The organism is Falsihalocynthiibacter sp. CO-5D18 (assembly GCF_041205445.1).
GTDB classification, from domain to species: Bacteria; Pseudomonadota; Alphaproteobacteria; order Rhodobacterales; family Rhodobacteraceae; genus Falsihalocynthiibacter; species Falsihalocynthiibacter arcticus.
Genome location: NZ_JBGFCF010000020.1, coordinates 1 through 48,977, shown reverse-complemented (window position 1 = coordinate 48,977; position 48,977 = coordinate 1). Strand labels below are relative to the sequence as shown.

The 48,977-nt window shown below is 54.2% G+C and carries 54 protein-coding genes and 1 pseudogene; 26 read left to right on the top strand and 29 right to left on the bottom strand.

What is annotated here, in order from left to right; genetic code table 11:
• The first annotated feature begins 100 nt into the window (after window positions 1-100).
• The gene (locus AB9F27_RS19935; RefSeq protein WP_039004259.1) at window positions 101-415 is read left to right on the top strand and encodes a polymer-forming cytoskeletal protein; all 315 of its coding nucleotides are present in this window, start codon (window positions 101-103) and stop codon (window positions 413-415) included.
• Window positions 416-417: 2 nt separating this feature from the next.
• On the opposite strand, the gene AB9F27_RS19930 is transcribed toward AB9F27_RS19935, so the two are convergent.
• From AB9F27_RS19930 to AB9F27_RS19890, 9 genes and pseudogenes are all read right to left on the bottom strand, one after another.
• Window positions 418-807 (bottom strand): hypothetical protein, encoded by a 390-nt coding sequence (locus AB9F27_RS19930; protein ID WP_335586201.1) that lies wholly within the window; start codon window positions 805-807, stop codon window positions 418-420.
• A complete protein-coding gene (locus AB9F27_RS19925) occupies window positions 788-1,519 on the bottom strand; it encodes an SDR family NAD(P)-dependent oxidoreductase (RefSeq protein WP_335586202.1) in 732 nt (243 codons plus the stop codon). The genes AB9F27_RS19930 and AB9F27_RS19925 overlap by 20 nt, the downstream gene beginning before the upstream one ends.
• Window positions 1,520-1,529: 10 nt before the next feature.
• Entirely contained in the window at window positions 1,530-2,792 is a 1,263-nt protein-coding gene (locus tag AB9F27_RS19920) for an AMP-binding protein (protein WP_335586203.1), read from the bottom strand.
• 3 nt (window positions 2,793-2,795) lie between these two features.
• Window positions 2,796-3,044, bottom strand: a complete 249-nt coding sequence (locus AB9F27_RS19915; protein ID WP_335586204.1) for a hypothetical protein — start codon at window positions 3,042-3,044, stop codon at window positions 2,796-2,798.
• Between the two features lie 20 nt (window positions 3,045-3,064).
• On the bottom strand, window positions 3,065-3,823 hold the full coding sequence (locus AB9F27_RS19910; RefSeq protein ID WP_335586205.1) for a hypothetical protein: 759 nt from the start codon (window positions 3,821-3,823) through the stop codon (window positions 3,065-3,067).
• Window positions 3,824-3,942: 119 nt separating this feature from the next.
• Window positions 3,943-4,920, bottom strand: a complete 978-nt coding sequence (locus tag AB9F27_RS19905) for an HAD family hydrolase (protein WP_335586206.1) — start codon at window positions 4,918-4,920, stop codon at window positions 3,943-3,945.
• Between the two features lie 76 nt (window positions 4,921-4,996).
• Complete coding sequence (locus AB9F27_RS19900; RefSeq protein ID WP_335586207.1) at window positions 4,997-6,946, bottom strand: DUF3604 domain-containing protein; 1,950 nt, start codon at window positions 6,944-6,946, stop codon at window positions 4,997-4,999.
• A 225-nt stretch (window positions 6,947-7,171) separates the two neighbouring features.
• A pseudogene (locus AB9F27_RS19895) lies at window positions 7,172-8,194 on the bottom strand (IS30 family transposase).
• A 699-nt stretch (window positions 8,195-8,893) separates the two neighbouring features.
• Window positions 8,894-10,060 carry a hypothetical protein gene (locus tag AB9F27_RS19890; RefSeq protein ID WP_335586208.1) on the bottom strand — a complete coding sequence of 389 codons (1,167 nt, stop codon included), beginning with the start codon at window positions 10,058-10,060 and terminating at the stop codon, window positions 8,894-8,896.
• 277 nt (window positions 10,061-10,337) lie between these two features.
• Between AB9F27_RS19890 and AB9F27_RS19885 the strand changes: the two genes are divergently transcribed.
• Window positions 10,338-10,775, top strand: coding sequence for a hypothetical protein (locus tag AB9F27_RS19885; RefSeq protein WP_335586209.1), 438 nt, complete (start codon window positions 10,338-10,340; stop codon window positions 10,773-10,775).
• The gene (locus AB9F27_RS19880; RefSeq protein WP_335586210.1) at window positions 10,762-11,364 is read left to right on the top strand and encodes a hypothetical protein; all 603 of its coding nucleotides are present in this window, start codon (window positions 10,762-10,764) and stop codon (window positions 11,362-11,364) included. The genes AB9F27_RS19885 and AB9F27_RS19880 overlap by 14 nt, the downstream gene beginning before the upstream one ends.
• Window positions 11,365-11,625: 261 nt before the next feature.
• Here AB9F27_RS19880 and AB9F27_RS19875 read toward each other — a convergent pair whose 3' ends face one another.
• The 4 genes from AB9F27_RS19875 to mobC are packed head-to-tail and all read right to left on the bottom strand — an operon-like array spanning window position 11,626 to window position 14,878.
• The gene (locus AB9F27_RS19875; RefSeq protein ID WP_369758036.1) at window positions 11,626-12,531 is read right to left on the bottom strand and encodes a type IV secretory system conjugative DNA transfer family protein; all 906 of its coding nucleotides are present in this window, start codon (window positions 12,529-12,531) and stop codon (window positions 11,626-11,628) included.
• Between the two features lies 1 nt (window position 12,532).
• Window positions 12,533-13,795, bottom strand: coding sequence for a hypothetical protein (locus tag AB9F27_RS19870; RefSeq protein ID WP_369758035.1), 1,263 nt, complete (start codon window positions 13,793-13,795; stop codon window positions 12,533-12,535).
• On the bottom strand, window positions 13,795-14,340 hold the full coding sequence (locus tag AB9F27_RS19865) for a relaxase/mobilization nuclease domain-containing protein (protein ID WP_335586161.1): 546 nt from the start codon (window positions 14,338-14,340) through the stop codon (window positions 13,795-13,797). Before AB9F27_RS19865 ends, AB9F27_RS19870 begins: the two co-directional genes overlap by 1 nt.
• On the bottom strand, window positions 14,330-14,878 hold the full coding sequence (gene mobC, locus AB9F27_RS19860) for a plasmid mobilization relaxosome protein MobC (RefSeq protein WP_335586162.1): 549 nt from the start codon (window positions 14,876-14,878) through the stop codon (window positions 14,330-14,332). The genes AB9F27_RS19865 and mobC overlap by 11 nt, the downstream gene beginning before the upstream one ends.
• Window positions 14,879-15,349: 471 nt before the next feature.
• On the opposite strand from mobC, the gene AB9F27_RS19855 reads away from it, so the two are divergent.
• Together AB9F27_RS19855 and AB9F27_RS19850 are read left to right on the top strand one after the other, a co-directional pair.
• A complete protein-coding gene (locus tag AB9F27_RS19855; protein ID WP_369758033.1) occupies window positions 15,350-16,231 on the top strand; it encodes a DMT family transporter in 882 nt (293 codons plus the stop codon).
• Window positions 16,232-16,432: 201 nt separating this feature from the next.
• On the top strand, window positions 16,433-16,711 hold the full coding sequence (locus AB9F27_RS19850) for a hypothetical protein (RefSeq protein WP_335586164.1): 279 nt from the start codon (window positions 16,433-16,435) through the stop codon (window positions 16,709-16,711).
• Window positions 16,712-17,140: 429 nt separating this feature from the next.
• Here the strand turns inward: AB9F27_RS19850 and AB9F27_RS19845 are convergent, their stop codons facing one another.
• Window positions 17,141-17,320 (bottom strand): hypothetical protein, encoded by a 180-nt coding sequence (locus AB9F27_RS19845; protein WP_335586165.1) that lies wholly within the window; start codon window positions 17,318-17,320, stop codon window positions 17,141-17,143.
• 466 nt (window positions 17,321-17,786) lie between these two features.
• Entirely contained in the window at window positions 17,787-18,206 is a 420-nt protein-coding gene (locus tag AB9F27_RS19840) for a nuclear transport factor 2 family protein (protein ID WP_335586166.1), read from the bottom strand.
• A 108-nt stretch (window positions 18,207-18,314) separates the two neighbouring features.
• On the opposite strand from AB9F27_RS19840, the gene AB9F27_RS19835 reads away from it, so the two are divergent.
• Complete coding sequence (locus AB9F27_RS19835; protein WP_369756864.1) at window positions 18,315-18,527, top strand: LysR family transcriptional regulator; 213 nt, start codon at window positions 18,315-18,317, stop codon at window positions 18,525-18,527.
• Window positions 18,528-18,881: 354 nt separating this feature from the next.
• On the opposite strand, the gene AB9F27_RS19830 is transcribed toward AB9F27_RS19835, so the two are convergent.
• The 6 genes from AB9F27_RS19830 to AB9F27_RS19805 all read right to left on the bottom strand — a co-directional run bounded on the left by AB9F27_RS19830 (window position 18,882) and on the right by AB9F27_RS19805 (window position 24,979).
• Window positions 18,882-19,961: a sn-glycerol-3-phosphate ABC transporter ATP-binding protein UgpC gene (locus tag AB9F27_RS19830; RefSeq protein ID WP_335586167.1), complete on the bottom strand. Its 1,080-nt coding sequence runs from the start codon at window positions 19,959-19,961 to the stop codon at window positions 18,882-18,884.
• 12 nt (window positions 19,962-19,973) lie between these two features.
• Window positions 19,974-20,813, bottom strand: coding sequence for a carbohydrate ABC transporter permease (locus AB9F27_RS19825; RefSeq protein ID WP_335586168.1), 840 nt, complete (start codon window positions 20,811-20,813; stop codon window positions 19,974-19,976).
• 8 nt (window positions 20,814-20,821) lie between these two features.
• Window positions 20,822-21,685, bottom strand: a complete 864-nt coding sequence (locus tag AB9F27_RS19820; RefSeq protein ID WP_335586169.1) for a sugar ABC transporter permease — start codon at window positions 21,683-21,685, stop codon at window positions 20,822-20,824.
• A 68-nt stretch (window positions 21,686-21,753) separates the two neighbouring features.
• Window positions 21,754-23,016: a sugar ABC transporter substrate-binding protein gene (locus AB9F27_RS19815; RefSeq protein ID WP_335586170.1), complete on the bottom strand. Its 1,263-nt coding sequence runs from the start codon at window positions 23,014-23,016 to the stop codon at window positions 21,754-21,756.
• Between the two features lie 48 nt (window positions 23,017-23,064).
• A complete protein-coding gene (locus AB9F27_RS19810; RefSeq protein WP_335586171.1) occupies window positions 23,065-24,216 on the bottom strand; it encodes a PLP-dependent transferase in 1,152 nt (383 codons plus the stop codon).
• Window positions 24,209-24,979, bottom strand: coding sequence for an FCD domain-containing protein (locus AB9F27_RS19805; protein ID WP_335586172.1), 771 nt, complete (start codon window positions 24,977-24,979; stop codon window positions 24,209-24,211). Before AB9F27_RS19805 ends, AB9F27_RS19810 begins: the two co-directional genes overlap by 8 nt.
• Before the next feature lie 240 nt (window positions 24,980-25,219).
• Between AB9F27_RS19805 and AB9F27_RS19800 the strand changes: the two genes are divergently transcribed.
• Genes AB9F27_RS19800 through AB9F27_RS19750 form a run of 11 tightly spaced genes read left to right on the top strand, consistent with a single transcriptional unit; the run spans window position 25,220 to window position 31,885 of the window.
• Window positions 25,220-25,645 (top strand): Rrf2 family transcriptional regulator, encoded by a 426-nt coding sequence (locus AB9F27_RS19800; protein WP_335586173.1) that lies wholly within the window; start codon window positions 25,220-25,222, stop codon window positions 25,643-25,645.
• 1 nt (window position 25,646) lies between these two features.
• Window positions 25,647-27,284: a cytochrome-c oxidase, cbb3-type subunit I gene (ccoN, locus tag AB9F27_RS19795; protein ID WP_335586174.1), complete on the top strand. Its 1,638-nt coding sequence runs from the start codon at window positions 25,647-25,649 to the stop codon at window positions 27,282-27,284.
• A gap of 3 nt (window positions 27,285-27,287) precedes the next feature.
• Window positions 27,288-28,016, top strand: coding sequence for a cytochrome-c oxidase, cbb3-type subunit II (ccoO, locus tag AB9F27_RS19790; RefSeq protein ID WP_335586175.1), 729 nt, complete (start codon window positions 27,288-27,290; stop codon window positions 28,014-28,016).
• Window positions 28,013-28,180 (top strand): cbb3-type cytochrome c oxidase subunit 3, encoded by a 168-nt coding sequence (locus AB9F27_RS19785; RefSeq protein ID WP_335586176.1) that lies wholly within the window; start codon window positions 28,013-28,015, stop codon window positions 28,178-28,180. The genes ccoO and AB9F27_RS19785 overlap by 4 nt, the downstream gene beginning before the upstream one ends.
• The gene (gene ccoP, locus AB9F27_RS19780; protein ID WP_335586177.1) at window positions 28,177-29,049 is read left to right on the top strand and encodes a cytochrome-c oxidase, cbb3-type subunit III; all 873 of its coding nucleotides are present in this window, start codon (window positions 28,177-28,179) and stop codon (window positions 29,047-29,049) included. The genes AB9F27_RS19785 and ccoP overlap by 4 nt, the downstream gene beginning before the upstream one ends.
• On the top strand, window positions 29,046-29,201 hold the full coding sequence (locus AB9F27_RS19775) for a hypothetical protein (RefSeq protein WP_335586178.1): 156 nt from the start codon (window positions 29,046-29,048) through the stop codon (window positions 29,199-29,201). The genes ccoP and AB9F27_RS19775 overlap by 4 nt, the downstream gene beginning before the upstream one ends.
• Window positions 29,202-29,211: 10 nt before the next feature.
• On the top strand, window positions 29,212-30,009 hold the full coding sequence (locus AB9F27_RS19770; RefSeq protein ID WP_335586179.1) for a DUF2189 domain-containing protein: 798 nt from the start codon (window positions 29,212-29,214) through the stop codon (window positions 30,007-30,009).
• Window positions 29,970-30,206, top strand: coding sequence for a cbb3-type cytochrome oxidase assembly protein CcoS (ccoS, locus tag AB9F27_RS19765; protein ID WP_369758032.1), 237 nt, complete (start codon window positions 29,970-29,972; stop codon window positions 30,204-30,206). The genes AB9F27_RS19770 and ccoS overlap by 40 nt, the downstream gene beginning before the upstream one ends.
• Window positions 30,166-30,399 (top strand): hexameric tyrosine-coordinated heme protein, encoded by a 234-nt coding sequence (locus AB9F27_RS19760; protein ID WP_039004288.1) that lies wholly within the window; start codon window positions 30,166-30,168, stop codon window positions 30,397-30,399. Before ccoS ends, AB9F27_RS19760 begins: the two co-directional genes overlap by 41 nt.
• The gene (locus tag AB9F27_RS19755; protein WP_335586181.1) at window positions 30,396-30,671 is read left to right on the top strand and encodes a DUF6522 family protein; all 276 of its coding nucleotides are present in this window, start codon (window positions 30,396-30,398) and stop codon (window positions 30,669-30,671) included. The genes AB9F27_RS19760 and AB9F27_RS19755 overlap by 4 nt, the downstream gene beginning before the upstream one ends.
• An 8-nt stretch (window positions 30,672-30,679) precedes the next feature.
• Window positions 30,680-31,885 (top strand): NnrS family protein, encoded by a 1,206-nt coding sequence (locus AB9F27_RS19750; RefSeq protein WP_335586182.1) that lies wholly within the window; start codon window positions 30,680-30,682, stop codon window positions 31,883-31,885.
• Between the two features lie 7 nt (window positions 31,886-31,892).
• On the opposite strand, the gene AB9F27_RS19745 is transcribed toward AB9F27_RS19750, so the two are convergent.
• The 3 genes from AB9F27_RS19745 to AB9F27_RS19735 are packed head-to-tail and all read right to left on the bottom strand — an operon-like array spanning window position 31,893 to window position 34,210.
• On the bottom strand, window positions 31,893-32,579 hold the full coding sequence (locus tag AB9F27_RS19745) for a pentapeptide repeat-containing protein (protein WP_335586183.1): 687 nt from the start codon (window positions 32,577-32,579) through the stop codon (window positions 31,893-31,895).
• A 39-nt stretch (window positions 32,580-32,618) separates the two neighbouring features.
• The gene (locus tag AB9F27_RS19740) at window positions 32,619-33,221 is read right to left on the bottom strand and encodes an exonuclease domain-containing protein (RefSeq protein ID WP_335586185.1); all 603 of its coding nucleotides are present in this window, start codon (window positions 33,219-33,221) and stop codon (window positions 32,619-32,621) included.
• Entirely contained in the window at window positions 33,218-34,210 is a 993-nt protein-coding gene (locus AB9F27_RS19735) for an LLM class flavin-dependent oxidoreductase (protein ID WP_335586186.1), read from the bottom strand. Before AB9F27_RS19735 ends, AB9F27_RS19740 begins: the two co-directional genes overlap by 4 nt.
• 238 nt (window positions 34,211-34,448) lie before the next feature.
• Here AB9F27_RS19735 and AB9F27_RS19730 point away from each other — a divergent pair, with 238 nt between their 5' ends.
• Both AB9F27_RS19730 and AB9F27_RS19725 read left to right on the top strand, forming a co-directional pair.
• A complete protein-coding gene (locus AB9F27_RS19730; protein ID WP_335586187.1) occupies window positions 34,449-35,246 on the top strand; it encodes a sulfotransferase in 798 nt (265 codons plus the stop codon).
• A 109-nt stretch (window positions 35,247-35,355) separates the two neighbouring features.
• Window positions 35,356-36,801 (top strand): TrkH family potassium uptake protein, encoded by a 1,446-nt coding sequence (locus AB9F27_RS19725; RefSeq protein WP_335586188.1) that lies wholly within the window; start codon window positions 35,356-35,358, stop codon window positions 36,799-36,801.
• Between the two features lies 1 nt (window position 36,802).
• On the opposite strand, the gene AB9F27_RS19720 is transcribed toward AB9F27_RS19725, so the two are convergent.
• Window positions 36,803-37,981: a replication initiation protein gene (locus tag AB9F27_RS19720; protein ID WP_335586189.1), complete on the bottom strand. Its 1,179-nt coding sequence runs from the start codon at window positions 37,979-37,981 to the stop codon at window positions 36,803-36,805.
• 538 nt (window positions 37,982-38,519) lie between these two features.
• Here AB9F27_RS19720 and AB9F27_RS19715 point away from each other — a divergent pair.
• Genes AB9F27_RS19715 through AB9F27_RS19685 form a run of 7 tightly spaced genes read left to right on the top strand, consistent with a single transcriptional unit; the run spans window position 38,520 to window position 45,216 of the window.
• The gene (locus AB9F27_RS19715; RefSeq protein ID WP_335586190.1) at window positions 38,520-39,920 is read left to right on the top strand and encodes an AAA family ATPase; all 1,401 of its coding nucleotides are present in this window, start codon (window positions 38,520-38,522) and stop codon (window positions 39,918-39,920) included.
• Window positions 39,904-41,004 (top strand): ParB N-terminal domain-containing protein, encoded by a 1,101-nt coding sequence (locus AB9F27_RS19710; RefSeq protein ID WP_335586191.1) that lies wholly within the window; start codon window positions 39,904-39,906, stop codon window positions 41,002-41,004. Before AB9F27_RS19715 ends, AB9F27_RS19710 begins: the two co-directional genes overlap by 17 nt.
• Before the next feature lie 51 nt (window positions 41,005-41,055).
• Complete coding sequence (kynA, locus tag AB9F27_RS19705) at window positions 41,056-41,883, top strand: tryptophan 2,3-dioxygenase (protein ID WP_335586192.1); 828 nt, start codon at window positions 41,056-41,058, stop codon at window positions 41,881-41,883.
• 4 nt (window positions 41,884-41,887) lie between these two features.
• On the top strand, window positions 41,888-42,808 hold the full coding sequence (locus AB9F27_RS19700) for a branched-chain amino acid ABC transporter permease (RefSeq protein WP_335586193.1): 921 nt from the start codon (window positions 41,888-41,890) through the stop codon (window positions 42,806-42,808).
• A complete protein-coding gene (locus tag AB9F27_RS19695; protein ID WP_369758031.1) occupies window positions 42,805-43,788 on the top strand; it encodes a branched-chain amino acid ABC transporter permease in 984 nt (327 codons plus the stop codon). The genes AB9F27_RS19700 and AB9F27_RS19695 overlap by 4 nt, the downstream gene beginning before the upstream one ends.
• Window positions 43,781-44,530 carry an ABC transporter ATP-binding protein gene (locus tag AB9F27_RS19690; protein ID WP_335586195.1) on the top strand — a complete coding sequence of 250 codons (750 nt, stop codon included), beginning with the start codon at window positions 43,781-43,783 and terminating at the stop codon, window positions 44,528-44,530. The genes AB9F27_RS19695 and AB9F27_RS19690 overlap by 8 nt, the downstream gene beginning before the upstream one ends.
• Window positions 44,527-45,216, top strand: a complete 690-nt coding sequence (locus tag AB9F27_RS19685; RefSeq protein WP_335586196.1) for an ABC transporter ATP-binding protein — start codon at window positions 44,527-44,529, stop codon at window positions 45,214-45,216. Before AB9F27_RS19690 ends, AB9F27_RS19685 begins: the two co-directional genes overlap by 4 nt.
• Here the strand turns inward: AB9F27_RS19685 and AB9F27_RS19680 are convergent.
• From AB9F27_RS19680 to AB9F27_RS19665, 4 genes are read right to left on the bottom strand one after another with little or no spacing between them, the layout of a single operon-like run.
• Window positions 45,213-45,941 (bottom strand): amino acid ABC transporter ATP-binding protein, encoded by a 729-nt coding sequence (locus tag AB9F27_RS19680; protein ID WP_335586197.1) that lies wholly within the window; start codon window positions 45,939-45,941, stop codon window positions 45,213-45,215. The genes AB9F27_RS19685 and AB9F27_RS19680 overlap by 4 nt on opposite strands.
• Window positions 45,941-46,771 carry an amino acid ABC transporter permease gene (locus AB9F27_RS19675; RefSeq protein WP_335586198.1) on the bottom strand — a complete coding sequence of 277 codons (831 nt, stop codon included), beginning with the start codon at window positions 46,769-46,771 and terminating at the stop codon, window positions 45,941-45,943. Before AB9F27_RS19675 ends, AB9F27_RS19680 begins: the two co-directional genes overlap by 1 nt.
• 11 nt (window positions 46,772-46,782) lie before the next feature.
• Window positions 46,783-47,601, bottom strand: a complete 819-nt coding sequence (locus AB9F27_RS19670; RefSeq protein WP_335586199.1) for an ABC transporter substrate-binding protein — start codon at window positions 47,599-47,601, stop codon at window positions 46,783-46,785.
• A 48-nt stretch (window positions 47,602-47,649) separates the two neighbouring features.
• The gene (locus AB9F27_RS19665; RefSeq protein ID WP_369758037.1) at window positions 47,650-48,804 is read right to left on the bottom strand and encodes a fumarylacetoacetate hydrolase family protein; all 1,155 of its coding nucleotides are present in this window, start codon (window positions 48,802-48,804) and stop codon (window positions 47,650-47,652) included.
• Between the last annotated feature and the right edge of the window lie 173 nt (window positions 48,805-48,977).

Below are 48,977 nucleotides of genomic sequence, written 5' to 3'. Positions count from 1 at the left end.
TGACTTGAATGCGCCGGTTTTCCAAGCGATGGAAATAGTGGTGGCGCAAGGGGGGGCGACAGGCTAGCCTTTGGCAACGGTTTTAATTGTCAGGAGAAGAATGGTGGGGAAGACAATCATCGCAGAAGATCTTGTGATTACAGGCAACCTATCGGGCACTGCGGATATCGATATCGCGGGAAAAATTGACGGGGATATTACCGGCAGTTCGGTGGATATCCTGTCCGAAGGGCGTGTTGCAGGCTCGGTTGCGGCAAAAACGGTTCATGTACGCGGCCACTTGAGCGGGGCGGTTTCGGCGGAAGCGGTTGAGCTGCACTCGGGTGCGGACTGCTCGGCAGATATCACGGCGCAAGAGATGGAAATGCACAAGGGTGCGTCCGTTAAAGGCAAAGTGACGGTTTCTGGCGGGTAGCTTTACCCCTTACGACCAACGGCGATAAAGTGGCTTGCGGTGTCGCACCGCAGGATTTCGGCTGGAAATTTTTGGGCGCAGTCTTGAGGGCTGAGGGATTGAACCTGAGTTAGGACGATGTGGGCCGGAACGTCATAGAGCTTGGCCAAAACTTCGATTTCTGTCCAGCGTTTGAGGGCGTCCTCGCCCAGGGCTTTGGTTAATTGAGCGCTTGCGGGTTCGGATCGCAATTCGACGTCGATCGCGACGGCTTCAAGCGACATTTCGGTGTGAAAAACAAACCGTCGGCCCGCACCATCATAGCTGGCGGGGCCGCTCAGGGTCGCGTCTTGGCGAATTTCTCCGCCAAAAACTTGCGCGATAGTGCGCAATTTAATTGGTGATGCCGCCATCGACAAAGAGAACCTGCCCTTGAATATTCGCGGTTCCCGAAATTACCAGATCAACAACTTTGAAGATATTCTCGTCGTTTGACAGACTGCCCGAGGGCGTGCGGCGTTTGATGGTGTCGAGTTGTTCCGGCTTAAGAACCGACGACATTTCGGACTCAAAGAAGCCGGGGGCGACGCAATTTACAAAGATGCCAGCATCGCCGACTTCGCGTGCGAGGGTGCGCATCATGGCGTCGAGGTAGCCTTTGGAACCCGCATAAACCGACAAGCCCGCATAGCCGCGCGAGCCGCAGATCGACGAGATGTTGCAGATATTGCCGCCGCCGCCAAGGATCATGTGTTTGATTGCAGCGCGGGTGAGAAGGGTGGGGCCGATGATGTTGATGTTCACGATGTTTTGGATGGTGTCCAAATCGGTGTGCATCAACAGTTGGTCTTGGCCGATGGCCGCGTTGTTAACCACACTGTCGAGACCGCCAAAACGGTCGGCAACTTCGGCGACGAAACGGGCAACACCCGCCGCATCAACCGCATCAAGAGAAGTGAAGTAAAATGCGTCGCCGTATTCCTTGGCAAGGCGGTCCATGGCCTCGGTGTGGGAACGCGCAAACGTCGCAACTTTGTTGCCTTCTTTCAAAAGCTGCTCGCACATATGCAGGCCAAGCCCGCGCGAGCCGCCCGACACAATGATGGATTGGTTCTTGGTGTGCATTTCTGCCTCCTCAGCTTTTCAAACTTGCCCGCAGGGGCACGCTGTCAATAAAATTCCAAATGCGGGGCGTCGCGTAATCGGCCAATTTACCTTCGCAGTGCGCGATCAGCATGGCTTCGGCGGCGTCCGCGTCTTTGACTTGGGATAACACAATGGTCGCTTGCGGCAAATGCCCGACCATCGGCGCGCGCCGTGCGGTGACCTGTGCCCAGACCACGTCCGGATGTGTTAACAAATGGGCTTCGATGTCAGGCGGGAAAGCTTTTTGGCCACCAACATTGATCATGGTATTGCCTGCGCGGCCGCCAAAATAGACGCGGCCCTCGCGCTCTTCGACCAGATCGCCGGTATCAATCCAGCCGCCCGCATCGGCGTGGTTGCCATAGGGCGAGCGCACAAAAAGCCGCCCGTCCTGAATTTTCAGGCCGATTTTGCCGCCCTCACGGCCCAAAAGCTGTGCGTCAAATCCGGACTTGCCATCCGTCACCACAATCGCGGCCCCAACCTCAGAAGAGGCATAGATATGGCGGATTTTGGCGGCGGGATAAAGGCCCGCGAGGCGATCGAGGATGGTTTGATCGACAATTTCGCCGCCCATGGAAATCGACCGCATGGGCGCGGCGGCCAAAAGGGCTTCGTTGATCGACATGAGAGCATGGCGCCAAAACGTTGGGGTCGAGGAAATCGCGGTAACATGTTCGGCGCGCATCGCGGCCTCAAAGCTGCCCGCGAGATCGTCGAAATCGGCGGGTATAAGACCCTGTTCCCGCACAAAAAGGCCAAGCGCCACCATTTGGTACCACGCGTAGGAGCCGATTTGATAGGGCATGAACCAGTTGTTGGCAGGCAAATCGCGAACCTGAACGAAGGTGTTTAAGGTGTCTGCGGTGTGGGGGATCAGTTTCAACAAACCCGTGGTACCGGAGGTTAAAACGGTGACACGGCCCGCCTGAACTTCGGCCTGAACGGGGGTATCTCCGAGGGGGGAGCCATTCACGGCATCCACCAAACGCACGCCATTTTCGGCAAACCGCGCGTTCACTTCGGGCGAAAGGCGGTTACGCTCGACGACGCCGAAATCCATCGCACCGTTTGAAATGCCGAAGGCCACAACGCCAAGGGCAGCGCGCATATCATCAACGACAAACACGCAGCGTTGCGCAAGATAGCCCTCTGCTTGACCCAAACGCGCTTGGGTTTGTGCCCGAAGGCTGGCCCAAGTTTCGACAGTCTCGCCGAAAAACAATTGGTTGTCAGAGCAGATGGCGGTCATTGCCTAGGCGGCTTTCCGAGTGATTTCCGCAAAGAAATCCAGAACGTCTTTTACGGTCTCGATCTGGCGCATGGAGGCCGCATCAAACGCCAGTTCCTCGCCGACTTTGGTTTCGATCCGAAGGGCGACTTCGGAAAAGTCGAGGCTGCGAAAATTTGCCACGCGTGTTGTGACCGTTTCATCGGTAATTTCGGCGCGGCCACGTTTGACCATAACCATATTCATTAATGCGAGGATTTCTGAACGATCCATTTCGTTACTCCTTGAAAATTCTATAAATCAGCGGCTTCAGCGTCGATTTCGGCGCCTAAAGCAGCAATGCGATCCCGTGCCCGTTCTGGATAGGCATCGGCAAAATGTTTGTGCCACGGATGACGGGTGCGCGAGGCCATATGCATCAGGAAATGCACGGGACCGGCGACTTCACCATCGGTGCCTGAGACAATAACGGCGGGGGGAATTTGGCCGTGCGCGACCGCACCCGAAGCGATCATCGCGCCGCGTCCAATCACAGTTCCAGGCATGAGTTGTACATTGACGCAGACCGTCGCCATATCGCCAATCGTTACTGGCTCGGAGATATGCGAGGGGGGCAGGGGATCATTCATCAGGGTGGTGAGCGAAAACAGCCAGACGAAATCGCCGATCTGCGAGCCACGACCGACGTGGGCGTAGCTGTGCATCCGCACGAAATCGCCAATGCGACACGCGCCTTCGATGTCGGAATAATTGCCTAAACGCAGGTTTTCGCCAATCTGTGCGCCTTCTCGGATCACCACGTGATGGCCCGTTTCAAGGTGGGGGCCGATATCGGAGCCCTCGTAAATTACAGCGTGCGAACGGATCACCGCACTCGCGCCCAATTTCAGTGGAGCGCAATCGGGCTTCATGCTGGGATGTCCGATGACACAAAAATCACCAATCTGGCAATTATCGCCGATCTCGACGTTGCCATAGATTCTGACGCCAAAGCCCAAGGTCACATTCTCGCCGATCTTGGCGGCGGGGTCTGTATGGCAAAAGGAAGTCATGCATTAAGCTTTCGTCGCAGGGGCGTTGGGGTCGTTATGCCTCCTACTATATTCAGGTTCAACTGGCTATACCGATAATTAGGCGGCGCAAATGCGATTTCTGCACCGCCTAAATGGAGCTACAGTTTGCCGACCCAAATCTCGGCCCAGTCTTTGGCCATATTGACGAGCACCCAACCCTTGGCCGCAGCTTCATCCAGACCTTTGGACAATTTGCCCACGTCGCTGTCGCGGTCATAGGCGAATTCGCGTTTGGCATCGGTGTGATGGACCAGAAATCCGAAGGTGGGACCCTCGCCCGAGGTCACCCATTCCAACATCGCGAGGTCGCCGTCAGAATTGCCCGCAGCAAATATTGGGCGTTGGCCGATAAAGCGATCAATGCCGACGGGCTTGCCGTCTTTGTCATCGACGAAGGTAATGCCGCCATCTTTGATCATGCTTGGTACGCCGTCTTTGACTTCATAGTGAGTCTTGCCGAGGCTCCCCACGACCTGTGCGGGAGGAATTCCGTAAGCTTCTTGGGTGATCGCCCGCATGAAATCAATGCCGCCACCGGACACGATATAGGTCGTGAAATCTTCTTCGCGCAGATATTCAAGCAATTGGATCATCGGCGAATAGGTCATTTCAGCAAAGATCAGCCCAGTGGTGGGATGCTTGGCGGTGGTGAGCCATTCGTGGGAACTCGCTTTAAAGGCCTCAACGGTGATATTGGTGCTCGAAATGTTGACGATTTCGAGGAGACCCTTTTCGCCCTCTGCCATCATCCCTTTCATATCGTTCTTGTTGGCGGCCTTGAGGACGTCAGAAGTTAAGATTGAGGGGTCGGCCTTGGCCATTTCCTGCAGGCGGTCAATGGCATACAGGCCTTGAAAATAGAACGGTTTTTCGCTCCACAGGGTGCCGTCATTATCAAACACCGCAATGCGGTCGGGCACGGGCACAAAATTTTCGCCGCCCTCCTCGGTAACACCCTCAACGAACTCCATGATTGACGTTTTGGTTTCGGTGTCATTCCACAGGGATAAAGGGTCAGCAAAAACCGGCGTCGCAGCGAATAAAACAGTTATGGCAAAATATTTTGTTAGCTTCATTTCAAATCCCTAGAAAAAAATTGTGCTGAAAATTTGGTACAATGGTAGCGGTTTTGTGTACATAGAAATGTTCGGATTAGCCTTGCGGTTCGTACCAGATGGGGGAGGTGTAGCCGCGCTCTTGGAGTTCGACGCGCACATCTTCGGCCAAGGCCAGATCATAGAATGCGGCATCATAGGCAGGCCAGCGCGGGGTTGGAATTTCGAGGACCCGTGCGTAATAGAAGGCTCGCAATGCTGGATCAAACTCTGGATCGGTCCAAACCGTGATGAGTTCTGGGGCGCCGATGTCGTTGGTAAAGGTTGCCGCTTTTACGTCCACTGTGCTGCCGACGGCGGGCACTTTGCCATCGCTGGCGGGTTGGCGGGTCTCTGCGTCACTCCAGACCACATCAAACACTTTCTCCTGTGTTTTGCCCGTCGCGTCGACCCAGCCTTTGACAATCTGAACGCGGTCCAGATTGGCGCCGATTGGATCCTTTAGAGCCGCCACAAGGAAGGTCGGGGCTCCGTCACCTGCGCGGGGGCCGAGGTCAGTTCCCATGGGCACGCCTTTGGTATAGCCGATTTGCGCGGGGGTGCGGCTGAGAGCATCCGCGGCCGCAAAATCCCACGCGCCAAAGAAGCGAATGGTCAAACGGGTGCCTGTTGTCGCATAGGTTTCGCGCCGCGCCATCGCGTCAAAGATCGCTTCTCGCGTGTTGTCGGTGGCCCAAACGCTGGCAAGGCCCGCCGCGCCAACTTCCCATTCCATGATGGTGGCAATATCGGTTTTCATGAACACAGTCGATGTGCGCTCGGCGGAGGGTTCCATGCTCGAAACCTTGCCAAAGAAGTTGTCCTCAGAGGCAGTTGCGAGGCCGGTATGGGAATCCGTCGACCCGATCACGCCAAATTTGTAGGGGTTCACGCCGAGTTTGTCTTGGAGCAAAATCCCGTTCTTGAGGGCCTCGCGGGAGTATTCATACTGCAGCATCTCGGGGGTTTTGGCGGCACTGACGTTCAGGTTGCCCTTGTCCCATGTTTCGAAATTCGCAAACTCATCATTGGGGGAGAGGAAGGGGTGTGCCTCGCCATCGCCCTTCATTTGGGTATTCTCGTAAAGAGGCTCCCATTTGGCGCGGGTCTGGGCATAGGCAAGATCAACGGGCTTACCGTCAAACGACTCGATCACCGGAAACATAATACCGTTGGACAGGTTGCCATTGTGGGCGATGGCCAGAATGTCGCCGCCGGTTTTTGCCTCGTAGTTTTCCATCCAATCCCAGAGGTCGCGCGGGTTGTTGCTGCCGTAGGGCGCTTGCGTGGTATAGGGCAAAACTTGGCGCGCCACATCGCCGCCGTCGCGGTAAATGATATTGCGGTGCATGTTGCTGCCGGGGGCAACAAGCGAGGTCCACTCATACCCGATAAAGGCGGTAAATATCCCCAGATCATTGGCCTCGTCTGCGGCTTTGATGATGTCGTCCCACGTCGATTTATAGGCCGGAGAATCGGGTGACGACATCAGAGCTTGCGGAAATGTACCCGCCGCAAATTGGGTGACGATATCCATCGCGGCCTCGGCACCTTGGCCGGACTGGATCAGATTATACCATTTTCTCCCTGTTGGATCGGCCAGCATGGACGGGTCGCCTGCCAAGAGTTTCGGAAAGAAGCCCATGTTGTCGGAATGGTCGGCAACAACAAGGAAATAGAGCGGGCGTGAGAGGCGCGCCTGTTGGCCACTTGATGCGGTCAACTCCTTGCCTTTGGCTAATTGATAGGCGTCAGCGGGACTCAGGCGTGCACCAGCCGCCCCCGCATCCATCGAAATTCCAGTATGAAGATGGGTGTCGCCGAAAAAGGGCCGATCCGGAAAATTGCGGCCCGCATAAGGGGAATACGCGCGGGCCGGAAAGAGACCTTCTAGTTTGGCCGGATCGAGCGACCCACCCCCGTCCATCACGGTCTGAGCGGTGGCAAAACCGGAACCAAACAACGTTGCGGCAAATGTAAGAGCGCCGAAAGGGGTGCAATATTTCATGGACGGAATATCCCTTTCGTAAATCTTTGGACACTAATATTTATAGCACGCAGTTTAGGACTGAACATGGGCGTAGTCATTAGGAAAATCTTTTGGTGCCCCCTCAGCCAAACCTGTTTCAGACGGGGAAGTGTGACATTTTAACTTTGCTAATGTGAGACACTTTAACTTTGCGTGTGAGCGATGCTTGAAGTGCGACTCTTGTTAGGCCTTAGGGTAGGGCGCTCATCGCATTTCCTCCAACATCTTTTCACGGAAGACTTCTGCGCGGGTTTTCCAGCCGAGGCATTTGCGGGGTGTGCTGTTCAGGCGGTCACTGATTTCTTGATGTCGTGATCCGTCATTCTTCTAATGTCTCTTTTGCGGGGCAACCAACGTCTCGCCCTTCGATTGGTGTTCTTCACCGTGCCTTTCTGCCACGGTGAAGAGGGGTCACAGAACCATGTCTGCGTGCCAATCTCAGCTTGCAGTTGTGGCCAGGAAACAAACTCCGTGCCGCGATCAAAAGTAATGGATCTGCGCGCGACATGAGGCAATTCTTTGATTGCCTTCATAATCTTGCCCCCTCTCGGCGATACGGGTATCGCCTGCCGGGCAATGCATGACCGGCTTTGTGCGTCTGTTAGGGTTCTTTAAGATCAGTGTGAAGCGGCTCACGCGTTCAACTAGAGATGTGACATTTGTCTGTCCAAGCGTTCGTTTGAACAACATTAAATCTGCCTCCCAGTGGCCAAACTGACGTCGGTGAGCAACATCATCCGGCCTGAACAAGATACTGACATCGCGATGGAACTTAGGTGGCTGGCGTTTGCGCGCACGGCGTGGTTTTCGCGACATGCGATGGGTCGGCAGATACCACCACAATTCTTGGTTCATGCCGTCTTTGGAATAAATGTAGCGGTAAATCCTTTCCTGACAGACCCTTAGCGGCGCTTTCTCAAGGATCATCCGGTTGCCAATTTGCTCCGGTGTCCAACCGTTCTTAAGTTGTCTAATTACGCTGTCGCATAAGCTAGGATGTTTGATCAGCTTACGTTGTCTTGCACGCCGATCCGCAGTCTTTAATTGCGCCGCAGAGCCGTAGTAACCAGCGTACTTAGGTAAACTTTCATCTGAGAAATAATTACGCCTCAACTCTCTGTAAATTGTCGAACGGCAGCGCTTCAACACGCGAGCCATGTCATCGACAGGGACTTTAGCGTACTTCCAACGTTCCACTGCCTGGCAGTTGATTGCAAAGCAATCAATGAGAAGGAATTCTGCGGCGTTCTGTGATACTAAGCTGTGTATAAGTCGTTCCCATACCGCTTCCTCCTGTCGGATAACATACTGTTTTCTAACAAGATTCGCAGTTGGAGGTAGCGCGCACCCAGCTACATGAGAAAGTCCTATAATCAATGTTATGTTAATTAGTCCTCTTGCAGCCAAATGACACCCAAATGTTTTTAAGCTCTCTAAAACTCAAGAAGACGGAGGCACATACTTTGGCAGAATTCGTTTCGGGAGGCAGAATCGAGTTTTACAGAACTCAGATGGGATGCATCGCGTAAAACAGGCAACAGGTCACAATTTCCGCGCTTAGGCCGGTTCCGTAAAGTTCGCGACATACTCGAAGATGTCCCGTAAATCTTGTTGCATTTCAAACAAGCTAAGGGCAGCCACTGAGTGGGTGTCAGGAGCACCTCTTTTTAGTGGGTTTTTAGGTGTGACCTTAGTTAGCAAGACGCCTGCCTCATTCAATTACGCTCTCTGGTTTCATAATCAACTAGTGACAGCGTGCTATTCTTCGTGTGCTTGCGCGTGGGGTTATTGAACATCTCAATTCAATCGGAGATGCTTTGCGGCTCGAAAATGTATCTTCGTCAAAAGGATCACTTTTGGAGAAAGCGACAATTACGGCTGCAATTAGTCAATGAAACAGGGGCTTTCGCCGGAATGTAGTGCATCCTATTGGATGGCTTGGAAGTAAGCCTCCGACTTAGGTAAATCACTAAGTGAGGTAGAAAAATCCAACATATACCAAGGGGCGACATTGCGAACCTCGACCGTTTCACCTTCGTCCAACCACGTTGAAAAAGAATAAACATCGGTTTCCCGAAGAGCGTAGTATTCAGAGATTTGTACTATGATGTCGCCACCATCATTTGGATCAAAATCCTCGTACTCGAAATTCTCTAGGCTCTCTGGGATGCTAACGAAACACCCCATCCGATAACTCCTATCTGTAATTGGAAAAGGGCCGGCGAAGCCGCGGATCATACCATCTCCCTGCGAAAATTCGACGGTGAATTCGTAATCCTCGTCGTCCTCGTATTCTAACAGACGATTGTTCAGCTCGATGGCTGAAGTGAAGTCTCTATGGATTGACTCCGAATATCCACGGACAAGTGGAAACCTGCCTTTGAGGTAAACATTGTTGCATACATTCTTAATGGCATCTTTGGTCATAGTGTTGTTGTAATCGACCCCATTCAGCCCAACTTCAGAAAGGATAACATCCCCAACCGTTTCAATATAATACATATCATCAGGGCTCGTTTTTAGAAACTGATGCATCAAGTGATCGGTCAATGCTCCGTTTTCTCGATCTTGTAGTCGGTTGATCTCGTAAACTTGCGCGGCGAGTTCTAATGCAACTTTAAATGCGTTGCTCACCTGGTCTCCCGGAAATTGTTGTTCCGCGGGGAAAATCAAACGCGGGCCGTGAAACCCAAGCCGTCCATTTGGCCAAATCTCTCGTCGTATCTCACGTGTCAATCCCGTGCCCAAAACATAGGAGCCGCCTAAAAAAGCCAGTGCACAAGCAGACTCACAGCGAGCACCAGGTAGAATATGAGTTTTCACATTCCAGTCCCAAATCAACTCAAACATTTTAAGCCCTTCACTTAGGCTTCCCCCTGGGCTGTCGAGGCAGAGCTTAAGCCCGTCGGTATCAAATTCATCTTCTCTCACCCAGTTCTTTCTCTGCTCCCTCAACTCTTCGGTATCGCCTTTTTCAATTTGGCCCGTCAAAATTACGTCGCAAAGCTGCGATGATACTTTGGTAAACTCCCCTGCTTGCACAGGCCCAATCAGACCGACAAGGAGACCAAGCCTCAAAAGAAAACTCTTCAAGTTGTCGTCCTCTCAATTATTGGGATCCATTGAGATCCACCATGTGACACACCACATATCTCAACCTGCCAAAGACACTCCCTGCGATCAAGCCTAATACATTTTGCCCACCTCAACGAAGTGTATTAACCGCGACCCGTCCATACTAATCCGGAGCTTGGAGTTGACCTTAGATAACTATTTTGACTTGGCATATTCCTTGACCCAATGATTGTGGTGACACACTAGGGCAGTTCTACCCTTAACTCCCAGAGAAGCATTGACAGAAAGAACATGCATGTCTTTACTCTTTATTGAGCTGATTTTTAGGCATGGGAAACGACAAGTGACACAGATTTTTACCTTTACTCTTCTTTCCATGACAACATTTTTGATGCTCACAGGGACTACAAACGCGGGCGACGATCCCTACTTTTTGGTAACCGCAGAAGGGCTATCCTGCTTGGCTTCCCATGCCGATGACTACAGTATTTCAGAGGGAGAAACTGTGTTCGTTTCAATGAATGATTGCAACCAAGATAGCAGCGGCCAGATGAGCTTGATGGATATGGTTCAAAATAGCGCGCCGGACATTTCTGTTTCGAACGAAGAAGGTCCGGATGATGTCGTGGCGTTGAATTCAGGAGACTTAGGTTGCGTTGAATCTCTGACCGTGCCAACGAGTAACGAATTGCTTGCATTTTACCCAAATGGATGTCGCCTTGTCGAAAAATAGCGATGGTTCAGCTTCGTTAGTAAAAGACGAACTTCTTGCTGAAAGCCCAAAAAAAGAAAAAAAGAGATTTGAAACTGCAGTCACTATTCTGACGGTAATTGTTGCGTTGTTTGGGGTCGGCCAGTATTTTTATGATACGACCTCTTCACGTGCAAATAGCAAAAAAGAGCGATCGATTTCCTATATCCAACAATACGCCGATAGTTCTCTGCTAGGCGCACGCCAGGATTTGGCCGATTTTTGGGTGGGACAGCCAGACCTGGTGGGTGTTTTCCGCTCTAAAAAGATGAGTTCTCGCAGCTATGCTGCCTTGCTCGAAGTCAGTGTTTTTCGATCGTCCAAGGACACGATAATTCGTAAGCCATTACTAAAGATCGACAATTTCTTTACGCAGGTGGGGTTTTGCAGGTCTAGCGGCCTATGTAATCCCGAGCTATTAGACGCATATTTTTGTGACACGGCTCGGAAATACACTTTTGTGTACAGCCCCTTTTTCTCAAAGATTTCAGAACTCACCGGGGATACTGGCATTGGGCATGAACTCGCCAGATACGCTGAATTTTGTTATAGTTCGCCGACTATTCAATGAATGATTGTGTTGGTCTCCGGATCAAAAGCAACCACTTCGACTCTTATCAGCGTGCGGTCAGTTGTTAATCGAGACAGTCTGTTTGAGGAGCCTTGCATTTTAAACGCTAGCGGGACGCTAAATTGAGGCCGAAGGTCAGAATTTCGAAACGCAAAAACCGTCGATTTGTGCGAGCTGCTCGCGCAGATGGGTCTTGAACGCGTTCGTCAACACCGAAAGGCTACTAAATCCGGCGGCTCGCCTATGCCCTCTACGCCCCAATCATCTCAGCATCACGCATAGTTTTGGCTGTCTGACGTCAGCTCCCATGGGTCTGAGCCTCCCCCTTTGAAGTGGTTCGTCCCTATTGTTAGGAAGCGGAAGACCATAGATGGCAATTGAGAGATCCAGGCCCGAAGATACTGTCGTGAAGTTGCGCTCAAAAGCCGTCAACACGCCTGCAACAAAGGCATCCATTCCGCCGCGCAAAAGACCTTCATTCGCGGAATTGTCGCTCTGCAAAAACAGCGTTGCAAGTTTTTGCAATTCGAACATTTGCTCGGATTCATTCTCCAATGCATAAATTCGAAGCAACGGGTTGTAGCGGTGAGACGACCCCTTAAAATCTGTTGGAGCAAACCGAATAATTTTGTCGCCTATACTTTTGCGGTGACGCGCAGTTTTCTCAAAGTTCTCCCCCTTAACATCGAGGACCACCGCTGATCCTTTTGTCGTCAAAAGGTTGGGGATAACGAAGCCGGTCCCCTTCCCGCGCCCCGTTGGGGCAATGACCAGACAGTGCGGAAACTTCTCTGAGGAAATGAACTTTGCCTTTCGATTTGGCTTGGACGTTTTAGCAACGAGAAACCCGAGGCTAGGTTTGTTGAAGAACTTTCCCTGCCGCAGTTCTTGGTGGGTCAACCAATGGGGTGTGCCAAAAATCGTAAGACGTTCTGACACGAGATACACCCCAACCGCCAAGCCCGCGAACGCGCAAACCCCCAGAATAACGACGGCTGTTTCAAAAACCTCTGGCAAGGCGCCCGCGAAGCTTTGAGCGTTCAGGAGAGGATAGAACAATCCAACCGGCTGCTGTAATTGCGTGTTGATATAGGCCACGGCCAAAACATAACCAAACAAGGAACCTACAAAGAGGAAAAAGACATACCCTAAAAGAACACGGCCCATATCAGTGTTCCAAGCCGTCGCGCTCGCGCCCTTTGGGGGCGTGGACCTTGGCGACATCGGTTGAGAGGCCATCCATTATCTTTTGGTCGATATCCCGACCCTGAAGGCGTTCGTCTTTCAACAATTCCAAACGCAGATATTGACTGGCATTGTGATTGCCTGTCAGGCCATCTAGATCGTCGGCCCCTCCGTCAAGGGTGCGGCGCACCTGATCCGGCCCCAGATGATCACGCAAAGCATCAACCATGTCTCTGCGTTCGCCCTCAACATTGATCTTGTCTTTTGCGAGAAACCTCTCGGCGGCGTCTTTCAAAATGGCTTCTGATTTACTGGCGGGTTCGTGAAGGGTGTTCTGCTCGAAATCAGCTACTTCGTCGTGACGATCCTGCGCAACACCTGCCTCGATCAACCCAAGGCGAATGTTTTCATAAGCATCATTCAAACCCAAGTTCACCTGTCGGAAATCCCCCGTGTCGGAGATATCCAATCCTTGCTGTCGGGCAATAGCCTCCATGTCACTCAACGCCCAACGTTGCTCCAAATATTCATTGGTCGCGGTGACTTCCATCCGAGCGATGACCTCAACGGGATCAATCCCTGTCCCTTCAAGGCTTTCAATGATATTGGCGCGAACATCCGGCGTGCTCAGCACATCCCGATCCATCATAAAGTCTGCGCCATAGGGGCTAACCTTGCCCGCATCCTGATGGAAGGATTGCGCCGCCATCGCCTTTGGATTGAGTTTTGTGGCCTCGGTCATGATATCGGAATAGGCCCGCTGCAACGCTGGCCGCGCGCTCGGTGCGGCTTGGTCAATTCCTGCGCGCGCCTGCGTTAAATACCCGTCAAGTTGTTCCAGTTTTTGGTCAAAAGCTTCCGCTTCAGAAAGGTCGCTGCCGTCCATTGGTGGATTTCCTTGCAGGGGTTGATGGCTCGAAAGATGAGATGCAGCCATGGTGCAGAGTTTCGTGAGAGTCGAGAAACCATCGTTCGCGGCCAGAACGGCAACCGCGCTGTAAAGGGCAGCGGCTTCGTCAACTTCTTTGAGCGCGTAGGCCAAAGCGGCACCCGTACGGGGTGTCGAGTCCGGCCCGCGGCCTTCATCTGTGGCCTGGTAAACCTCCCGTGCCGTTGGAGCGCGATCCGTGAGGCCTTTCTCAAACCGAGATCCAGATTCCATATAAACACCGCGCCGCTCCCCGTGAATGACCATACTGTCGCGGAAAGTTTCGTAGCTTAGATCCGTTCCTCGGCGCAGGGTCATTAACCGACCGTCATCCCCCGACGATTCACAATCACATGCGCGTGCGGATGATCCCGATCCGTGTGAATGCCCGCCACGTAATCGTAATGAACGTCCCCGGATTGAAACATCTCTTCGCAGACAGCTTTGGTGATTGCGGATACATCGCCTACAGCGGTTCCAATGGGATAGCTCAGCAACAAATGCGACGTATACCCCGTCTTGGCAGTGCCCCACATATCACCCTCCCAAAGCCGCGTTACACGATTCATATCGGCATTGGAAAGACCGCCCTGCCCTTCATAGCGGCCCTGCGCATCAAGCACATCGTCCGCCTTGTCGAACACATACTCAAGCTGCCCCTTCAGCCCCGCGCGACTTGTCGTGCCGCCGCTGCGAATGAGTTTGAACACGGCACTCGGGCGCTGCGCCTGGGCCGTGCGCGCCAAACGCTGCGCACTCGAATGCCCCCGCCTGGGGCGCTCTTGCCCCCCGGATTTCTTCTTATGCTTATCGTCAAAAAGCCGCCCCATGACAGCATCTACAGGGGAGTAACTATGCCCCATGATCGTCGCTCTCAATCAGGGTCAAAACATGCGCGCTGCGGGTCTGCGTATGATTGAAGAGCGTCCGGTGAAACTGCGAGAGCTGGATCAACGCGTCAGACAAGGCATAAATTTTGGCGAGGTCTTGCGTGGAGGGACTGGCCTTTCCGTTGATCTTTTGCGCGCGGTTCATGGCTTTTGCGATCTGATTAATGTTGGCACCAACCTTGGATAATTCACTGTGAACATCGCGCAACGCCTGTGCACTTTCCTCCTCTGGCTCGTAAAACCCAAGCGTTTTGCGCAGCATCGAGCGTAGAAATGCGGACTTCGTAGGACTACCCGAACGCTCAATCACCGCCTCCAGAGCGTGAACTTCTGCCCGAGACGCCCTCAAAGCGATGGGAATGACTGCCGAAGCCGCCTCCTTCTGTTCCTCTAAACGCCGCTTCACGCGCCAAATTGTTGTTCGGTTGACCTCAAAAATCTTAGCGATAAGAGCAACGCTCTCGCCCGCCCTTAGGCGGGTTTCAATCTTGTCTCTGTCTGCCCTCTTCAACCGCCCCAAAACCACCCTCACACATTGTTGCGTTTACGTTGCATATATCCTGCAACTGCATTCAACTTCAGAGCTTGGCCCACTGTCAAAACTAAAGGGTCCAAGTACGTTAAGAAGTAGAATGCTCAATTTTGGCGTGCAGCGTTCAGCCCTGTGGCTGAATTGGCGGCCCACAGGGACGTCAACCTCCGCCTCTCAAGCCCCATCCGGGCGCCGAGGCGACCCTAGTTTTTTGGATGGTGATCCCCCTTCGCGCCAGTACTTGGGGGCCCTACGCTCAGGTCGCCTCATCGCGGGCATCGGTGCCGCCCGCAGCGCGGCGAGGAAACAGGATTGTTGATTTCTTGGGTTGAGTCCGCGAGGGCCAATATAGGTCTTGCACCCAGTCCAATTCTAAGTTTGACATGAACCAAAATTAAACATGCCAAAGGCGATAGTGCCCAAAGCACAGTATCTCTCTGGAAAGACTGTATGAACAACCTCAACGGCATATTGCTGATGATCGCCGCTATGGCTGGATTCGCGCTGGAAGATTTGTTTGTAAAACTACTCTCCAGCACAATCTCCACAGGTCAGATTTTGATTGTGCTTGGCGCCTGTAGTTCCATCGGTTTCGCGCTCATGGCATACATCAAGGGGCACAACATATTCGCAGCACACGTCTGGACGCGTGCAACCATCGCGCGCGCATCGGCCGACGCCATCGCAGCCGTTGCTTTTGTAACTTCCCTATCCTTGGTCCCCATTTCCACAGTTGCCGCCGTGTTTCAAGTGACGCCTTTGGTCATCACAATGGGGGCCGCGTTATTTTTGGGGGAACAGGTAGGTTGGCGGCGTTGGACTGCGATTACGGTCGGTTTTATCGGAGTTTTAATCATCATCAGGCCAGGCCTCAGCGGCTTTGACCCTGCCGTGCTTTTAGTACTCATCTCAGTTGTTGGCGTTGCAGCGCGTGATCTGATCACCCGCAGAATTCCTGAGAATGTCGCTTCAACAGTAATCTCATTCCAAGCCTTCGCATCGCTGATTGTTGCGGGCACAATACTGCTGTTTTTGAGCTCGGATACGCTGGTTGCCGTTTCAGAGCTAGAAGCCGCCTATTTTGTCGGCGGTGTTTTTTTTGGCGGTGCCGGCTACTACGGCATTGTAGCGGCCATGCGCGTAGGCGACGCCTCGACCGTCACCCCGTTTCGCTACACACGCCTGTTGTTTTCACTTGTTATCGGCGTGTTGGTTTTCAACGAGCGCCCCGATGCACTGACCTTACTCGGAGCTGCTATCGTCATTGGCACAGGGTTATTCACATTCTTGCGCGAACGTAGGGCGTTGTCACGTTCCGAAATACGGGTGTAGGGTTGTTAGTGCTCTTCATCAGGCTACTGACTCTGAATACTTCGTTCACGGCAACGAACTGGCTGTTGTCAGTTGGCACTTTTCAGCGATTGATCCTGCAGCGCTGGACGGTTCTCCAAATCGAAGACCGCCGCTTTGGATGATACGTCCAAAATAGAACTCAACAGAGAATGTCCGAAGCCACGACGGGGCCTTAGAAGAATGACGCGTTTTATTTTGGCCCTCCTGTTGCCCTTTCTCGCCCTCTCGTCCGCAGCGCAAGCCTTCTGTGATCCACCTGCTGCTCCCCCTCGCACAAACGCTGACGTGGCCCGGGAATACCAAGAAGAATTCCGACAAGAGTTTGAGCATTATTTCAGCGACGCGCAACGCTACCTGCGCTGTCTCGATCAAGAACGCGCGAAAGTAATGGACGACGTTCAAGACACTGCCGAACGTTACGATAGGTTTCTGAAGGATAGCGATACGTGGGTTGATTAGAGCTCCGGTTGCCGTGCAGATCGACGCGACATCAAGCGGCCTTGCAGACAACCTCTGCCGCGGCTCAGAAAGAGGCGCGGCAGCAGATATTGAGATCATGAGAGCGGATTAAAGTGATCCCTTCAAGGGCCGCATTTTTTGGATTTGGCTTCCAGCAAAGCTGAAGAATTCCTTACAGGGGCTTCCGAGTGACTGTTGCTGCCACCCAAAACTTCAGTCTAGGCAATTATCTGAGCATACCAAAATCACAGCTAAGATAACTAACGCCCGCCAACGGATAAGCCTTGGTCATGCCAAGGAGTACAGACGGTCAAAAACCCAGTGCTTCTATACCGCTGTCGGAGGTGAGTGGTTTGCGGACAGATGGGGCGTTCAACAAACGCTTGTCTTATGAATATCCCAGCTTTTGTGCGAAACAAGAGCCACAGCTCAGCACTTTAGAATGCTGAGCTGTGATGGTGGTTGGATCGTCAAACGCTTGTTTTTTGAGGACCGTAAAGGAGTAAGATCAACCACCACCTTCGCCAAAGGCCTGAACGGATACAGAGCGGCAAAGGTTTCATCGGCGATTTCAGGACTGACGACTTTCAGCTCATCAATTGTCACCATGCCATCCCCATTGGTATCCAGTTCGGACACGCTGGCAGCCCAAGTAGGGACAGTAAAAGCAAGAATGGCGGCGGTCGTTGTGAGGACAGTTTTAATATTAAGTCTCCGTTATTTAATTAAGGCTCTAGTTCGCCTATCTGACTAAAACCTAATTTATTTTCGAATGATCCCTAAATCAGCAAACCGGCATTTAACAGGCGCAGGGCCGCCGTTTTTGGGCGTCTAGTTGGGCGCGATGTCGCTGGAAAAACAATGGCTTCAAAACGTAGCAAGTTACCACTTGTTCAGAGGGGGTAAACCGCCGTTTGAATTGCTCTTTGGTATCAAAATTGAAACTTTCTGGCGGTTCGGCGAACAAAGTGTGAATTCTGTCTGTTCGAACAAATGACTGCTTTTCAAACTACCCACAGGGGTACCTCCAATAACACGGCGCGACGGATCCGGCTCCGTTTTGCTTCAATGCCCATCACAATTCATCGGGTGTGGTCAGGGATGCCTCATCAATGTGTAAGATGATCTTGTTCAAAGGCGTGTCGCCCTGAGACATATCGAAATGGCACTCTGCTGCGGCGGAACCGATCAAACTTGGCCCGACTTTCACCTGCATCTTGGCGACATAAAAACTAAGCTTCCCGGTGGTGCCATCCACATCAAGATAGAAGTTACTCAAAAAATGACGCACTCCATGTTCCATCCCAGACGCAACATGGTTGGTCATGAAGTCGCGGATCGTCTCACGTCCCTGCATGGCACCAAACAGGCTTTCGAACGAAGCGTCCTCGGTAAAGAAAGCCATGTATCCGCCGACATCTTCGGCATCTAGGCAGGCATACATCCTGACAACTTGTTCTTGCAAGTGGTTCTTGAGTTCAGTTGTGTTGGTCATTTTACTTCCTCCATTTTTTTCCTGCATACATGATCAAAGGCCGTCCAAAAATTGGCAATCTATGCAAATCTACCGTGCAAAAATAGGAGTCGGAGGAAGCGAGAGTTGATGGATTGGAATGACTACCGCGTCTTTTTGGCAATCGCACGGGCCAGAAATATTGCAGGCGCAGCGCGTACACTTGGAGTGAACCACTCGACGGTTTCGCGTCGCCTAGCACAATCACTATTCTACCGCGCGTCAGGCGGTCGAAATCTCGTCCCAGACCGCATTGCACGTCTCGGCACGCAGCGGTCTGGGCATTGCCGAACTGCCCTGTAGGATCGGGGATACTGATCCGGAACTGACCCGCGTCGCCCCGATGCAATCGTATTACGATAGTGAACTTTGGTTCCTCTTTCGGCGTGATTTGCGCCACACGGCCCGATTGACGGTGTTCCGAACCTTCATAACCGAATTGTTTCACGCTGAAAAACGTCTATTTGATGGCAGCTTTGGTGATGACAAGTTGCGCGAAAGATCACCGCATCCCACAAATTGACGGCAGGCACGAGACTTAGTCTGAATCCCTTAATCGTTTTTCTAATGTCATCCAACGAGTTCATTTCGATAATTATTGCAAAAACTCGGACAACTCTCCTTGGTTGCGACAACGCCGCGTACATTACTGCCGGTTTAAGCTGTCGCGGATGTAACCCGCCGCAAAGCCGTGCCACCCGCTGCGAAAATATGGGCATTTTCGGATTGAATGCGCAGGCCAAGCCGATCACCAGATTTGGCGGGAATATTTCCGTGTTTGCGCACCATCAAAGGACCAAGCCCCTCAACGTTGACATAGATATTAGTGTCCGATCCCAAATGCTCGACCACGTCAGCGATTCCGACCAAGTGCCCTGCGTTTGGGTCTACGACGTCGATATGTTCGGGACGAATACCCATCTCAACGGCGGCCAGCGTGTCTGGCAAATGTGGCAATGGGATCGTCACACCATCGGCCGTCGTCACTCCACCGGATTGCCCCTTTACGGGCACCACATTCATTGTGGGCGACCCGATAAATTGGGCCACGAATTTATTCGCGGGACGTTCATAGAGATCAAGCGGCGAGCCGACTTGTTGGATGTCGCCCCCATCCAAGACCACGATCCGATCCGCCAGAGTGAGCGCCTCGACCTGATCATGGGTCACATAGACCATCGTCGCGCCAAGCTTTTGGTGAAGTCGCGCAATTTCCAGCCGCATTTCAACCCGCAGGGCCGCATCAAGATTCGAGAGCGGTTCGTCAAACAAAAAGGCGCGCGGGTCGCGGATAATGGCGCGACCCATCGCAACACGTTGGCGCTGGCCCCCCGAAAGCGCCTTGGGCAAACGCTCGGTTAGAGCCGTCAATCCAAGGGTTTTAGCCGCCTGCTTTACCCGAGAAACACGCTCATTTGCGGGGTCTTTTCGGATCTCCATCGAGAAGCCCATATTGCGCGCCACGCTCATATGCGGATAAAGCGCATAGGATTGAAACACCATCGCGATGTCGCGATCCCGCGGCCGCACGTCATTCATGATTTCGCCGTCAATCAGGAATTCACCCGAGGTAATAGGCTCTAACCCGGCAATCATGCGCAATAACGTGGATTTTCCACAGCCCGACGGCCCCACCAGAACCACGAATTCGCCGTCCTGAATATCAAGGTTAATATCGCGCAGCACCTCAACGGAGCCATAGCGTTTCACCACATCTTTGAGTTCGATACGTGCCATATGTTTGGCCCCTTATCCTTTTACCGCGCCGGACGTGAGGCCCTGAACGAGGTAGCGTTGAATGAAGATGAAGAAGAGACAGCTCGGGATCAGCGCCAACACGCCAGCAGCCATCATTTGCCCCCAATCCACCGAAAATTTCGAAACGAAAGTGAGCAACCCAACAGGGAAAGTCATGGCCTCGTTTTTGGAAATAAGCATGAGTGCGAACAAGAGTTCCGACCATGCCGCCGTAAAGACAAATCCGAGTGTCGCCCCCAATCCGGGAAGCGTCAGCGGGAAAATCACTTGGCGCAGAGCCTGAAACCGTGTGCAACCATCCATCATCGCCGCTTCCTCAAGATCCTTGGGAATACCATCAAAGAAGGACTGCATCAGGAACGTCGCGAAGGGAATGTTGAACGCGGTGTAAACCACGATCAGCGAGGTCAGCGAATTGAGCATCCCAAGCGAGGCCACGATCTTGTAAATCGGCGCGATAATCATCAACAGCGGAAACATCTGGGTGATGAGCATAATCGCCACGATCAGCTTTTTCCCCGCGAAATCAAACCGCGAAAACGCATAGCCCGCCCCCGCCGCAAAAAACGTTGTCAGCGCCGCCGTTCCCAGAGACACATAGAGAGAGTTTCCGAAATACTGAAGAAAATCGGTTTGAAAAATCACCGTGCCGAAATTTTCAAACGTATAGCTCGACGGCCAAAGTTTCGTGCCCTCGGTGTAGATCAACTTATCCGGCGTAATGGCGATTTTAAACAGCCAGTACAGCGGAAAAAGCGCGAAGCTGAGATAGGCCAAAAGAGCGGCGTATTTTCCAACGGTCAGGACGGGGCGTTTGCGTGTGATTGACATAATAAACCTCAGACCTTGACCAGCTTCTTGCGAAGCCAAAGTAGGACCACCGCATAGACCAACAGGATGCCCAGAAGGGCGACGGCGATGGCCGAAGCATATCCGAAATCAAGTTTGCGAAAGGCGGTGGTGAAAATATAGGAGCTGGCGATTTGCGTCGAATTCGCGGGGCCGCCGCCAGTCATCACATAGATAAGGTCGGCGAAATTGGCGATCCAGATGGTGCGCAGCAAAATGGTGATGGCGATCATCGGGGCCAAAAACGGCAGGGTAATTTTGGAGAAGGTTTGCCACGCCGAAGCGCCATCAATTTCAGCGGCTTCAAAAAGCTCCCCAGGGATGGATTGCAATGCGGCCAGTAAGGTAATCGCGAAAAACGGCACGCCAAACCAGATGTTGGCAACGATCGGCCCCCAAAGCGCCAAATCAGGATCGCCCATAATATTATAGGGCTCCGACAGGATTCCGAGGCTGGCCATCCAATGCGGCAAAGGCCCAATCACAGGGTTAAACAGCCACGCCCACGTCAGTGCCGAGAGGAAAGTTGGCACCGCCCAGGGCAGGAACACCAGCGCCTGAAACAGCTTCTTGCCAAAGAATTGCGTGTTCAACAACATCGCCAGACCAAGGCCGAGCATGAACTGAAAGCTGATCGAATAGAAGGTCCACCAGAAGGTATTTTTCAGGGCGAGCCAGAATTTGGCATCAGACCAAAGCGCCTGATAATTCTCAAAACCAACCCAACCCGATTCAAAGGGCTTAAGCAGGTTAATAGACTGAAAGGAATAGGAAATCCCGATGATCAACGGGATCATGATCACCGCCCCAATCAGGAAAATAGCGGGCGATAGATAGAGGAAAGGCTCCACCATATATTGCCAGTAAAGCGAGCGCCTAGCCCGGGTTCCCCCGGGCGAAGCTGTTGTATGTTTGCGCGAAATCACTGCGCAGCTTTCCATTTTGCATATTCAGCAGTGAGCAATTCGGCCCATTCATCCGCAACTTCTTGTGCGGTCCGCTGACCCAAAAGCGCCTCTTGGCTGGTTTCCAGCAAAATGGTGCTGCCGAAATAGCCCCATTGCTCAAGATAGGTTGGCATAACGGTCGGCTCATATTGTTCGCCATTCAACTCGGCAAACCATCCCGCAAACTGTTCCGATTGGAAATAAGGGTCCTGATCGGCGCCTGTGTGAATTGGAATAACGCCTACACGTTTGGCCCAAGTCGCGTTCGCATCTGGGTTTGACAGGGCAGCCACCAAATTCCACGCATCGTCCTTGTGCTCGGAGGAGTCAAAGATCGACCAACCGGCGAAACCGATTGTTGGGAAGGCTTTGCCAGAGGGTCCAACGGGCATCGGAATAACCGCGAAATCTTCGGCGGGCATCCGTTCGGAAATCGCAATCAGCGCGTCTGGGTCTTGGTCAAGGAAGGCGCAGGTTCCGGAATAAAAACCCGCGACGATCTCGTTAAAGCCCCAGTTTACACTGTCTTTGGGCGCATATCCCTTCTGATACATATCGATCATGAACTGAATGCCCTCAACGGATTTTGGCTCGTTGATGCGGCTCTGGCCATCCTCGGTAAAGAACTCATTCGTGCCGTTCATTGTGGCCGCGAACATGATCCAACCGTTGGTGCCACCTGGACCGCCACGCAGACAATACCCAGATTTACCCTCAAGTTCAGACACCGCCGCAGAGGCCGCCATGAACTCTTCCATCGTTGCAGGAGGGGTGTCTACACCCGCTTCGGCAAGGAGTTTTTTGTTGTAGAACATCGCCCGCAAATAGAAGCCGTAAGGGATCATATAAAGATCGCCCGCCTGACTGCCCATCGCCAATGTTTTTTCGGTGAGGGTGCTGCCGTTTTCCCAGCCGTCAACATAGCCCGCAAGGCTGGCCAACTGACCCGACCCCGCATAAAGCGCTTGCCATGTGTCGGGCATTTCGACCACGTCAGGGATGTCGCCGCCCGCAACCATCGTCGCGAGTTTTTCAAACGCCTGACCCCATGGGAGGCTGGTAATTTCGACCGTCACACCGGGATTTGCAGCCTCGTAAGCATCGACCATGCCCTGCAAAACTTCGGTGCGCTCGGGGCTGGTGATCACTTCAACCAGCTTAAGCGTGGTGTCGGCATATGCACTTGAAGCCATCAGCATGGCAGCAGCGCTTAATGCGGTAAGTAGATTTTTTGTCATAGTCTCCATCCTTGTTGAACGTTAATACGAGCGTCTTTTTATGCCTTTTTAGGCCGCGCTTTGGCTCAGGGCGGCACTAAAGTCCGCCCAAAGATCTTCTGGATCCTCCAACCCAAGGCTGAGTCTGACCAGCTGGGGAGAAACACCAAATTTTTGCATCGAATTTTGCTCACCAGCTTGGGCTAGGCCCACTTTCGCTGGTAGAAGAAGGCTCTCAAACCCGCCCCAACTCACGCCAAGGCGAAAGTATTGCAGCGCATCCGAGAATTTCGGAATGTCCACGCTTTCGTCGAATTCAATCGACATCAAGCCGCTTCGTCCCGTCAATCCGGGCACGTGGTTCGCGCCGGGGCTGTTGATTTTGCGCACCTGCGGCAGCGAGGCAAGGCGATCGATAAACAGGTTCGCCGTCGCTTGATGTTGCATCATCCGCGCGTTGAGGGTGCGCATTCCACGCACCAGCAAGAAGGCCTCAAACGGCGCAAGTTTCGCCCCCAAGAGTGGCAGCGTCAGATCACGAATTTTCCCGATATGCTCAGCGGAAGACACCACGACACCGGCCACAGTATCCGAGTGCCCCGAGATGTATTTCGACGCCGAATGGATAACGATATCAATGCCCAAGGTCAGCGGGTTTTGGAAAACAGGCGTCGCCCACGAGTTGTCGATCATCGTCAGCGTACCGTGCCGCGCGGCATGTCCCGCCACTTTCGCGAGGTCAACGGACACGAAAATAACCGAACTTGGGCTTTCGAGATAAGCAATCTTGACCCCTTTCAGAAGGTCAGGATCATCCTCAAACGCACTGGCGGTATGATAGGTTGTTTCAATCCCAAAGGGACGCAACATCTGCTCCATAAACTTGAACGTGTCCGGATAAACATGCTCAACACAGGCCACCCGATCACCAGGTTTCAGGAACGCAAGCAAGGTCGACGTAATCGCCGCGATGCCGGAGGCAAAGCCAACTGCGGCCTCGCCCTTCTCGGCTTTTGCCATCAATCCTTCAAACGCCGCTACGGTCGGGTTTTGCACACGGGTATAAATCGCCGTATTTGTGCGCCCCGCCATCCGGTCCTCAAACGCCTGATAATTATCAAACGCAAACAGCGACGTTTGCACGATTGGCGGCACAATAGAGCCGTGTACATCGTCAAGAACGGAGGCAAGCAAGGTGGATATATTGTCGCTTTCAACCATTATAGGTCTCCATAATCTCGCGGACATTTTGTTCTACTAAGTTCATAATCTCATCCGTAATTCTCGCAGCGGCATTTTCGTCATTGGCAATTACCGCATCTGCGAGCCCCAAATGCAGGGGAATTGAAGCTTGGCCCAAATGTGGTTGGCCAAAGGGTGTTTCGTAAATTTCGTTAAAGCCTTGCTGAATTTGCCGAATGAGTTGTCCGAAAAGCGGATTTCCCGAGGCTTCGTGCAAAGCGCGGTGAAATTCGTAATCTGCCGCGCGCCAATCGCCGCCAGCGTCATAAATGCGCATCAGTTCCAAAACGCGTCGATAAATTTCGCGCTTTTGTTCGTCATTCGCATAGCGTGCGGCCAAGCGCGATGTCTCGATTTCAAGTGGTCGGCGCACGGAATGGGTCCGCAAAAGGCTCTCGGCTTCGAGCTTGAGCGTCACAGGCATATGGATGGAATTGGACCAGACTTCGGCGGCCAACCGTGTGCCCGCCTTTTTGTTGCGCGTCACGATCCCCATGTTTTGCCATGCGGTCAAAGCCTCGCGCACTTTGGCACGCCCAACTCCCAGTTTCTGGGCAATCTGAACCTCGGGCGGCAAGCTATCCCCAATCCCCAAACCCGCGCGTTCAATCATTAAGGACAGCGCATCCAGCACGTCACGCTTACTGTTGCCCGCTTCTAATAAATCGAGCGCTTGGGCGACTTGTTGCGCCCGATCTCGTTTTGATTGTTGCGTTTGATCTGGCAAAACCGTGACCCCCATGAACCTTCTGAAGTAACGCTACGATATAATGTCCGACAAAATCAAGTATAATGTATGACAAAATATAATCATGTATTTTCATTAAGTTAGAAAACAATAGGCTCTATTTTTTGCCAAACCCCGTCACTGACCAAAAGTGATTCGAAAAGATCTCACCGCCTGCCGAAGCAATTCCTGCTTGCATTCTTGGCTCGCTCTGATAATAGGTACTATAGATACCTATTTAATGCGGAGCCCTTCATGCGCCTCACCTCCTTCACCGATTACGGCCTGCGTATGCTTATGCGTATGGCAAGCGCCCCAGAGCGCGCGTTTTCGACCGCAGAATTGGCGGATGAGTTTGAATTGTCGCGCAATCACCTGACCAAAATCATGCAACGACTGGCTGCGGGTGGCATCGTCACAACCCGTCGTGGTAGTGGTGGTGGAGCGACCCTGGCACGGGCGGCCACGGACATTCGCCTCGGGGAGCTTGTAAGGTTGCTCGAAGATGGCCAGCCGCTTGTTGAATGCTTTGGCGCGAGTGGTGGCGATTGCACAATCGACGGGCGCTGTCGGTTAAAAGCCAAACTTCGCTCCGCCGAAAGGGCCTTTTTGGCTGATCTTGATCGCGAGACATTGGCAGATATCGCCCTCGCCCCACTTGTTACCCCAAAGGAATTTTAGCATGACCGCAGCCGCAACACTCAGTCAATCTGAACGGCGGGTCGGCTTTGGCCTCGCGGTCGCTCTTGTCCTCCTTGGCTTGCTCATGGCCGCAGGCGCGCGTCACGGCGTGATGGCGGTTCATGGCACAATGGCCATGGTTTTAGGCCTGTATCTGGTTTTTAGCATCGGCGGCGCCTTCTATGATCCTGAACCCAACGCAGATCGTGCCAACCAATATTATGACCGGCCCACGCGGTTCGGAATCCATATGACGTTAATCTGGGCCATTCTCGGCATGGGGGTCGGTGTTTGGGTCGCCGCCCTTCTTTATTGGCCAGAAGCAACGCCCGCCGTCGGCTGGACCAGCTTTGGCCGCTTGCGCCCCGTACACACAACCAGCGTGATTTTCGGCTTTGGCGGTAACGCCCTGATTGCCACGTCTTTCTACGTGCTTCAGCGCACGGCCCGCACCCGTCTCGCGGATTCCATCAGCCCTTGGTTCATCCTCATCGGCTTCAATCTATTCTGCGTTTGGGCTGTAACGGGCTACCTAATGGGCAGCACCCAATCCAAAGAATACGCCGAAGCCGAGTGGTATGCCGATCTGTGGTTGGTCGTCGTTTGGGTGATCTATTTCACCCTCTATATCCGCACTTTGGCCCGCCGCCATGAGCCGCATATTTACGTGGCGAACTGGTACTATATGGCCTTTATCCTCGTTGTTGCGATGCTGCATATTGTCAACAATCTTGCCCTACCTGTGAGTTTTGGTGCCGCCGATAGCTTCACCATTTGGGCGGGGGTTCAGGACGCCATGATCCAGTGGTGGTATGGGCACAACGCCGTCGCGTTTTTCCTGACCGCTGGGTTTCTGGGGATGCTCTATTACTTCCTGCCTGTCCGCTCTGGGCGTCCGATTTGGTCATATCGCCTGTCAATCGTCAGCTTCTGGGGCATCGTGTTTTTCTATATCTGGGTTGGCTCGCACCACCTGCATTACACCGCCCTTCCCTATTGGGTTCAGACCCTCGGCATGACGTTTTCGATCATGCTTTTGGTGCCGTCTTGGGCGTCTGCGGGCAATGCCATCGCCACCCTAAACGGTGCGTGGCACAAGGTACGCGATGACGCGACTTTGCGGTTCATGTTCGTCGCAGCGGTGTTCTACGGGCTCTCAACGTTTGAGGGCTCCTTCATGGCGATCCGTCCAGTGAACTCCCTAAGTCACTATACCGATTGGACCATCGGACACGTGCATTCCGGCACGCTTGGCTGGGTTGCGATGATCATCTTCGGCGCGATCTATACCTTGGTGCCGCAAATTTCGGGCCGTGAAACCATGGCCTCGCCGCGTGCGATTGAGTGGCATTTCTGGCTCGCCGTAAGTGGTACGCTGATCTACGTGATCTCAATGTGGAACGCGGGGATTACGCAGGGTTTGATGTGGCGGGCCTATGACGAAAGCGGCGCGCTGTCCTATAGCTTCGTTGAGTCGGTTCAGGCGATGGCTCCCTATTATCTGCTGCGCACAATCGGGGGGCTGATGTTCCTGACGGGCGCGATAATCTGTGCAGTAAACTGCTGGGCCACGTTCCGCTCTGCGGACCCGTTGCACGAACCGCTCGATTTTCCTCTCAAGCCACAAGCGGCGGAGTAGACCATGTTAAAGCTGCATTATAATCTTGAAAAAGTCTCCATGGGTCTGGTTGTGGGCATCATTTTTGCCGCCTCCATCGGCGGCATCGTGGAAATCGCGCCTCTGTTTGTGATCGACGAAACCATCGAGGTGCCAGACGATATGCGCCCCCATACACCGCTCGAGTTGGCGGGGCGCGAAATCTATATTCGCGAGGGATGCTACGCCTGTCACAGCCAAATGATCCGCAGCCTCGCCGATGAGTTGGACCGTTACGGCCCCTACTCCCTCGCCGCCGAAAGTGCCTACGATCACCCGATGCTGTGGGGCTCAAAACGCACTGGCCCCGACCTCGCGCGGCAAGGCGAAAAATACTCCGACGACTGGCACCGCCTGCATTTGATCAATCCGCGCGACGTGGTTCCCGCCTCGATCATGCCCGCCTATCCGTGGCTTATGGAGCCGCTCGACACCGAGCTTTTGGAGCGCCAACTCGCAACGCTCGCCCGTCTAGGCGTGCCCTATAATCCCGACATGATCGCGTCGGCCCTTACCGATGCAACGGCCCAAAGCCAACCGGATTCCGACAATGTCGACGCCCTGCTTGAACACTATGGCGATGATATTGCGGTCCGCGCATTTGATGGCGACCCATCGCGATTGACCGAAATGGATGCGGTGGTGGCCTATCTGCAATCCCTCGGCACCCTGACAAATGCGGCCTATGAAATCCAAGCGGGAGACGTCGAATGACCTACGAAACCCTCGTTGTTGTCGCCAAAATTTTCGGCCCGATCTGGATGATGGGGTTCTTCCTGATCGTCGTGATCCGCGCCTATAGTCCCAAACGCCGCGCCGAGCATGACCGCGCCGCCCGCTCCATCCTCCCCGACCAATTGGAGGAGGAAAACCAATGAGCGGCCCCCATCACGAGCCCCCTGAAGTCGATCCTGTCACCGGCTATGAAACCACTGGCCACGATTGGAACGGCATTAAGGAACTCAATACCCCGTTTCCGAAAATCGTGATTTGGGCGCTGGTGCTAACATTTCTATATGCCGTCATCACTTGGGTGCTTTTGCCCGCGTGGCCCATCGGCAAGGATTACACGCGCGGTCTTCTTGGCCTCAGTCAGGAGCAACAGGCTCTCGAAGGCTTGCAAGATTTGGACGCAAAACGTAGCGATTGGATGACGCAGTTTGATACCGAAGATGTCGCGCACCTTCGCGACGATGCCCCCCTGATGGCGCTCGCCATGCCCGCGGCCAATCGCCTGTTTCTGGACAATTGCGCCGCCTGTCACGGTACCGAAGGGGGCGGCGGACCGGGGTTTCCCGCGCTGAATGATGCCACTTGGCTTTGGAGCAGCGACCCTGAAATTATCGCCGAGACCCTGCGCGTCGGCATCAATGCCCCGCATGAGGACACCCGTTTTGCGGAAATGCCCGCGTTCGATTGGATGGAATCCGACGAACTCACCGCCCTTGCCGATCTGGTGTCCACCCTGCCCGCTGGCGCGATGAACCCCAACGCCCCCGCGACCCTCCTGTTTGAGGAAAACTGTAGCGCGTGCCACGGCGAAACTGGCGAAGGCGGGCTGGAAAACGGCGCGCCCTCCCTCACGGACGCTGCCGTTATTTATGGGCAAGACCCGCATACCGTCCTGCAAACATTGCGCAACGGGCGACGGGGCGTGATGCCATCTTGGTCGGATCGCCTCTCCAACGCCGAGATAAATCTGCTCGCGCTTTACGTTGTCGAATTGGCACAGGAGGCACCCCAATGACCGCAACCTCACAGCGTAGATTGGCCATAATAGCGGCCGTGGCTTTTGTCGGAATTTTCATCGCGGCCAACGCGCATTTCATTTCGGTGGCCTTCTTGTCGCAACCCGACTGCACCCTTTCGGCGGCCCCCGCCGCCAAACCCGCCTGTTGAAGGATCTGACATGCTAGAACCTCTCCCAACGCTTCGCGCGCCTGAAAAACCGGAATTGATCTTTGCCCGCGCCCTGCCCGCGCGCGCGGCTTTCACATGGTTGGCCGCAGGTTGGAACGACTTGCGCGCGAGTCCCGTTTCAAGCCTCGCCTATGGCGTCCTGCTCGTTGCGCTCTCTTATGTCGCGCTTTGGGCTTTGGCCGCCGCGGGTCTGCTTTATCTCGCACTCCCCGCCATCGCTGGTTTCTTGATCATCGGTCCCTTCCTCGCCCTTGGCCTCTATGAAAAAAGTCGCGCACTTGAATCGGGCGACCCCGTCTCCCTCTGGCGCATGGTGCTGGTGCGCCCCGCGTCGTCGGGACAGTTGGCCTATGCGGGTCTATTGCTGGGGCTATTGGTCCTTTTCTGGCTCCGCGCCGCCGATTTACTCTATGCGCTCTTCTTCGGCCTCACCCCTTTTCCCGGCGCCGAAGTGGCCTTCGCCAACGTTCTGACAACAGGGCGCGGATGGTCGCTAATTCTGGTCGGCGGCGCGGTTGGCGGCCTTTTCGCGGGTTTCGCCTTCGCTCTCAGCCTGTTTTCCATACCAATGATGCTCGCCCAAAAACGCGACGCCCTTACGGCCTTGGGCCTCAGCTTCTCCATGACCCTGCAAAACCTCCCCGCCGCCCTCACTTGGGGGGCGATCATCGCGGTCGGACTTGCAATAAGTATGGCAACGGGCCTGCTCGGTTTGGCCGTGGTTTTCCCCGTCCTCGGGCACGGCACATGGCACGCCTACCGCGCCATTTGGAAGGACGCGCAATGAGCCTTCTTGTCCTTATTCCCCTTTCCATCAGCTTCGGCCTGATCGGTGTCGCCGCCTTCTTTTGGGCGTTCCACAACAACCAATTCGATGATCCCCAAGGCAATGCCTCGCGGGTATTGCTCAAGGATATTCCCCCTCGAACAAAAGGACAGAAACATGACAACTTGGCTCCCCACCCTGATCACAAAAACTCCTGAAGAGGGCTATGAACTGGCCGTCAAACTTAGCCGCGTCGCGATAAAAATGACCCAACCCGACGCCAGCATCCGCGAAAAATTGCGCTCCGAATATGCCGTCGACCCCGATGCGCTGATCGCCTCAAGCCAGATTGTCGCCACCCATTTCGCCACGGTCGCCGCCGCCAACGGCTATTGGAGAGACGCATCATGACGCAGGTCGAAACCAATGAAGACGGTTTTGTCGTCGACGCCACCCTGCTTGCGGAGGCCTTCAATCTTGAGGTCACCACCGTTCAGGCGCTGATGCGCAACGGCGAGATCACCTCCCTAAGCGAAGCTGGCATTGACGAAGATCTTGGTCGTGCGCGCCTCACCTTCCATTACCGCGACCGCGTCGTGCGTTTTGTCGTCGATCAGGCGGGGAACATTCTCAAACGTGCAAGCTTCCCTGCCACCTCCCGCACCCCAAAAGACCAGCAATAGGCTCTAATATGAAACAGACAACCTCCGAACAAAGCCGCCAATGGCAAGGCCCCGCCGTATTCTCCTATGGCTTTCGCCCCTTCTTCCTGTTCGGAGCTCTCTGGGCGGTATTGGCGATGGTCCTCTGGATTTTGATGCTGTCGGGCAACCTCCAATTGCCAACCCACCTCGACCCAATTTCATGGCATGCGCATGAATTCCTGTTCGGTTACCTCGGCGCGATCATCGCGGGGTTTTTACTCACCGCAGTGCCCAACTGGACAGGCCGCCTCCCGGTCGTCGGCTGGAATCTAGCCGGCCTCTTCGCGCTTTGGCTTGCGGGACGTATTGCCTTGGCCAGCGCCGACCTCTGGCCCACAGGCTTCGCGGCCGCCATTGATCTGTCCTTTCCCATCGTACTGGGCGGCGTTATCCTGCGCGAGATTATCGCTGGTAAAAACTGGCGCAATCTGGTGGTCCTCGCCCTTCTATCGGTCTTCATTCTAGCAAATCTGCTGTTCCACATCGAAGCCGCACGCGGGGAAATCGCCGCACAAGGCTACGGGCTTCGGATCGGTATCTCTGCTGTGGTCCTGATGATTTCCGTCATCGGTGGGCGCGTCGTCCCCTCTTTCACCCGCAATTGGTTGGTCCAGAAAAAAGCCACACGCCTCCCCGTCCCCCCAATGCAACGCTTCGACAAAGCAACTCTTCTGGCCACGGTTCTCGCACTTCTGTTGTGGGTTTTCGCGCCAGCATTCGCCCTAACGGGGATCGCCCTCCTGATCATCGGCCTGCTGCATTTTGCCCGCCTTATCCGCTGGCAAGGGGCACAAACCTTGGCCGAACCGCTCCTTTGGGTCCTGCATCTTGCCTACGCTTTCCTCCCCCTCGGCGCCGTTCTGGAGGGATTTTCGATCCTTCGGCCCGATCTTTTTCCCGCCATTGCCGCGCAACATTTGTGGATGGCGGGCGCGTTTGGCCTGATGACTTTGGCCATGATGACCCGCGCCACATTGGGCCACACTGGCCAAACCCTACGCGCGGGACTCGGTACTGTGGCAATCTTTGCGTGTCTAATCGGATCGGTCATCGCACGCCTAGCCGCCGCATTTTACAGCGACGCGGCCATGACCCTCTATTCCCTCTCCGGTGCACTCTGGATTGCGGCCTTCCTCGGCTTCGCTCTCTTTTACGGCGTGGCCCTCATGAAACCAAAACCCGCGCGTAAATAGGCGCGGATCACATCACCCGCAAACCAAGTTGCCCAAGCAATTCCGCTGCCTGTTGCCGAGAAATCACCGCGCCCTTAAAACGCCGCGCATCCGTCAACTTCACCCCGCCCAAATCACACCCCCGCAAATCTGCGTTCTCAAATCGACAGTCCGACAAGTTAGCATCGCGCAACGAACACTCGTCCAAAACCGCATCCCGAAAATCGCACGACCTCATATCGGCCTCGCTAAAATCAACTTGCTTGAGGGTCATTTTTCGAAACGAAAACTTCGGCAAAATGGCAAGAACCAGCAGAACTTCCTCAAGCACGAGGCTCATCGCCTTCGCATCCGTGAGGTCAACGCCCGTCATTTTGCACCGCAGGATTGACGCGCCGTTAAGCGTCGCGCCCAGAAAACTGGCGTTGCTAAAATCGCCGCCGTCTATCGTACCTTCCAGCAAATCAGCGCTCAGAAAACGCGACCCCGCCGCGCGGCACCCCTTGAACGTGGCCTCCTCAAGATGCGCGCCGTTGAAGGACGCCCGCGCCAGATTGCACCGCTCAAACCGCCAGCCCGCCATATCAAGTTGCGACAAGTCCATGCCTTCAAGATCGCACCCGATCAGCGTTGCCGGTTGCCCGTCGCCGCTTATGCGCTCGATTTCCACTCGCGTGGGGCGACAATCCGTGAGAGTGGTTTCGTTCAATTCCATGCCTCAAAATCCCAGAAAAATTTATACCCAACAAGTCTGCTAAAACGGAAACGAAAGTTGCCGTTCCTTCTTAGAAAGGACCAGCGCCTCAAACCCCATTTCGAGGTATTCCTCCGCATGCAACACCACCAAAGCCGCCGCGCGAGCGTCTTCTCCGGCGTCGTGATGCTCAAATTCCAGCCCCAAAATTTTCTTGAGATTGCCAAGCCCGTGCCCGCCATTGCCCTTTAATCTCGGCCACGTTCGCCGCGCAATCCCAACGCTATCACTCCACTGCAATGCGGGGTCGGGCAGGCCATTCTCGGCACAAGCTGCGTTAATGGCGTTCTTGTCGAAATTACTGTGCTGAATCAGGTGATGCCCCGCCAAAAGCGGCAGCAACCGCGCCCATATTTGTGGGAAAAGCGGTGCGTTAGAGACTGTTTGCGCATCAATCCCATGAAGTTCGGAGTTGAAAGGCTCAAATGGCATTTCAGGATTCACATAGGTGGCGTAGCACTGGATATGATTGTCGGGTTGCACACAGGCAATCCCGATCTGACAAATGCTCGCCGCATCGCCATTTGCCGTTTCCACATCAAGCGCAATAAAGCGGAACGCCCCCTGTGGAACGTCTCTAACCCGTGTGAATTCGGCGTTCACTGGCGCAACCCGGTCAGAATCTCCGCCGCAATTTTAAACGACTTCATCCGCGCCGCGTGGTCATGGATCATCCCCGTAATCATCAATTCATCGGGCTGAAAATTGTCAATTATCTGTCGCAACTGGGATTCAACCCGCGCGGGTGATCCTGTCGCCGAACATGACATCGCTTGCTTCACTTGGCTCAAAACGGCGGCGGGAACTTCCGCCGAAATATCCTTAATCGGCGCGGGTAATTTCCCCGGATTTCCTGTGCGAAGCCGCGCAAACGCCAGCAATTGTGACGTGCGAAGATACTCCGCTTCCTCGTCCGTGTCCGCCGCACAAACCCCTGCGGCCACAATCGCATAGGGCTTGGCCAAAAACTGCGAGGGTCGGAATGTTTCGCGATAAACGTCCAGCGCTTCGCCCAACATCGCAGGTGCAAAATGGGAGGCAAACGCATAGGGCAGGCCCAAATAGGCCGCGAGTTGCGCACCATAAAGGCTCGACCCCAAAATCCACACGGGAACCTGCGTCCCTTCCCCCGGAATTGCCCGCACTTTGGCCCCCGCTTTTGGCGCGTCAAAATAGCCAATTAGCTCCTGAACATCCTGTGGAAAACTATCTTCAGGGGTCATATGTCGGCGCAACGCCCGCGCCGTTTCCATGTCTGTTCCGGGCGCGCGCCCTAACCCAAGATCAATCCGATCAGGGTAAATCGTCGCCAGCGTGCCGTATTGCTCGGCCACCATCAAGGGCGCGTGATTGGGCAGCATAACGCCCCCTGCCCCGATCCGCATTTTGCGCGTCGCCGCCGCCACATGGCCGATCACCACCGCGGTTGCCGCACTGGCAATTCCGGGCATATTGTGATGCTCCGCCAACCAATAGCGATGATACCCCGCCGCCTCGGCAAGCTGGGCCAGTTCAACCGTATGCGCAATGGCGTCGGCCGCAGTTTTACCCTCGGGAATGGGCGACAAATCGAGTAGGGAGAAATGATGCATTGAATGTGTCCTTTAGGTGGAACCTAAGGACGACACTCTCCAAAGCCAAGGGGCGGACCTACATTTGGGCGGAAAACACCACGTTGTATCAAGACTTATGCATACCGACGCCCAAGAATCCCGACTTTACAAAAACCCTTTTGCGAATTACCCGTATCCGTGATTGTTTATCGTGGGAAATTGCAACCTCATTTTCCCTGAACCGGATTAATGAAGCTCCAAAAGAGAAGTGCTAAACATGCATCCCATTGACGAATCTCAACCTGTCATTTTTGTTGGCGGCGCTCCTCGCTCTGGAACAACTGTTACGCACCATCTCATCTGTACTTCGGAAGATACCAATCCTTACCATTCCGAAATTAGTTTCATATTACCCTTTATTCAGTCCTATTGGACGGGGATGGACAATTGGGATAATCATACCAAGACCTTTTTCGCCGAGCCCGAGCATTTCCGGTTACACAGCCGCCACCACGTTGAACTCGCGCTTGCGCATGTGAGCAAAGTATTCGACGACCCCAAGATTTTGACCGTAAAAGACCCGGCGATGACACCATATTTTTCTGAAATAAATGCACTTTTGCATGGCCGGGTAAAATTTGTGACAACCGTGCGCCACCCCTACAATGTGGTGCGTTCGCTTCAGGCGGTAAATGAAAAATCCGGCCTCGTTTTTGGTGTGGATGAGGTCAAACAAAGTGCTGAAGTCTATATGAGCACCTATCACCACATCGACCATCCTGGTCTTAAGGATGTTCTTTTTGTGCTTCGCTATGAAGACATCCTGCAAGAAAGCGTTCTTGACGCTTTGCGCGCTTTTACAGGCTTATCGGACATCGATCCTGACAGACTTGGCATTCATAACCCTGATCCCGACGCCGCCCTCAACGAAAACGACCCGTGGTATTCCCCAAAATATCATGCCAAAATTGACATCAGAAACCGCTTAAGCCCCCTAGATCCTGAGTTTCGCGCGATCGTCAATGAGATGTGTCGGCCGATGATGGAACGCTTTGATTATCACGATGAAACCTAGATTTTAACGTATCGCGATGTGGTGTGGCAAAATTCCTTGCATACCCTTCCTTGTGCGATAATGTTGTCCAAACCATCCCCCTGTCCCAGTAGCTTTGCAAAGGCGCTAAATGGAACTTCGCCCCGTTGCAAATATTATCGGAATCCTCGCAGGGATAATGGGGGCGCTCATGTTGGTTTGCGGGGCCGTTGATGCGTATTTTGGCGGCCAACCGGCGTCCGTATTTACCATGATGGGCGCGATCACCATCCTCTTTAGCCTCCTCACGTCGATCGCCACCTCTAACCACCAAAGTAAGTCCCTCGGGCGGCGGCAATCCTTCCTTTTGACTTCACTCGCTTGGGTCGTTTTGCCTGTTTTTGGCGCCCTGCCCTTTATCTTCGGCGCGCCCGACACAACCATCGTTAACGCGTATTTTGAGTCCATGTCCGGCATGACAACCACCGGATCCACGGTTTTTTTCGGCCTCGATGAAATGCCTGAAGGTGTGTTGCTTTGGCGTGGTATTTTGCAGTGGCTTGGCGGCTTGGGGATCGTCATTGTCGCGATGATTTTCCTGCCCACTATGCGGGTTGGGGGGATGCAATTCTTCCTGACCGAAGGCTTTGATACGCAAGGAAAAGTTTTGCCTCGCGCCTTGGATATCGCGAAATCCCTGTTGGGAATTTACATCCTCCTCACCGTCATTTGTTTCGTCGCTTACGTCTATTTCGGGATGCGATATTTCGATGCCCTCGTGCATGCGCTCACCACAATTTCCACGGGTGGTTTCTCAACCTCCGACCAGTCTTTCGCAAAATTTACGGGGTCACTAGAGTATGTTGCGACGGTCTTTATGATCCTCGCCAGCCTCCCTCTCATCCGCTTCGTTCAGATCCTAAGCGGTCAGGCCAACCCCCTCCTCAAAGATATCCAAGTCCGCGCCTATTTTCGTTGGATTCTCGTGTCCGGTGGCTTGGTCTTTTTCTATCGCTGGACCACCAGCACCGACACAGCAGAGGCCACATTTCGCGAAACCTTCTTTAACCTCGCGTCGTTGTTTTCGGGCACTGGCTACACCAGCGTCAATATCGCCGCATGGGGCAGCTTTCCCCTCACGGTGATTATTCTGGTCGGACTGATCGGCGGTTGCACCGGCTCCACCGCCTGTTCGATCAAGATTTTCCGCTGGCTGGTCCTCATCGAATGCGTCAAAGACCAACTCCGCCAACTTCGCTATCCCCATTCCGCCTCGCGCCCAAGCCTCGATGGTCGCCCCCTCAGTCAAGACGTAATCGTCTCTGTTTCGGCGTTTTTCGCGTTTTTCATCCTCACTATGGGGGTCATCGCCGTCGCCCTCTCCCTCACCGGATTGTCGCTCGAAACCTCGATCACGGCCGCTTGGACGTCGGTCGCCAACATCGGCCCCGCCTATGGTCAGGCCGTCAGTGGCACAGGATCGATGGAGGCTTTCCCCGAAACGGCAAAGTGGATCATGATTTTTGGTATGTTGGCGGGGCGACTTGAAATTCTGTCGCTCTATGTTTTGGCCTCGCGCCGTTTCTGGGCTATTTAGGTCACTCTAAGCCGTCGAAAATTTCGGGGTTAAACTCTTCCCAAAACGCAAAAATCGCAACCGCATTTTGCGCGGACATCCATCCGTGGCGTTCAAAATCTTGCCGTTTTGGAATTTCGGTCAGACTCGCGAAAAACAGCCGTTTATCGGCGTCCCTCTGCGTTGGAGTACGGGCAGCTGAATAGTCTCTAACACGCCCCAATCGTGCCGCGCGGGCCGACATGACAGGCACAGGTTTTGTATCTGGTTCCGCCGTATAATCATCACGAAGCGCCGCCGCGAGATAGCGTTCAGGGCTTTTCACACCACCCTGCCCCGCCACATAATCAAGCTTGCCTTGGATCACCGTTTCACCGTGTTCCGTTAACCATTGCCGCGCCAAGCGGTCACTAATCCCCATCCCCCGAAGCCGGTCATACACGGGCGCGCGGCGCAGCCCTGCCCCATCGTCCAGATCCAAAATCGATAGTTGCGGGTTTTTCTGAATGGTAAAGCGAATGTCGCTCACCGCCCGCCCCCGTTTGCGCACTTCTGGTGTCACCAGAATATTACTGCTGCGGTTAATTTCCGAAACGGCTGGCTTAATAATTTTGGCGTTCAGGTGTTTATAACTCTCATAATATTCGCTATCCGCAACCCCCATCAGGCGGCGAAACATCTCAAGCGGCCACCATCCGGTGCTGCCCGTGCGATGAAACCGATAGCAATTTTCATAGAGCGCCAGTGCGTGACCGCTGGTAAATTTGCGTTGAATGTTCAGGTTAATCAGCGCAAAAACCTTCGGGTCCGCCAGTTTCTCGGCAAGCGCGGGCGAATAGGCATACTCGCAAATCCCGTCCTTAAGTTTGGCATAACTCAACAGGCTCGATACGCCCCATTCCTGCTTGCCCGCCGCATCCAACATATCCCATTCCGCCACCGTTTCCGCCAACCCGCGCAGCGATTGTTTTAGCGTATCAAAGTCGTTGGAATTATATCCCACCAGCATACAGAGCGTGCGCGCATCAATTTGAAATACCTGCTGTTGGGTCAGAGTGTCATAGGCATTCAACAGCAAAACATTCGAGAGTTTGCGTTGCAAGAGCGTCAGTTTTCCCGACACATGAATCGCCGCCACGTGCTTTTTCACCGCCCCCCGTTTGAGCGCGCCGGTTAATTTATCCTTCGGTATGTCCTGCATTCTGTTGCCCTGTACGTGCAAAATTCGGCGCTCAATGGTATATCTCTTTGGATAGTTACCAGGACTTTACCTCAAAAGGAACCTCTTCACAATCCGGTTTGGGATACCTTAACAGGGAAGATTGTGGTCCCGTAGACGGGTTCCTTTCACGCTGATCCGTCCAGTCTCACACTGCCAAAGGTACCAATTTACAGGACAGGGGTACGCAACTACCTTCATTGATTCTCCCAAACAGGCTCTAACGCGACAATTAGATACTAAAACCGCGAATCGGTACCTTACATCCCGTATTCCAACACCTTTCGTCCCGTATCAGGGTCCCTTTGCGCCTGTAGTCGGGCACTCAAATCCATCTAACCAACTGTAATAAATATATTTATCTGAATTAAAGTCCTTAAAGATTCTATATATTCTTAAAGCAAAGGGGGCTGTGTTTCATCTATTTATCTGTATTCAGGAAAGATTGATTCCCAAACGGCCTGTCATGTGAGATAAAAACCGCAAAGACGCGTAATTTAGCAAACATCGGTGAATCAAGATGACATCCTCTGGTAAGTCTCCCCTGCCCCCCTACTTCGGCATCGATCCAGCCCGAGCAGAAGCATCTCTTTCTCAGCCTATAGATACCGCCCGATTCGCGAAAGCTGCAGCGTTCGCCTCGAAGGGGCGCGATGAACTGGCGAAAAACGGTCACGCTCCGGATGGTAAAAAGCGGCTTAGAAAGTTCTCCACATGGGAAGTCTGCCGCTATCTGATCCCCGTCGCCCCCGCCCATTTTCGCCGTGTCCTCAAGGCCCATCCAGACCTGCCCCAAGGTGCTGGCGAAAGCAATTCCAAATGGTTCTCCCTCTTGGATGTGATGGCCCTGCGCGAGCATTTCGCCACCGAAGGCGCGGCCAATCGCGAATACCGTCCCTATCGCCCCAAGGGACTTCCGGCCAAGATTATCGCGGTCGCGAACTTCAAAGGCGGTGTTGGCAAAACCTCCACCTGCGCACATCTCGCCATGAGTGCGGCTTTGGATGGCTACAAAGTCCTCGTCATTGATCTCGATAGCCAAGGCTCAATGACCTCGATTATGGGTGGCACCGTTCAAGATGAATGGAGCACCGCCTTCCCGATTATGGCCCGCGATTATGCCCGCCACGTTGAAGAAGAAAACAAAGTCCGAAAAGCAGGTGGACAGCCCGAACTCCCCCTTGACGAAACCTTAACGGAAGCGCTGCAGGTTTCGCCGCGAAACCTCATCCAAAGCACCCACTGGCCGAACATAGACTTGATAGGCGCTCAGCTCAATCTCTACTGGGCAGAGTTCCAAGTGCCCGTTTGGCGGATGCAATCGCGATCCTGGCCGCTTTGGGATGCCCTCACGAACGGCCTCGAAGAAGGCGGAATCCTTGACGAGTATGACATAATCCTCCTCGATACCCCCCCTGCCCTCGGCTATCTCACAATCAATGCCCTCGCGGCAGCTGACATCCTTCTGGTACCTCTAGGAGCATCGTTCCTTGAGTTCGATTCCACGGGTCGATTTTTCGACATGCTCTATTCGACATTTGCCAGCATCGAGGATGGTGAAAATAGCCAGCGGCGCAAGCTTGGGTTGGAGGATGTGAAGTTTGAATGGGATGCCGTGCGGACGTTGATAACGCGTTTTGATGCCGCTCAGCAGACTGATCTCGCGAATGTTATTCAGGCTTATTTCGGCGACTTCATGACCACGTTTCGGCAGGACTTGACCGCAATGGTTGGGCAGGCTGGCGAGCAGGTGAATGGGATTTATGAAGCGGATTATCGCGAGTTCAATCGCGATACCTATGTGCGCGGGCGAGAGACATTTGACCGAACGTGGGCCGAGGTGAAAGAGATCGTTCTTGCTGCGTGGTGGCGGGATGAGAAGATGGCAAAACAGGAGACGGACGATGGCCAAGCGACGTAAAGTTATTGCGCCAAGCGCGGATGAATTAGACAAGATTGAAGCAGAGTTTCGTCGCGAAACCCTTAATCGCCCGAACGCAGTGGTCGCGCCAATTTCACAAGTTGCGGCGGATGCCGCGCGCGAACATGCGGGAATTTCGGTTGAGGGGCGTTCAGAAATGGCGCGCGATAAGACGGATGCTAATGCGCATCGAGACGCCAAAGGGCAGGGGCGTTTGATCGAAGATATCGCGATCGAGAGCATCGCCGAAAACTCCATGGTGCGAGACCGGATGGTTTTAGATGCGGCGGAAATGGACGAGTTGAAGCTGTCCATTTCGGCGCACGGGTTGAGGCTCCCTGTGGAGATTTATGCGCAGGATGGTGCGGCGCAACCCTATGGGCTGATCTCTGGATTTCGACGCCTTCAGGCGGTGCGCGACCTCTACGCGTTAACCAAACAAGAAAAATACGCGACGATTAAGGCGTTGGTCCGTGAACCGGAGGCGCTTGGCGGAGCGGTCACGGCGATGGTTGAGGAGAACGAAATTCGCGCGTCGCTGTCGCATTTTGAGCGTGGGCGCATCGCGGTTATTTCGGCACAGCAAGGTGTTTTTGCCAGCACGGAGGCGGCCGTTGATGCGCTGTTTAGTGCGGCGTCGAAAGCGAAGCGTTCCAAGATTCGATCTTTCTCTCTGATCTTTGAGGAGCTCGGCGACCTGCTTGTGTTTCCAGAAATGCTGCGGGAAAAAGATGGGCTTCGGCTGGCGGCGGTTCTGCGCAATGGGGCAGAGGCGCGGTTGCGTGAAAATCTGGCCCTAGGGCAGGAGCGGGGGCAATGCCAGTCCGCAATCGAGGAATGGGCGCTTCTGGAAGAAGTTGTGCTGCAATACGAAAATGACGCACAACCAAAACCCAAGGGCGGGCGGCCAAAACGGGTGACGGGATGGGAAGGGGCGGATACGCTGCGCCTTTCGACAGGGGTTACCTTGCAGCGACAAAGTGATAGCCAAGGGCACCTTATTCGGATTAAAGGCGCACGTGTTGATAGTATTTTGGTGGAGGAAGCCATGCAATATCTTGCGCAGTTATTTGAAAAAGGTTAAATTTTTCAACGAGTTAAAATTTTTTAGACCAAAGTTAAGTAAGGGCAGACAGTGACAGATCGAAACAAAGATGGTGCCAAAACCGATTTTTCAAAATCCATGTCCTATGGCGACTATCTTGGACTGGATAAGCTGCTAACGGCGCAACATCCCCTGTCCAAGGCGCCAGATGAATTGTTGTTTATTATTCAGCATCAAACGTCTGAACTTTGGATGAAATTGATGCTACATGAATTGGATACAGCGCGCTCGGCAATTGCCACGGACAACCTTCAGGAGGCGTCCAAAATGTTGGCGCGGGTGTCGCGGATCATGGAGCAGCTTAACAATGCGTGGGATGTTTTGCGCACGATGACGCCCAGCGATTATACAACGTTTCGCGAATCCTTGGGGCATAGCTCGGGGTTTCAATCGGCACAATATCGGCTTGTTGAATTCATTTTGGGGAACCGAAATACGGACATGATGAAGCCCCATGCGCATGACCCGAAAGCGATGGAACGACTTGAATCCGAATTGCACAAAAAGAGCCTATATCAGGAAGTTTTGTGTCTAGCGGCGCGGCAGGGGATGGATATTCCGACCGAAACGATTGGCACGCCTTCGAGGACGCCGCATTGCGAAAACGATGCGGTGCGGGCCATGTGGGCGCAGGTATATCGCGATCCGAAAACCTATTGGTCGCTGTATGAGGTTGCCGAAAAACTGGTCGATCTGGAGGATTATTTCCGGCGCTGGCGGTTTAACCATGTCACCACTGTCGAGCGGGTGATTGGATTTAAGCGCGGAACGGGGGGCACGGCGGGCGTGGCGTATTTGACGAAAATGTTGGCGGTTGAGCTGTTTCCCGAGCTTTGGCGCGTTCGGACAGACCTTTGATCTCATGAGTTTGGTTCTCCTGCTTGAGCAGATATTAAATGGCCTCCAATTCGGCATCATGTTGTTTCTGATGGCCGCAGGATTAACGCTTGTTTTTGGCGTTATGGGGCTGATCAATTTGGCGCATGGCTCGCTTTATATGGTCGGGGCCTTTGCGGCGGCGGCGGTTGCCGGTTGGACGGGATCGTTTTTGCTGGCTTTGGTCGCGGCGCTTGCGGCCTCGGCGGCTGCGGGGGCATTGATGGAAATTGTGGTTTTGCGGCGATTATATGCGCGGGATCATTTGGATCAGGTGCTCGCGACATTCGCGTTGATTTTGATTTTCTCGGAGGCGACGCGGTGGGCCTTTGGCTCGTTCCCGCTTTTCCTCAATATCCCCGAGGCGCTTTCGGGGCCTGTGACCCTTCCTGGAGGGATGCAGTATCCACTGTATCGGCTGGTTTTGATCGGGATTGGCTTGGCTGTTGCGGCGGGGCTTTTCCTGTTGATTTCGCGCACACGGCTGGGCATTCAGATTAGGGCAGGGGAGAGCGACCGCGAAATGATTGCCGCCCTTGGTGTGGATATAAAAAGGCTCTATACCGTGGTATTTGCCATTGGCGCGGCGCTGGCAGGGTTTGCGGGGGCCTTGGTTGGGGCGATTCAGTCGGTTCAGGTTGGAATGGGCGAACCTGTGTTGATTTTGGCCTTCGTCGTGATCGTTATCGGCGGAATAGGGTCGATTAAGGGGGCGTTGATCGGGGCGATATTGGTGGGCTTGACGCAAACTTTGGGCGCGTTGTTCTTGCCGATGATTTTCGCGCTGTTTATGGATCCATCCGCGGCGGCCTCGATCGGGTCATCGCTCGCGTCTATGTCGATCTATATTTTAATGGCGGTGGTTTTGGTGATGCGGCCGACGGGCCTGCTTGGGGTGCGGGCATGACGCGGGAAAAGATGTTAAACGGAGCCGTTTTGGCCGGGCTTTTGGCTGTTCCACTGTGGGCCTATGGGGCGGATGAGCCGTTCGTGATCACACTTGCGACGAAAGTTGCGATTTTGGCATTGGCGGGGGTCGGGCTGAACATCGCGCTGGGGCTTGGCGGGCTTGTGAGTTTGGGGCACGCGGCGTTTTTTGGGATCGGTGGTTATGCCATGGGCATCCTTGCAAGTCATGCGCAGATTTATACGCCGATTTTTTCGGGCGCTGTGGTGATTGAGGGCACAAATGTGATGCCCGTTATTTGGCTGGTCGCGGTGATTGCGGCGGGGTTGGCGGCCTTGGTGATTGGGGCGATTTGTCTGCGGACGACGGGCGTTTACTTCATTATGATCACCCTCGCATTTGGCCAGATGTTTTACTATTTCGCCATAAGCTGGCCCGCGTATGGCGGTGAGGATGGGTTATCGATCTATGTGCGCAATGGCTTTCCGGGGTTGAATACTCTGGACCCAATCCAGTTTTTTGCCATCACTTTTGTTGTGCTCATCGCGGGGTTGATTGCGGCGTCGGCGATTGCCAAGTCGCAGTTCGGCTTGGCGCTGAATGCTGCGCGGCAATCGCCGATTAGGGTCGAAACCGTGGGGATTTCAAGATACCGCGTGCAACTGGTGGCTTTTGTGATCTCGGGGATGATGACCGGATTGGCGGGCGCGCTTTTTGCTGATCTCAACCGTTTTGTCAGCCCGACGATGTTTAGCTGGCAGACGAGTGGCGAGATCATGGTGTTTGTGATTTTGGGCGGAGTAGGGCGGCTTTTTGGGCCCGTGATTGGCGCGGCGTTGTTTATTGCGCTGGAGCATTTTCTTGGCGGGTTGAGCGAATTCTGGCACATCTATCTGGGGGTTATCTTGCTGGGGATTGTATTGTTTGCGCCGGGGGGCGTGACCGGGATTTTAGTCGGTCGGGAGAAGGCGCATGACTGACCCGGTTCTAAAAATAGATGGGATTAGCAAGAGTTTTGGGTCGCTGAAGGCGTCGAACGCTATTTGTTTGGACCTAAGGGCGGGGGAGATCCATGCACTTATTGGGCCAAATGGAGCGGGGAAATCGACCCTAATTAGGCAGATTGCGGGAGAAGTGGCTCCGGATTCTGGGCGGATAATGCTTGGGGGTGAGGATGTGACGGCGCTTTCTGTGGCGCATCGGGCCAATCGCGGGTTGGCGCGGACATTTCAGGTTTCGGCGTTGGCGATGGAAGATACTGTGCTTCAGAACGCACTGCTGGGGGCAGTTGGGGCGCATGGGCGGGCGTACTGGCCGTTTGGGGCCGTGTTGCGCCACAAGGGCTTGCGAGAGCGCGCTGAGGAGGCGTTGAAGCGCGTGGGATTGATGGAACACGCAGCGACACGTACGTCGGAGCTTTCGCATGGTCAAAGGCGCCAGCTTGAAGTTGCGGTGGCGTTGACCCTGAATCCGCGTGCATTTGTAATGGATGAACCCATGGCGGGGCTAGGGACGCAGGGGAGTCTTGCGTTGACGGAATTTCTTGACGGGTTGCGAAATGAAGCACCGATTTTAATGGTCGAACACGACATGGACGCGGTTTTTGCGCTAGCGGATCGGGTGAGTGTTTTGGTCTATGGCGAGATTATTGCCACGGGAACGGTAGCGGAAATACGCAGCGATAAAGCGGTGCAACGGGCCTATTTGGGAGAGGACGCATGACGTTGTTGTCTTTGGACCATTTGGCCGCGTCATATGGCGCGACGCAGGCCTTGTTTGATGTGTCTCTAACGCTGGGCGAAGGTGAAGTTTTGGCGCTTATGGGGCGCAACGGGATGGGGAAGACGACGACCGTAAAAACCATCTGTCGGATGCTGCCGATGACTGCGGGTCGTCTTTCATTTTCGGGACAGGATTTGCAGGGATTGGCATCGCATCAGGCGGCGCGTTTAGGGATTGGGCTTGTGCCAGAAGGGCGGCGGTGTTTTGGGAATTTGACTGTCTATGAGAACCTGATTGGAGCGGCGCGGAAGGGCGCGTGGGATTTTGAGGCTGTGGTGCGGTTATTTCCACAGTTGGAGGAACGAAAAACGCAACTTGCGGCGGTTTTATCGGGCGGCGAGCAGCAGATGTTGGCGATTGGGCGGGCGTTGATGACGAATCCGAAGTTGTTGATTTTGGATGAGGCGACGGAGGGGCTTGCGCCGTTGGTGCGACAAGAAATCTGGGCTTCGATTGCGCATTTGAAGGGGGAAACCGGACTGGCAATTCTGGTTGTGGATAAGTCGATCAAAGAACTGTCGGCGATTGCCGATAAAGCGGTGATTTTGGAGCGCGGCGCCAGTGTTTGGGCCGCATCAATGGCGGAATTGACGCCAGAAATCACAGCGCAATATCTGGGCGTTTAGAGGACCGAGGCGAGGAATTTGCGGGTGCGTTCGGATTTTGGTGCACCGAAAATTTGCGCGGGTGGGCCTTCTTCGATGATTTTGCCTGCGTCTAGAACGCATATGCGGTCGGCTGCTTCTTTAGCGAAACCCATCTCATGGGTGGCCAAAATCATCGTCATATGTTGGGATTTCAACACGCGCAAAACATCCAGAACTTCGGAGACAAGTTCGGGATCGAGGGCGGATGTAACCTCATCAAACAGCATGATTTCGGGGCGCATTGCGAGGGCGCGAGCGATGGCGACGCGCTGTTGTTGGCCGCCCGAAAGTTGATCGGGATAGGCGTGCATTCGATCACTTAGATTGAAGCTCTCGAAAAGGGCAGTGACCTCGGGCAGCAGTTCGGCGCGGGTTTTTTTAAACACACGGCGGGGTGCGAGGAGCACGTTTTCCAGCGCGGTCATATGGGGAAAAAGATTGAAGCTCTGAAAGACCAAACCGATTTTTTGACGAATGGGTTGAGGGGTGATTTGGGGGAGGGAAATATCGGTTTCGTTGAACCAAATTTCGCCATCCTCGATACTCTCAAGCAGGTTAATACAGCGTAATAGGGTCGATTTTCCCGATCCAGAGGCCCCGATCAGACAGATCATCTCGCCGCGCGAAATTTCGAGATCAATGCCGCGCAGAACCTCGGTTTCGCCGAAGGATTTTGTGACGTTGGAGAGGCGGAGAATCGACATTAACTGCGGGCCTTGTTTTGTTTTGCGATCAAGTGATCGGCGTAGCGGGTCACGGGGATTGTGACCGCCAGAAAGATCAGCGCGGCACCGACATAGGGGGTGAAATTGGCGAGGAGGGATTTGTAGACTCCCGCTTGGCGCAGGATTTCAACGGGGCCGATGAAGGATAGGAGGGCGACGTCTTTTTGTAGGGCGACGAGCATGTTCATATTGGCGGGAACGACGCGGCGGATGGCTTGGGGGAGGACGACGTCGCGCATCATGTCGCGGTGGCTCAGGCCAAGGGATTTGGCGGCGGAGCGTTGGCTGTCGTGGATGGATTCGATGCCCGCGCGGAAAATCTCGGCGACATAGGCGGAATAGGTCAGGATGAGGGCGAGGGAACCCCAGATATAGGGACTATTCCAAGGGCGCGGCAGCCCTAAGCCCGGAATACCGAAGCCGATGAGGAAGATGATAAGGATGACGGGGACGCCGCGAAAAATGTCGGTATAGAGGATGCCGAAGACGCGGAGAGGAAAGAGGGCAGGGGCGCGGGCGTCGCGCATGAGGGCGATGACGAGGCCAAGAATGGCGATGGCGGGCGCGCACCAGAGGAAAATCGTGATGTCCCAGAGGAAGGCGTTGAGCAAACCGGGGAAGGTTTCGATGAGGATTTCGCCGTTGAAAAAGCTTGATTTTACGCGGTCCCAACCAGGGGTGAGGGGGACGAGGAGTACAATTAGGCCGACCACAATGAGTGTGCTGAAGGTGGAAATCAGCAGCGATTTGCGGTGGGCTTTGCGCTCAAAAGTTCGGCGGGCCGTGAGGCCCGCGCGTGGATTTTTCATCGGAATTACTATTATTTAAGGACTGGCACGCCAGTGGTTTCGGCCAGCCATTTGGCCTCGATTGCGGCAAGGGTTCCGTCGCTTGTCATGGCGGCGAGAGCTTCGTTGACGCAGGGTTTAAGCGGGCTGCCTTCTTCCATCAGGAAGCCGAATTGATCGGGGTTTTCGCTGCGATCGGCGGGGAATTGACCCAAGAGGGCACCGTCATCGAGGACAACTGCGCTGAGGTAAAGGGCGGTTGGGAGGTCGAAGATTGCGGCGTCGATTTGGTTGGCTTTCATGGCTTCGACGACGTTGATGTTATCGTCGTACAGCAGGGGAGACTCGTCGGGCGCGATCACTTCGGTGACAGTGGAAAGTGCGGTGGTAGAGCCCATAACGCCCCACTTTAGGCTCTTGAGCGAGGCGATTTCGCCCGTTGCGCCCGCGTCGATTGTGGGTTGGCGCACGAGGACGGCCATGGCGGCGGAATAGTAGGGGTCGGAGAAATCGACAACTTTTTCACGGTCAGCGGTGATCGAAAATTGTTGCAGGTTGATGTCGAAGTTTTTCGCGCCAGGTTGGATGGATTGATCGAAGGTTGCGGAGGTCCAGACAACGGCGTCGCCTTCAAAGCCCATGCGTTTGGCGACCTCATAGGCGACGGCGGATTCAAAGCCTTCGCCGCTGGTTGGGTCGTTGTCCATCACCCACGGGAAATAGGCCGGATTTCCTGTGGCGACTGTCAAAACGCCATCGGTGAGGGTTTTTCCGGCGGCACAGGTGTCGGCGAAGCTTGCGGTGGAGGCCATGAAGGTTGTCATCAGGGCTGTTGTTAAAATGCGTTTCATATCCGTCCCTAGGTTTTTGAGTTTTGCTAAGTTTAGGCGGTAGCAGGGTTAAAGCAAGTCGCGTTTGGCGAGGTTGCGCATCAGGTGGCTGATGCCGAAGGTCCATTCGGTGCAGTCGGTGGAAAGGCGCACCGTGTTGGTGAGTGATCCGAGGCCTTTGGAAGAGATGGTCACGACGTCGCCGAGGTGGTGGGTGAAGCCCTCGCCGGGGGTGTCGCGGTCTTGTGTCGGGGCGAATAGGGTTCCGAGGAAGAGGACGATTCCGTCGGGGTATTGGTGGTGCCGTCCCAAGGTTTGGGCCACGAGGTCGGCGGGCGCACGGCTGATTTCCTTCATAGAGGAATGGCCGGACAGCACGTAGCCGTCTTCGCCGGTGACGGTGAGGTCGAGTTCGGCGGAGTGGACGTCGTCGATAGAATAATCCGCGTCAAATAGGCGGAACATTGGGCCGATGGCGCAAGAGGCGTTGTTGTCTTTGGCTTTAGAGAGCAAGAGGGCGGAGCGGCCTTCGATGTCGCGCAGATTGACGTCATTGCCGAGGGTTGCGCCGAGGATGCGGCCTTGGGAGCAGACGAGCAGGACGATTTCGGGCTCGGGATTGTTCCATTTTGAGATCGGGTGCAAGCCGACGTCAGCGTTGGGGCCCATGGAGGAGAGCACCTGTGCTTTGGAGAAAACCTCCGCATCAGGGCCGATTCCGACCTCAAGATATTGGCTCCAAAGACCCTCTTTTATCAGGGCTTGTTTGACGGCGGCGGCCTCGTCGGAGCCTGCTTTGATGTCGCGCAGGGAGTCGCCGATCAAGGCCCCGACGCGGGCGCGGATTTCTTCGGCGGCGGCGGGGTTACCCGCGGCGCGTTCTTCGATCACGCGTTCCACCATCGAGGAGGCGAACGTGACGCCACAAGCCTTGACGGATTGCAGGTCGCAGGGCGCAAGGAAATGGGTTTTGGAGAGGTCGCCCGCAGGGACGCAGGAAATTTCGGCGAAGGCTCCGAGATCGTTGCCGTGGGCTGCGCGCACATAGGCGGCGGGGTCGGGCATTTCGCAGATATCCCGCACCATTGGCGCGGCTTTCTGGGTGATGTCGATGACGCGGCCTGCGCGTAAAGTCACGACGCTTGGACCTTGAACCTTGGCGTTCCAGACGCGCCCGACAAAAAGTCCGGCTTGGTCGTTGTCAGAGAGAAATGGTGTCACGATACGCTCCCGAATTGATTAACACGGAGATAACGCGGAAACGGGGAGGGGGCAATGACTTGAATGCGCCGGTTTTCCAAGCGATGGAAATAGTGGTGGCGCAAGGGGGGGCGACAGGCTAGCCTTTGGCAACGGTTTTAATTGTCAGGAGAAGAATGGTGGGGAAGACAATCATC

Bases quoted from the DNA above. Each gene is read 5' to 3' on its own strand.
- AB9F27_RS19930 (WP_335586201.1), bottom strand. From the start codon at position 807: ATGGCGGCATCACCAATTAAATTGCGCACTATCGCGCAAGTTTTTGGC.
- AB9F27_RS19755 (WP_335586181.1), top strand. From the start codon at position 30,396: ATGACGCAGGTCGAAACCAATGAAGACGGTTTTGTCGTCGACGCCACC.
- AB9F27_RS19850 (WP_335586164.1), top strand. From the start codon at position 16,433: ATGACGCGTTTTATTTTGGCCCTCCTGTTGCCCTTTCTCGCCCTCTCG.
- AB9F27_RS19675 (WP_335586198.1), bottom strand. From the start codon at position 46,771: ATGAAAAATCCACGCGCGGGCCTCACGGCCCGCCGAACTTTTGAGCGC.
- AB9F27_RS19820 (WP_335586169.1), bottom strand. From the start codon at position 21,685: ATGGTGGAGCCTTTCCTCTATCTATCGCCCGCTATTTTCCTGATTGGG.
- AB9F27_RS19840 (WP_335586166.1), bottom strand. From the start codon at position 18,206: ATGACCAACACAACTGAACTCAAGAACCACTTGCAAGAACAAGTTGTC.
- AB9F27_RS19770 (WP_335586179.1), top strand. From the start codon at position 29,212: ATGCTAGAACCTCTCCCAACGCTTCGCGCGCCTGAAAAACCGGAATTG.
- AB9F27_RS19715 (WP_335586190.1), top strand. From the start codon at position 38,520: ATGACATCCTCTGGTAAGTCTCCCCTGCCCCCCTACTTCGGCATCGAT.
- AB9F27_RS19925 (WP_335586202.1), bottom strand. From the start codon at position 1,519: ATGCACACCAAGAACCAATCCATCATTGTGTCGGGCGGCTCGCGCGGG.
- AB9F27_RS19805 (WP_335586172.1), bottom strand. From the start codon at position 24,979: ATGGGGGTCACGGTTTTGCCAGATCAAACGCAACAATCAAAACGAGAT.
- ccoP (WP_335586177.1), top strand. From the start codon at position 28,177: ATGAGCGGCCCCCATCACGAGCCCCCTGAAGTCGATCCTGTCACCGGC.
- AB9F27_RS19710 (WP_335586191.1), top strand. From the start codon at position 39,904: ATGGCCAAGCGACGTAAAGTTATTGCGCCAAGCGCGGATGAATTAGAC.
- ccoN (WP_335586174.1), top strand. From the start codon at position 25,647: ATGACCGCAGCCGCAACACTCAGTCAATCTGAACGGCGGGTCGGCTTT.
- AB9F27_RS19670 (WP_335586199.1), bottom strand. From the start codon at position 47,601: ATGAAACGCATTTTAACAACAGCCCTGATGACAACCTTCATGGCCTCC.
- AB9F27_RS19700 (WP_335586193.1), top strand. From the start codon at position 41,888: ATGAGTTTGGTTCTCCTGCTTGAGCAGATATTAAATGGCCTCCAATTC.
- AB9F27_RS19680 (WP_335586197.1), bottom strand. From the start codon at position 45,941: ATGTCGATTCTCCGCCTCTCCAACGTCACAAAATCCTTCGGCGAAACC.
- AB9F27_RS19875 (WP_369758036.1), bottom strand. From the start codon at position 12,531: ATGGGCCGTGTTCTTTTAGGGTATGTCTTTTTCCTCTTTGTAGGTTCC.
- AB9F27_RS19905 (WP_335586206.1), bottom strand. From the start codon at position 4,920: ATGAAGCTAACAAAATATTTTGCCATAACTGTTTTATTCGCTGCGACG.
- AB9F27_RS19835 (WP_369756864.1), top strand. From the start codon at position 18,315: ATGGATTGGAATGACTACCGCGTCTTTTTGGCAATCGCACGGGCCAGA.
- AB9F27_RS19920 (WP_335586203.1), bottom strand. From the start codon at position 2,792: ATGACCGCCATCTGCTCTGACAACCAATTGTTTTTCGGCGAGACTGTC.
- ccoS (WP_369758032.1), top strand. From the start codon at position 29,970: ATGGCACGCCTACCGCGCCATTTGGAAGGACGCGCAATGAGCCTTCTT.
- AB9F27_RS19685 (WP_335586196.1), top strand. From the start codon at position 44,527: ATGACGTTGTTGTCTTTGGACCATTTGGCCGCGTCATATGGCGCGACG.
- AB9F27_RS19815 (WP_335586170.1), bottom strand. From the start codon at position 23,016: ATGACAAAAAATCTACTTACCGCATTAAGCGCTGCTGCCATGCTGATG.
- AB9F27_RS19935 (WP_039004259.1), top strand. From the start codon at position 101: ATGGTGGGGAAGACAATCATCGCAGAAGATCTTGTGATTACAGGCAAC.
- AB9F27_RS19760 (WP_039004288.1), top strand. From the start codon at position 30,166: ATGACAACTTGGCTCCCCACCCTGATCACAAAAACTCCTGAAGAGGGC.
- AB9F27_RS19750 (WP_335586182.1), top strand. From the start codon at position 30,680: ATGAAACAGACAACCTCCGAACAAAGCCGCCAATGGCAAGGCCCCGCC.
- AB9F27_RS19690 (WP_335586195.1), top strand. From the start codon at position 43,781: ATGACTGACCCGGTTCTAAAAATAGATGGGATTAGCAAGAGTTTTGGG.
- AB9F27_RS19800 (WP_335586173.1), top strand. From the start codon at position 25,220: ATGCGCCTCACCTCCTTCACCGATTACGGCCTGCGTATGCTTATGCGT.
- AB9F27_RS19830 (WP_335586167.1), bottom strand. From the start codon at position 19,961: ATGGCACGTATCGAACTCAAAGATGTGGTGAAACGCTATGGCTCCGTT.
- AB9F27_RS19915 (WP_335586204.1), bottom strand. From the start codon at position 3,044: ATGGATCGTTCAGAAATCCTCGCATTAATGAATATGGTTATGGTCAAA.
- AB9F27_RS19735 (WP_335586186.1), bottom strand. From the start codon at position 34,210: ATGCATCATTTCTCCCTACTCGATTTGTCGCCCATTCCCGAGGGTAAA.
- AB9F27_RS19695 (WP_369758031.1), top strand. From the start codon at position 42,805: ATGACGCGGGAAAAGATGTTAAACGGAGCCGTTTTGGCCGGGCTTTTG.
- AB9F27_RS19775 (WP_335586178.1), top strand. From the start codon at position 29,046: ATGACCGCAACCTCACAGCGTAGATTGGCCATAATAGCGGCCGTGGCT.
- AB9F27_RS19730 (WP_335586187.1), top strand. From the start codon at position 34,449: ATGCATCCCATTGACGAATCTCAACCTGTCATTTTTGTTGGCGGCGCT.
- AB9F27_RS19865 (WP_335586161.1), bottom strand. From the start codon at position 14,340: ATGGGGCATAGTTACTCCCCTGTAGATGCTGTCATGGGGCGGCTTTTT.
- ccoO (WP_335586175.1), top strand. From the start codon at position 27,288: ATGTTAAAGCTGCATTATAATCTTGAAAAAGTCTCCATGGGTCTGGTT.
- AB9F27_RS19785 (WP_335586176.1), top strand. From the start codon at position 28,013: ATGACCTACGAAACCCTCGTTGTTGTCGCCAAAATTTTCGGCCCGATC.
- AB9F27_RS19885 (WP_335586209.1), top strand. From the start codon at position 10,338: ATGTCTTTACTCTTTATTGAGCTGATTTTTAGGCATGGGAAACGACAA.
- AB9F27_RS19725 (WP_335586188.1), top strand. From the start codon at position 35,356: ATGGAACTTCGCCCCGTTGCAAATATTATCGGAATCCTCGCAGGGATA.
- AB9F27_RS19810 (WP_335586171.1), bottom strand. From the start codon at position 24,216: ATGGTTGAAAGCGACAATATATCCACCTTGCTTGCCTCCGTTCTTGAC.
- AB9F27_RS19900 (WP_335586207.1), bottom strand. From the start codon at position 6,946: ATGAAATATTGCACCCCTTTCGGCGCTCTTACATTTGCCGCAACGTTG.
- AB9F27_RS19910 (WP_335586205.1), bottom strand. From the start codon at position 3,823: ATGACTTCCTTTTGCCATACAGACCCCGCCGCCAAGATCGGCGAGAAT.
- AB9F27_RS19845 (WP_335586165.1), bottom strand. From the start codon at position 17,320: ATGGTGACAATTGATGAGCTGAAAGTCGTCAGTCCTGAAATCGCCGAT.
- AB9F27_RS19855 (WP_369758033.1), top strand. From the start codon at position 15,350: ATGAACAACCTCAACGGCATATTGCTGATGATCGCCGCTATGGCTGGA.
- AB9F27_RS19870 (WP_369758035.1), bottom strand. From the start codon at position 13,795: ATGACCCTGCGCCGAGGAACGGATCTAAGCTACGAAACTTTCCGCGAC.
- AB9F27_RS19745 (WP_335586183.1), bottom strand. From the start codon at position 32,579: ATGGAATTGAACGAAACCACTCTCACGGATTGTCGCCCCACGCGAGTG.
- AB9F27_RS19720 (WP_335586189.1), bottom strand. From the start codon at position 37,981: ATGCAGGACATACCGAAGGATAAATTAACCGGCGCGCTCAAACGGGGG.
- AB9F27_RS19825 (WP_335586168.1), bottom strand. From the start codon at position 20,813: ATGTCAATCACACGCAAACGCCCCGTCCTGACCGTTGGAAAATACGCC.